General features: G+C 56.7%; 52 protein-coding genes and 1 tRNA gene. 18 read left to right on the top strand and 35 right to left on the bottom strand.

Annotated elements, in window-relative coordinates; genetic code table 11:
- Window positions 1-137 precede the first annotated feature (137 nt).
- Entirely contained in the window at window positions 138-1,667 is a 1,530-nt protein-coding gene (locus HNR55_RS14740; protein WP_253545905.1) for an efflux transporter outer membrane subunit, read from the bottom strand.
- 137 nt (window positions 1,668-1,804) lie between these two features.
- On the opposite strand from HNR55_RS14740, the gene HNR55_RS14735 reads away from it, so the two are divergent.
- Window positions 1,805-2,452, top strand: coding sequence for a TetR/AcrR family transcriptional regulator (locus HNR55_RS14735; protein ID WP_166116626.1), 648 nt, complete (start codon window positions 1,805-1,807; stop codon window positions 2,450-2,452).
- Window positions 2,453-2,520: 68 nt separating this feature from the next.
- On the opposite strand, the gene HNR55_RS14730 is transcribed toward HNR55_RS14735, so the two are convergent.
- The 6 genes from HNR55_RS14730 to HNR55_RS14705 all read right to left on the bottom strand — a co-directional run bounded on the left by HNR55_RS14730 (window position 2,521) and on the right by HNR55_RS14705 (window position 9,062).
- Window positions 2,521-3,447: an FAD-binding protein gene (locus HNR55_RS14730; RefSeq protein WP_166116623.1), complete on the bottom strand. Its 927-nt coding sequence runs from the start codon at window positions 3,445-3,447 to the stop codon at window positions 2,521-2,523.
- Window positions 3,448-3,449: 2 nt separating this feature from the next.
- Window positions 3,450-4,199: an electron transfer flavoprotein subunit beta/FixA family protein gene (locus HNR55_RS14725; RefSeq protein WP_166116621.1), complete on the bottom strand. Its 750-nt coding sequence runs from the start codon at window positions 4,197-4,199 to the stop codon at window positions 3,450-3,452.
- 63 nt (window positions 4,200-4,262) lie between these two features.
- Window positions 4,263-5,900 carry an electron transfer flavoprotein-ubiquinone oxidoreductase gene (locus HNR55_RS14720; protein WP_166116619.1) on the bottom strand — a complete coding sequence of 546 codons (1,638 nt, stop codon included), beginning with the start codon at window positions 5,898-5,900 and terminating at the stop codon, window positions 4,263-4,265.
- Between the two features lie 114 nt (window positions 5,901-6,014).
- Complete coding sequence (locus tag HNR55_RS14715; protein ID WP_166116617.1) at window positions 6,015-6,692, bottom strand: 2OG-Fe(II) oxygenase; 678 nt, start codon at window positions 6,690-6,692, stop codon at window positions 6,015-6,017.
- A gap of 159 nt (window positions 6,693-6,851) precedes the next feature.
- Window positions 6,852-8,243: an oxygen-independent coproporphyrinogen III oxidase gene (gene hemN, locus HNR55_RS14710; protein WP_166116615.1), complete on the bottom strand. Its 1,392-nt coding sequence runs from the start codon at window positions 8,241-8,243 to the stop codon at window positions 6,852-6,854.
- A gap of 9 nt (window positions 8,244-8,252) precedes the next feature.
- A complete protein-coding gene (locus tag HNR55_RS14705; protein ID WP_166116613.1) occupies window positions 8,253-9,062 on the bottom strand; it encodes an OmpW/AlkL family protein in 810 nt (269 codons plus the stop codon).
- Between the two features lie 302 nt (window positions 9,063-9,364).
- On the opposite strand from HNR55_RS14705, the gene HNR55_RS14700 reads away from it, so the two are divergent.
- Complete coding sequence (locus HNR55_RS14700) at window positions 9,365-10,147, top strand: Crp/Fnr family transcriptional regulator (RefSeq protein WP_242005628.1); 783 nt, start codon at window positions 9,365-9,367, stop codon at window positions 10,145-10,147.
- 92 nt (window positions 10,148-10,239) lie between these two features.
- On the opposite strand, the gene HNR55_RS14695 is transcribed toward HNR55_RS14700, so the two are convergent.
- Together HNR55_RS14695 and HNR55_RS14690 are read right to left on the bottom strand one after the other, a co-directional pair.
- Complete coding sequence (locus HNR55_RS14695; RefSeq protein ID WP_166116636.1) at window positions 10,240-11,814, bottom strand: Do family serine endopeptidase; 1,575 nt, start codon at window positions 11,812-11,814, stop codon at window positions 10,240-10,242.
- A 180-nt stretch (window positions 11,815-11,994) separates the two neighbouring features.
- The gene (locus HNR55_RS14690) at window positions 11,995-12,450 is read right to left on the bottom strand and encodes a nucleoside deaminase (protein WP_373318121.1); all 456 of its coding nucleotides are present in this window, start codon (window positions 12,448-12,450) and stop codon (window positions 11,995-11,997) included.
- A 524-nt stretch (window positions 12,451-12,974) separates the two neighbouring features.
- Between HNR55_RS14690 and HNR55_RS14685 the strand changes: the two genes are divergently transcribed.
- The 6 genes from HNR55_RS14685 to HNR55_RS14660 all read left to right on the top strand — a co-directional run bounded on the left by HNR55_RS14685 (window position 12,975) and on the right by HNR55_RS14660 (window position 16,678).
- Complete coding sequence (locus HNR55_RS14685) at window positions 12,975-13,706, top strand: gamma-glutamyl-gamma-aminobutyrate hydrolase family protein (RefSeq protein ID WP_166116611.1); 732 nt, start codon at window positions 12,975-12,977, stop codon at window positions 13,704-13,706.
- On the top strand, window positions 13,703-14,479 hold the full coding sequence (locus HNR55_RS14680) for a pseudouridine synthase (protein WP_184382757.1): 777 nt from the start codon (window positions 13,703-13,705) through the stop codon (window positions 14,477-14,479). Before HNR55_RS14685 ends, HNR55_RS14680 begins: the two co-directional genes overlap by 4 nt.
- Entirely contained in the window at window positions 14,479-15,066 is a 588-nt protein-coding gene (gene rsmD, locus HNR55_RS14675; protein ID WP_184382755.1) for a 16S rRNA (guanine(966)-N(2))-methyltransferase RsmD, read from the top strand. Before HNR55_RS14680 ends, rsmD begins: the two co-directional genes overlap by 1 nt.
- A 105-nt stretch (window positions 15,067-15,171) precedes the next feature.
- On the top strand, window positions 15,172-15,771 hold the full coding sequence (gene ssb, locus HNR55_RS14670; protein WP_166116608.1) for a single-stranded DNA-binding protein: 600 nt from the start codon (window positions 15,172-15,174) through the stop codon (window positions 15,769-15,771).
- Window positions 15,772-16,120: 349 nt separating this feature from the next.
- Entirely contained in the window at window positions 16,121-16,534 is a 414-nt protein-coding gene (dksA, locus tag HNR55_RS14665; protein WP_086647048.1) for an RNA polymerase-binding protein DksA, read from the top strand.
- A 69-nt stretch (window positions 16,535-16,603) separates the two neighbouring features.
- Window positions 16,604-16,678: transfer RNA gene (locus HNR55_RS14660), tRNA-Thr, on the top strand.
- 313 nt (window positions 16,679-16,991) lie between these two features.
- Here HNR55_RS14660 and tyrS read toward each other — a convergent pair.
- The 4 genes from tyrS to HNR55_RS14640 all read right to left on the bottom strand — a co-directional run bounded on the left by tyrS (window position 16,992) and on the right by HNR55_RS14640 (window position 22,783).
- Window positions 16,992-18,254, bottom strand: a complete 1,263-nt coding sequence (gene tyrS / locus HNR55_RS14655) for a tyrosine--tRNA ligase (RefSeq protein WP_166116606.1) — start codon at window positions 18,252-18,254, stop codon at window positions 16,992-16,994.
- A 118-nt stretch (window positions 18,255-18,372) separates the two neighbouring features.
- A complete protein-coding gene (gene tldD / locus HNR55_RS14650; RefSeq protein WP_166116604.1) occupies window positions 18,373-19,830 on the bottom strand; it encodes a metalloprotease TldD in 1,458 nt (485 codons plus the stop codon).
- Between the two features lie 97 nt (window positions 19,831-19,927).
- The gene (locus tag HNR55_RS14645) at window positions 19,928-20,623 is read right to left on the bottom strand and encodes a histidine phosphatase family protein (RefSeq protein ID WP_166116602.1); all 696 of its coding nucleotides are present in this window, start codon (window positions 20,621-20,623) and stop codon (window positions 19,928-19,930) included.
- A 15-nt stretch (window positions 20,624-20,638) separates the two neighbouring features.
- Window positions 20,639-22,783 carry a GMP reductase gene (locus HNR55_RS14640; protein WP_166116600.1) on the bottom strand — a complete coding sequence of 715 codons (2,145 nt, stop codon included), beginning with the start codon at window positions 22,781-22,783 and terminating at the stop codon, window positions 20,639-20,641.
- A 573-nt stretch (window positions 22,784-23,356) separates the two neighbouring features.
- On the opposite strand from HNR55_RS14640, the gene HNR55_RS14635 reads away from it, so the two are divergent.
- Complete coding sequence (locus HNR55_RS14635) at window positions 23,357-25,972, top strand: DNA translocase FtsK 4TM domain-containing protein (RefSeq protein ID WP_456304252.1); 2,616 nt, start codon at window positions 23,357-23,359, stop codon at window positions 25,970-25,972.
- Window positions 25,973-25,980: 8 nt separating this feature from the next.
- Entirely contained in the window at window positions 25,981-26,646 is a 666-nt protein-coding gene (locus HNR55_RS14630; protein WP_166116596.1) for an RluA family pseudouridine synthase, read from the top strand.
- 27 nt (window positions 26,647-26,673) lie between these two features.
- Here the strand turns inward: HNR55_RS14630 and HNR55_RS14625 are convergent, their stop codons facing one another.
- The 6 genes from HNR55_RS14625 to HNR55_RS14600 are packed head-to-tail and all read right to left on the bottom strand — an operon-like array spanning window position 26,674 to window position 32,374.
- Window positions 26,674-27,861 carry a glycosyltransferase family 4 protein gene (locus HNR55_RS14625; protein ID WP_242005626.1) on the bottom strand — a complete coding sequence of 396 codons (1,188 nt, stop codon included), beginning with the start codon at window positions 27,859-27,861 and terminating at the stop codon, window positions 26,674-26,676.
- 7 nt (window positions 27,862-27,868) lie between these two features.
- Window positions 27,869-28,528 carry a glutathione S-transferase gene (locus HNR55_RS14620; RefSeq protein ID WP_166116595.1) on the bottom strand — a complete coding sequence of 220 codons (660 nt, stop codon included), beginning with the start codon at window positions 28,526-28,528 and terminating at the stop codon, window positions 27,869-27,871.
- Window positions 28,529-28,549: 21 nt separating this feature from the next.
- Window positions 28,550-29,632, bottom strand: a complete 1,083-nt coding sequence (mnmA, locus tag HNR55_RS14615) for a tRNA 2-thiouridine(34) synthase MnmA (protein WP_166116593.1) — start codon at window positions 29,630-29,632, stop codon at window positions 28,550-28,552.
- 27 nt (window positions 29,633-29,659) lie between these two features.
- Window positions 29,660-29,974: a ferredoxin family 2Fe-2S iron-sulfur cluster binding protein gene (locus tag HNR55_RS14610; RefSeq protein WP_166116591.1), complete on the bottom strand. Its 315-nt coding sequence runs from the start codon at window positions 29,972-29,974 to the stop codon at window positions 29,660-29,662.
- 56 nt (window positions 29,975-30,030) lie between these two features.
- Entirely contained in the window at window positions 30,031-31,215 is a 1,185-nt protein-coding gene (locus HNR55_RS14605; protein ID WP_166116628.1) for a cysteine desulfurase family protein, read from the bottom strand.
- 10 nt (window positions 31,216-31,225) lie between these two features.
- Window positions 31,226-32,374, bottom strand: a complete 1,149-nt coding sequence (locus tag HNR55_RS14600; protein WP_166116589.1) for a cysteine desulfurase family protein — start codon at window positions 32,372-32,374, stop codon at window positions 31,226-31,228.
- 114 nt (window positions 32,375-32,488) lie between these two features.
- Between HNR55_RS14600 and HNR55_RS14595 the strand changes: the two genes are divergently transcribed.
- Together HNR55_RS14595 and HNR55_RS14590 are read left to right on the top strand one after the other, a co-directional pair.
- Complete coding sequence (locus HNR55_RS14595; RefSeq protein WP_166116587.1) at window positions 32,489-32,662, top strand: hypothetical protein; 174 nt, start codon at window positions 32,489-32,491, stop codon at window positions 32,660-32,662.
- Between the two features lie 190 nt (window positions 32,663-32,852).
- Window positions 32,853-33,518 carry an alpha/beta hydrolase gene (locus HNR55_RS14590; protein ID WP_166116585.1) on the top strand — a complete coding sequence of 222 codons (666 nt, stop codon included), beginning with the start codon at window positions 32,853-32,855 and terminating at the stop codon, window positions 33,516-33,518.
- 110 nt (window positions 33,519-33,628) lie between these two features.
- Here HNR55_RS14590 and HNR55_RS14585 read toward each other — a convergent pair whose 3' ends face one another.
- A complete protein-coding gene (locus HNR55_RS14585) occupies window positions 33,629-34,402 on the bottom strand; it encodes an RNA methyltransferase (RefSeq protein ID WP_166116583.1) in 774 nt (257 codons plus the stop codon).
- Window positions 34,399-35,775, bottom strand: a complete 1,377-nt coding sequence (gene cysS, locus HNR55_RS14580) for a cysteine--tRNA ligase (RefSeq protein ID WP_166116581.1) — start codon at window positions 35,773-35,775, stop codon at window positions 34,399-34,401. The genes HNR55_RS14585 and cysS overlap by 4 nt, the downstream gene beginning before the upstream one ends.
- A gap of 304 nt (window positions 35,776-36,079) precedes the next feature.
- On the opposite strand from cysS, the gene HNR55_RS14575 reads away from it, so the two are divergent.
- Together HNR55_RS14575 and HNR55_RS14570 are read left to right on the top strand one after the other, a co-directional pair.
- Entirely contained in the window at window positions 36,080-37,393 is a 1,314-nt protein-coding gene (locus tag HNR55_RS14575; protein ID WP_166116580.1) for a site-specific integrase, read from the top strand.
- A gap of 496 nt (window positions 37,394-37,889) precedes the next feature.
- The gene (locus tag HNR55_RS14570; RefSeq protein ID WP_166116578.1) at window positions 37,890-38,132 is read left to right on the top strand and encodes a hypothetical protein; all 243 of its coding nucleotides are present in this window, start codon (window positions 37,890-37,892) and stop codon (window positions 38,130-38,132) included.
- Window positions 38,133-38,157: 25 nt separating this feature from the next.
- Here HNR55_RS14570 and HNR55_RS14565 read toward each other — a convergent pair whose 3' ends face one another.
- From HNR55_RS14565 to HNR55_RS14520, 11 genes are all read right to left on the bottom strand, one after another.
- Window positions 38,158-39,393 carry a hypothetical protein gene (locus HNR55_RS14565; RefSeq protein ID WP_166116575.1) on the bottom strand — a complete coding sequence of 412 codons (1,236 nt, stop codon included), beginning with the start codon at window positions 39,391-39,393 and terminating at the stop codon, window positions 38,158-38,160.
- The gene (locus HNR55_RS14560) at window positions 39,393-40,202 is read right to left on the bottom strand and encodes a hypothetical protein (RefSeq protein ID WP_166116573.1); all 810 of its coding nucleotides are present in this window, start codon (window positions 40,200-40,202) and stop codon (window positions 39,393-39,395) included. The genes HNR55_RS14565 and HNR55_RS14560 overlap by 1 nt, the downstream gene beginning before the upstream one ends.
- 399 nt (window positions 40,203-40,601) lie before the next feature.
- Window positions 40,602-41,195, bottom strand: coding sequence for a GIY-YIG nuclease family protein (locus tag HNR55_RS14555; protein WP_166116571.1), 594 nt, complete (start codon window positions 41,193-41,195; stop codon window positions 40,602-40,604).
- A gap of 455 nt (window positions 41,196-41,650) precedes the next feature.
- Window positions 41,651-42,115, bottom strand: a complete 465-nt coding sequence (locus tag HNR55_RS14550) for a phage GP46 family protein (protein WP_184382753.1) — start codon at window positions 42,113-42,115, stop codon at window positions 41,651-41,653.
- Window positions 42,103-42,471, bottom strand: coding sequence for a hypothetical protein (locus HNR55_RS14545; protein WP_166116567.1), 369 nt, complete (start codon window positions 42,469-42,471; stop codon window positions 42,103-42,105). Before HNR55_RS14545 ends, HNR55_RS14550 begins: the two co-directional genes overlap by 13 nt.
- The gene (gene lysC, locus HNR55_RS14540; protein WP_166116565.1) at window positions 42,458-42,721 is read right to left on the bottom strand and encodes an Rz1-like lysis system protein LysC; all 264 of its coding nucleotides are present in this window, start codon (window positions 42,719-42,721) and stop codon (window positions 42,458-42,460) included. The genes HNR55_RS14545 and lysC overlap by 14 nt, the downstream gene beginning before the upstream one ends.
- 261 nt (window positions 42,722-42,982) lie before the next feature.
- Window positions 42,983-43,117 (bottom strand): hypothetical protein, encoded by a 135-nt coding sequence (locus HNR55_RS17085; protein ID WP_260400929.1) that lies wholly within the window; start codon window positions 43,115-43,117, stop codon window positions 42,983-42,985.
- A gap of 75 nt (window positions 43,118-43,192) precedes the next feature.
- On the bottom strand, window positions 43,193-43,648 hold the full coding sequence (locus HNR55_RS14535) for a hypothetical protein (RefSeq protein ID WP_166116562.1): 456 nt from the start codon (window positions 43,646-43,648) through the stop codon (window positions 43,193-43,195).
- The gene (locus HNR55_RS14530) at window positions 43,645-44,013 is read right to left on the bottom strand and encodes a hypothetical protein (protein ID WP_166116560.1); all 369 of its coding nucleotides are present in this window, start codon (window positions 44,011-44,013) and stop codon (window positions 43,645-43,647) included. The genes HNR55_RS14535 and HNR55_RS14530 overlap by 4 nt, the downstream gene beginning before the upstream one ends.
- Window positions 44,014-44,096: 83 nt before the next feature.
- Entirely contained in the window at window positions 44,097-44,393 is a 297-nt protein-coding gene (locus tag HNR55_RS14525) for a hypothetical protein (RefSeq protein ID WP_166116558.1), read from the bottom strand.
- A 180-nt stretch (window positions 44,394-44,573) separates the two neighbouring features.
- Complete coding sequence (locus HNR55_RS14520; RefSeq protein WP_166116556.1) at window positions 44,574-45,008, bottom strand: HNH endonuclease signature motif containing protein; 435 nt, start codon at window positions 45,006-45,008, stop codon at window positions 44,574-44,576.
- 151 nt (window positions 45,009-45,159) lie between these two features.
- Here HNR55_RS14520 and HNR55_RS14515 point away from each other — a divergent pair, with 151 nt between their 5' ends.
- The 4 genes from HNR55_RS14515 to HNR55_RS17320 are packed head-to-tail and all read left to right on the top strand — an operon-like array spanning window position 45,160 to window position 48,793.
- A complete protein-coding gene (locus HNR55_RS14515) occupies window positions 45,160-45,903 on the top strand; it encodes a DNA circularization N-terminal domain-containing protein (RefSeq protein ID WP_166116554.1) in 744 nt (247 codons plus the stop codon).
- A gap of 1 nt (window position 45,904) precedes the next feature.
- On the top strand, window positions 45,905-47,908 hold the full coding sequence (locus tag HNR55_RS14510) for a phage tail tip lysozyme (RefSeq protein ID WP_166116552.1): 2,004 nt from the start codon (window positions 45,905-45,907) through the stop codon (window positions 47,906-47,908).
- Complete coding sequence (locus HNR55_RS14505) at window positions 47,908-48,447, top strand: hypothetical protein (RefSeq protein ID WP_166116550.1); 540 nt, start codon at window positions 47,908-47,910, stop codon at window positions 48,445-48,447. Before HNR55_RS14510 ends, HNR55_RS14505 begins: the two co-directional genes overlap by 1 nt.
- A complete protein-coding gene (locus HNR55_RS17320) occupies window positions 48,440-48,793 on the top strand; it encodes an HNH endonuclease (RefSeq protein WP_166116548.1) in 354 nt (117 codons plus the stop codon). The genes HNR55_RS14505 and HNR55_RS17320 overlap by 8 nt, the downstream gene beginning before the upstream one ends.
- Here the strand turns inward: HNR55_RS17320 and HNR55_RS14495 are convergent.
- The 3 genes from HNR55_RS14495 to HNR55_RS14485 are packed head-to-tail and all read right to left on the bottom strand — an operon-like array spanning window position 48,780 to window position 50,524.
- On the bottom strand, window positions 48,780-49,196 hold the full coding sequence (locus HNR55_RS14495) for a hypothetical protein (protein WP_166116546.1): 417 nt from the start codon (window positions 49,194-49,196) through the stop codon (window positions 48,780-48,782). The genes HNR55_RS17320 and HNR55_RS14495 overlap by 14 nt on opposite strands.
- Before the next feature lie 56 nt (window positions 49,197-49,252).
- A complete protein-coding gene (locus HNR55_RS14490) occupies window positions 49,253-49,612 on the bottom strand; it encodes a hypothetical protein (protein ID WP_166116544.1) in 360 nt (119 codons plus the stop codon).
- Window positions 49,613-49,657: 45 nt separating this feature from the next.
- Window positions 49,658-50,524, bottom strand: coding sequence for a hypothetical protein (locus HNR55_RS14485; RefSeq protein ID WP_166116542.1), 867 nt, complete (start codon window positions 50,522-50,524; stop codon window positions 49,658-49,660).
- Window positions 50,525-50,903: the final 379 nt, after the last annotated feature.

Genomic DNA, 50,903 nt, shown 5'->3' with positions numbered 1-50,903 from the left:
AAAAAATGAAACAAAATCATAACCTAAACAAAAAACCCCAGAAAACCGCCATTCCCGAAAATTAACGTTCCTAACACAAAATAAAAACGGGCCTCTCGGCCCGTTGCTGGTTTGGAATATCCTGTACGCCCAAGCAGTTAGGCGTGTTTGGGACTGGAGACGGGGAAGGTGGTCTCCCATCCCCCGCCCAGCGCATTATACAGACGCACCAGATCATCTGCGATCGTCGCTGTGCTATCCGCCAGACTGGTCTGGGAAGAAAGCAGCCTGCGCTGCGCATCAAGCACCTGCAGGTAACTCTGCAACCCATGCTTATACTGGCTTTGCGCCAGTTCCATGGAACGCCTGTCTGCTGCCACCTGACTGCTCAGGCGCTGGTTCTTCTTCTGCTCGGCCTGATATGCGGTCAGTGCATTATCCACCTCGCTCCAGGCATTGAGCACCGTTTTGCGGTACCGCAGGGCTGCGGCCTTCTGCGACGCTTTTTTCATCTGCAACTGGCCGGTCAGGCGTCCGCCCTGAAAAATGGGGATCGTGATGGACGGCCCCACATTCCACATGCGTGAGCTCCACATCCCCATATCGCGGAACGAGAAGGACTGAAGCCCAAAGCCCGCATCAATGGTGACCTTGGGGTAAAAGTCCGCCATGGCCTGCCCCACTTCGGCCGTGGCCGCATGCAGTTCGGCCTCAGCCTCACGGATGTCGGGGCGACGGTGGGCCAGTTCGGATGGCAGGCCAATAGGCACGGCTGGCGGCACCAGCGGTATGCCCGCTGTTTGCACCAGTTCGGTGTTCAGCCCACCCGGAGGCATGCCCATAAGCAGATTGATGGCGTTGATCTGCATGGCAATGCGCTGCTCAAACTGCGGGATCAGGGCATTGGTATGCTGAAGCTCGGACTGGGCGCTATCCACATCCAGTTCGCTTACCAGACCGCTTTTGTAGCGCGACTGGCTCAGTTGCAGCAGTTTGGCTGCGGCATCGCGGTTGGCCGTGGTAATACGCAACTGCTCCTGCAGGCTGCGCAGTGTCATGTAATCCGATGCCAGCTCGGATTGACGGGCGATCAGAATCCCGCGGCGTTCTTCCATGGTGGCGTTGGTGTAGGACTTGGCAGCCTCGTACTGCCTGCGCACACGGCCCCACAGGTCCACTTCCCAACTGGCCTGCACACCATCCTGCCAGTTGTTCAGCAGCGGGATGGTGGCCTCGGAAGACTGGCTGGTCAGCATATCCCCCAACTGGGAACCTGCGGAATTTTCACCAATGCGTTCCACAATCCGCTGCAACTGCTTGCTACTGTGCTGCACGCGGCTGTACGAGCCAGAGGCTGCAAGGTCTGGGAAACGCTCTGCACCAGCCAGCAGTAACTGCCCACGGCTGACGGCAAGCTGTTCGGATGCCTGCAACACGTCCAGGTTCTGGGCGGCCAGACGCTGTTCAAGCGAGGTCAGTTCCGGGTCATGGAACACTGACCACCACTGCGCGTCCGGCTCCTGCTCCGTGGGCACACTCAGCGCGCTGCTCCGGTCCTGCGTTGCCGCTTTCTGCCATTGTGAGGGGGACCACGCCTGGGGCTTTTTATAGTCTGGCCCTACAGCACAACCTGCCAGAATAAAACCGGCTGCCAGTACGCCCGCCCGCCGTGCATTCCTTCTTGCCACCCGCTTACCCTCGTCGAAATTATGCGCCTGCTTTAATATGCGTTATAACCGCCACGCTGACCGACCAGTTCGGTCAGGGCATACCCTATCGTCTTTCCCTACCGCGTCAATCACAAGTCTCCAAAGCCCGAAGATCCATGGCCCTATCTCCTCCCTTCCCCGCGCCTTCCTGCTCCCCCTGCACGGGAGAGTCCGAGACCAAACGACAGCAGATTCTGACTGGAGCCAGTGCGGTTTTTGCCGAACATGGCTACGAGGGCGCAAGCATGTCCGCCATTGCGCGGCAGGCCGCTGTCTCCAAGGGAACGCTGTATAACTACTTTACCAACAAGGCCGACCTGTTTGCCGCCTTTGTGGAACAATGCTGCCGCGAAAAACTGCCCGTGGCTCTTGCCCCCGTGCAGGAGGATTCGCCCGCGCGGGAAATACTGACCGCCGTGGCCCGCGCCATGGTACGCCTGATTACCCTGCCCGACAGCCTGATGCTCTACCGGATTATTGTCTCCGAAGCGCCGCGCTTCCCCCAGCTTGGAGCCGTGTTCTGGGAAAATGGCCCCCGAGTCGCCATTGCCACACTGGCCAACTGGATACGCGAACAGGAAGCACTGGGCACCTTGCGGACAGAAGACCCTGTTTTTGCCGCCGAGCAGTTTTTTGCCCTGTGCCAGACACGCATCGCCCACCTGCGCCGTTTTAACCTGAACCCGGAAAACAGTACGGAGGATGAAGAAAAAGTGATTCATGCCGCAGTCAGGGTATTCATGGCGGCTTACGGCACGGAATAGCCCCATAAAAAAGCCCGTACGCCAGATGGGCATACGGGCCTTTCAAGCACGTAACTATGGGGAAGCGCTTATTTTTTAAGCTCTTCCACCAACTGCGGCACAACCTCGAACAGATCGCCCACAATGCCGTAATCCGCTACCTGAAAGATGGGAGCTTCGGGGTCTTTGTTCACGGCCACAATCACGCGGCTGTCCTTCATGCCTGCCAGATGCTGGATTGCGCCGGAAATACCAAACGCCATGTACAGTTCCGGCGCCACGATCTTGCCGGTCTGGCCGACCTGCAATTCGTTGGGCACAAAACCGGAATCGACTGCGGCGCGGGACGCACCAACCGCCGCACCCAGTACATCGGCCAGCGGGTCCAGCGCGTGGAACTTTTCCTCGCTCCCCATGCCACGACCGCCAGACACCACAACACGTGCCGATTCCAGATCGGGGCGGGCGGAGTCAGACAGCTGAACGGCCTCAAAGCGGGACACGTCAGGGCTATCCACCGCAGCCACGACCTCAACCTGGGCGCTGCCACCTTCGGCCGGGGCGGCATCAAACGATGCGCTGCGCACGGTCAGCACTTTTTTGGCATCAGAAGAACGCACGGTCGCCAGCGCGTTGCCAGCGTAAATCGGGCGTACAAAGGTCTGCGCGTCCACAATGCTCACCACATCGGGGATGGGCTGCACGTCCAGCAGGGCAGCAGCACGCGGCAGCACGTTCTTACCCGTAGCACCCGCAGCAGCCACGATATGGTCATAACTGCCAGCAAGGGAGACAAGCAGGGCTGCCAGAGGTTCGGCCAGCTCATGCGCATAGCGGGCATCTGCCGCATGCAGCACCTTGGACACGCCTGCAATCTGGCTTGCAGCCTGTGCCAGAGCGGCATCCCCGGCGACCAGCACATGCACATCACCCAGACGGGTTGCAGCGGTTACAGCAGAAAGGGCTGCCTTCCTGATCTGGCCGCCTTCATGATCCAGAAGAACAAGAGCGGTCATGTTCAGATCACCTTTGCTTCATTACGCAGTTTTTCCACCAGCTCTGTTGCGGAGCCAACCTTGATCCCCGCCTTGCGTTCTGCGGGTTCCGCAACGGAAACAACCGTCAGGCGCGGGGTCATGTCCACACCAAGGTCAGCGGCGGGAATGGTTTCCAGCGGCTTTTTCTTGGCTTTCATAATGTTGGGCAGGGAGGCGTAGCGCGGCTCGTTCAGGCGCAGGTCGGCCGTGATAATGGCTGGCAGGGCAAGGGAGACCTGCTCCGTTCCGCCATCAATTTCACGGCTGACATTCACGCGGCCATCAACCACATCAACCTTGCTGGCAAAGGTACCCTGACCCCAGCCCAGCAGACCGGCCAGCATCTGGCCCGTTGCGTTCATATCATCATCAATGGCCTGTTTGCCCAGCACAACCAGCGAGGGGCCTTCTTTTTCGACCAGTGTTTTGAGCACCTTGGCAACAGCCAGAGGTTCGGGGCTTTCATCGGTCAGCACCAGAATGGCCCGGTCAGCGCCCATGGCCATGGCGGTACGCAGGGTGTCCTGCGCCTGCTGCACACCAATGGACACAACCACGACTTCCGAAGCAGCGCCTTTTTCACGCAGGCGCACGGCTTCTTCCACCGCAATTTCGTCAAACGGATTCATGGACATCTTGACGCCAGCGGTTTCCACTCCGCTGCCATCCGCCTTGACGCGCGGTTTGATGTTGTAATCAACAACCCGCTTTACAGGTACGAGTATCTTCATGACTTCTTTCGCTTGCAGACGCAGGATGGTTCGGACGGTTCTTTATCGTACTTTGACCGAAATTCACATACCAGCCGGATAATTCGGCCCACCACCCCCTTCGGGCGTGGTCCAGTCTATATTCTGGGTGGGGTCCTTAATGTCACACGTTTTGCAATGTACGCAGTTCTGGGCATTGATTTGCAGATGTGGCGCTGTCTGCTCATCCGCCACTTCGTACACACCCGCCGGGCAATAACGCGCCTCTGGTGCGTGGAACACATCCCAGTTGACCGTTTTCCACAAGGACGGATTTTTAAGCCGCAGATGCACCGGCTGATCCTCCTCATGGTTGGTGGCGGACAGGAAGACGGAAGACAGACGATCAAACGTCAGCTTGCCATCAGGCTTGGGGTAAAACGGCTTTGCGCACAGATCAGCCGCACGCAGCGTTTCGTTATCCTGATGTTTGAAGTGGAGCGTCCATGGGGCGCGTCCACGCAGCACCATGGCATCCAGCCCCGCGTACACAGCACCACCCATGGCCCCAAAACGGGCAAAGGCGGGGCGAATGTTGCGTGCGGTGCGTAGTTCCTGCCACAGCCAGGACTGCCGGACCTTCTGCGTATAGGAGCCCGGTTCTGCGCGGTCGGTTTTCATGGCATCCACCACGGCTTCCGCCGCCAGCATGCCCGACTTCATGGATGTATGCGTGCCCTTGATTTTTGGCACATTCAAAAACCCTGCCGAATCCCCGATCAGCGCACCACCGGGGAAGGTCAGGCGCGGAATGGACTGCAAACCACCTTCGGACAGGGCACGCGCACCGTAGGAAATACGCCGCCCCCCTTCCAGATGCTGGCGGAAAGCCAGATGCAGCTTGACGCGCTGCATTTCCTCAAACGGGGAGAGCCATGTGTTGGCGTAGTCCAGCCCGATGACAAAGCCATAGGACACAAGGTTTTCGCCAAAATGGTACAGCCACGCGCCACCATACGTACCGTTATCCAGCGGCCAGCCAAAGCTGTGCTGCACCAGACCGGGGCGATGGTTTTCTGCCGGGATTTCCCACACTTCCTTAATACCAAGGCCGTAGGTCTGCGGGTCCGCATCCTTGCGCAGGTCGTAATGGGCCATGACCTGCTTGGTCAGGGAGCCACGGCAGCCTTCTGCAAACAGGGTGTAGCGCCCACGCAGTTCCATGCCGGGCTGGTAGTTGGGGCCGGGTTTGCCGTCACGCCCCACACCCATGTCCCCCGTGGCCACACCCACCACGCGGTTGCGTTCGATCAGCACTTCGGCCCCGGCAAAACCGGGGTAGATTTCCACCCCCAGTTCCTCGGCCTGCACGGCCAGCCAGCGGCAGACCTCGCCCAGACTGACAATGTAATTCCCGTGGTTGGCCATGTGCGGCATGACCTTGTCGAGCATGGGCACCCGAATACTGCCTGTTTCGGTCAGGTAGAACATATCTTCCGCCGTTACAGGCGTATCCAGCGGCGCACCGCGTTCGCGCCAGTCGGGCAGCAGTTCGGCCAGTGCGCGCGGCTCGATCACGGCGCCGGATACAATATGCGCCCCGATCTCGCTCCCTTTTTCAATCAGGCAGACACTGGTTTGCGGCGAAAGCTGGCGCAGACGAATGGCGGCAGCCAGTCCGGCGGGGCCACCGCCAACAATGACAACATCGAACTCCATCGACTCACGCACAGGTTCACTCATTCCCGTTTTATCCCCGTTGAAATTTCTGTAGCTTTCCTAAACCCGATTTGTCACAGAATTGCAAAAAACGGGCACCCCGGCCCGTTTTGCGCCTTTTCCGCCAAACAGGAAAGGTCAGGCCCGGACCATACGCGGTCCAAAGGCCAGTTCGTGCACGGCACGCCAGTTTTTATCGACAAAATTGACGATCAGGGTCCGCCGTGTCCCCCGGATCGGGCGCTGTACAAAGCCATGCCATGTCTTGTCTGAGGGGATGAACAACACCCCCGAATTGAACACGCCAGATGCACGGGCAACAGATTCGCCCTGAGGTGTCATCAGGTCCGTGCCCCATTGCTGCGCGTCCTCCCCCCTGGAAAGGGAGATTAGCAGGGTCAGCTTTTTGGCCCCGATGTCGGTATGGGGTTCGAGCCAGAATCCATCCGTATCCAGACACAGTTCCAGCCTGAGGGCCGCCTCATCCAGCGGGCTGCCACATATGGCTTCAAACGTCTGGCGCATGGGGTCACTATCCAGCAGCGTGGCCATGCGGTCCAGCCGGGCATCCCTTGCGCGCACGGCCGGGTCCACAAAAACGCGGAAGGCATTGCGCGTTTCCCGCCGCCCGCCAACATCCCCTGCAATGGCGCTCTCCCCCGGGTTCCAGTCCACAAGGGCGTCGCATGCAGGGGGTTCCAGAACGTTTTCAAGCATCCAGTGCGCGAACGGATATGTGGCCGCGGGTGTGTGGCGTAACCTGTCCGGCAGGGTAAAAGACCCGGTCTGGCCGGGCAAAGGAGCATCAGGACGCATGTTGTCCGATCCTTCCGATAAAACAGAAATATGCTGGAGAACCAGAGGTGCCGGGCTTTTTGCAGCATTGCCTCTGCGGTTCAGAAGCTGTTCCTCCATGCGCCAAAACAACCCGATGATCAAGTTGCATGGCAGAAATGCCAATCTGAACGGTCTGCTTTACAACGCACCGGAAAAACGGGGAGCAGGCGCTTTGCCTGTGGCTGTAGCGGCCAGTTCCTTCTGCCGCGTATCAAAAACAGCCGCGACATTGCGCAAAAAGGGACGCCCTTTTTCTGTCACCTCTATGCGGCTGTCAGAGCGGGTAATCAGCCCATCCCGCTCGAACAGGTGCAGGCTGGCCAGTTCCTCCACAAACCCGTCCATTCCCGGATTATCGGGAATGTGGTTTGAGCGCAGGTCCACCGCCAGATCGCACATAATACGCTCGATAATGGCTCCACGGCAGCGGTCCTCCGCTGTACAGACCACTCCACGCATGACCGGCAGTTCCGCCGAATCGGCCAGAGCGCGGGCATAGGGTGCAACAGCAGGAATATTCTGGGCAAACCCCTCAGGGGTCATGGAAATGGCAGAAGCCCCCATGCCCAGCAGCACCGGACAGGAATCCGTGGTGTAACCCTGAAAATTGCGGTGCAGGGTGCCAGCACTGGCGGCTTTGGCCAGAGCATCATCCGGCAGGGCATAATGGTCCAGCCCGATGGCCTGATACCCGGCCGCCTGCAACACCGCATCAATCTGCGCACGCTGGGCCAGCCGCTCCGAAGAGGACGGTAACGCGCTTTCAGGAATAAGCTTCTGGCGCTTCTGCTTCCACGGGATGTGGGCATAGCCAAACACGGCCAGCCGGTCGGGGCGGAGCAGGGTAATCTGGCGTGCCGTCTCACCCACACTCTCCACCGTCTGGTAGGGCAGCCCATAAATCAGGTCGATGTTAACGCCCGTAACACCTGCGGCACGCACCTGCTCGATACAGCTCTGGGTCTGCGCAAAGGACTGGTGACGACCGCAGGCTTCCTGCACCTTTTCGTCCAGATCCTGCACACCAAGACTGATGCGGTTGAACCCCAGATCACCCAGGAGTGCGGGATAGCCTGCGGGCACATGGCGCGGGTCCATTTCCATCGCCAGTTCGGCGTTATCGGAAAAACGGAAGAACATGCGCACGGCACGCATAAGCTGCCGGAGCGAGGCCGGTGGCAATGTGGTGGGCGTACCACCGCCAAACTGAAGATGATGCACAACGCGATGCTCACCCATAAGGGCTACAACCCGGCGCATTTCCTCGCGCAGCAGGTCGCCATAGGCCACGCGCCCGTCCTCATGCCGCATGACCGAGGTATTACACCCGCAGAACCGGCAGAGCTCATCACAGAATGGAACATGAAAATAAAGGGAAACAGGCAGGTCTGCTGGCAGCTTACGCAGCCAGCGTTCCACATCCTGAGCCCCGACCGCGTCCGAAAAACTCGCAGCGGTCGGGTAACTGGTGTAGCGCGGCAGATTCCCGCCGTAGCGGGAAATCAGGTCGGAGACAGGGTCCGCGCTCATCAGCCGAGATCAGAAGCGGTATGCAATACCGGCGGACACCACGGTGGGGTCCAGGGATTCGTGGGCCGTGATGCGGCTTGTCCCCAGAGCGCCACCTTTTTCCCAGGCATGCATACGGACGAACATCTGCTTGACGTCAGCATTGAAGAACCAGTTGCCAACCAGCTGATAATCGAAACCAACGTTAACAGACGGGCCACCGGTGAAACCGGAGTTCAGCTTCGTGCCCGGCAGAGCGCCGTTCATGTTGTGGAACCACATGGCGGTCGCACCAACGCCCACATAGGGGTTGAAACGCTTGTGAGGACGGAAATGCCAGGCAAACGTGACCGTCGGGGGCAGAACCCAGGCGGAACCAACATCAAGATGTTCGCCCGGTACGTTGGGGCCCATTGCGGACACTTCGTGACGGGTGCTGGTTGCGATCAGGTCAACCGACAGATTGTCGGTGATGAAGTATTCAACCGTCAGTTCCGGCATAGCCTGATTGGTGGTGGAAAGATGCGTGTTCTTCAGCGCAACGTGATCACCACCAGCGATCGGGCCGGAAGCCCACACTCTGGCATCACGATCCTGCGGCAGAACGCCAACGCCGGACAGGCGGATCATGATGTCCCCTTTGCCCAGACCGATTTTGGTGCTGGCGCAGGTTTCAAAGATACCGCAGTGGCCAGAAGGCTTCTGCGCATCCGGAATGCGGTTCATGACCGGAGCATTGACGTAAGCAGCATTGGGGGTTGCTGTCTGCGCCTGAGCGGCACCCGTCAGGGCGGCCACACCTGCCACTGTAGCTGTCAGAAAGGAACGGAACTTGACCATTGTGTTTTGTCTCTTCCACTGCACTGTAATTCTGTGCCGGAAAGACCACGCCCACGCCAATGCAACCTTGATTTAAATCAAGTCTGGCGCATACTGCTCAAAGATGAGTCAAAGCTGTGTCTTTTTAACCACAGACCCCGGTTTCGACTTTTTTGCAGTTCTGGCCTGCAATTAAAATAATCCCTTGGCATGATTGATTTATGTCAACAAACGTTACAATGCTGTTGGGCGACCTTTTACGGCCCTAACCGTTATTACAAACCGTAACCGTTTGATATTAAACGGTTTTCTGGATTTATCGCATGACATCTTCTCCCCAGACATCTGCCTTCGTACCCGCTGGCGGGGCAGTTCATGCCCCCAAAGCGGATATGGATGTCATGCGTTGCCTTGTGTGTGACATCCGGAACAAGAGTCTGTGCAACAGTATGGATGAGGAAGGACTTGCCGCACTGGCCCAATCTTCCCGCCAGTTATTACTGCCGCCAGGCATGACAATTGTTGAGGAGGGAGAGCCCGCACTGGCGTTTTTCAATGTCACACGCGGGACGGTCAAACTCTTCAAATCCCTCCCCGATGGACGCAGGCAGATTACGGGCTTTGCCGATGCAGGCCAGTTTCTGGGCCTGAGCACGGCGCAAACCTACTCCTTTGGGGCAGAAACGGTGGATAATGTGCGGCTGTGCCGCTTCCTGCGCCCCCAGCTTGAAACTTTGCTGAGCGATTACCCGACCTTTGAACGCCGCCTGTTGGCCGCAGTCACCGACAAGCTGGCCGAAGCACAGGAGCAGATGCTGCTTCTGGGCCGCAAAACCGCGCGCGAGAAGGTTGCCTCCTTCCTGCTCGACCGGATGAAAGCCTTCCACCAGACCGCAAACCGGCGGCAGGAGGTGGAAAACATGGCCTCTGTCCCCATGACGCGGGTGGATATTGCCGATTATCTGGGCCTGACCATTGAAACCGTAAGCCGGACCATTAGCGCCTTCCGCCGCAGCCTGCTGATTGCCAGCGCGGAAAACCACCGTATCCGCATTCTCTCGGTTGCGACTCTGCTCAACATCGCCTCCGGGCAGAAAACGGACTGAGCAGACGCCGACCTCTCAGGATGAGAGTATTAAAAAAAGGCCGACTCCACAGGAGTCGGCCTTTTTTGCTGATAACTCAGGACAGGTTTTCCTTAATTATCGTCATCATCTCCGCTACCGGCACCGTTATCCGCTGGCAGGCCTGCGGCACTTCCATCGGGCGAAATGGCAATGAACAGGGATTGCCCATCCCGCAGAATACGCAGCAACACCGGTTTTTTGGCCGCCATAGCCGCTTTGACCAGACTGACGGCCGCCTTGGGCATATCCACTTGCTGGCCACCAACAGACTGAATGACATCCCCCGGACGAATCCCGGCCTGATCCGCAGGAGAGCCAGCCTCCACATCGCTCACCACAACACCATGCGTATCCTGCGGCAGACCAAGCTGCTGGCGCGTATCGCGGTTGAGCGGGGCAAGAGCCACACCCAGATGCTGCCCGCCTGCGGTACTTGCTGTTTTACCCGCATCTCCCGTGGCGCTGGCGAGGTTGCCGATTTTGGTGGTGGCCGTCTGCGCCTTGCCCGCACGCACAAAGCCGATTGTTACCTGCGTACCCGGAGCCACCGCCGCCACACGCACGGCCAGATCATGCGGGGAGGCAATTTTCTGGCCATTAAAGTCGGTAATCACATCTTCGGCCTTGAGACCCGCTTTTTCGGCCGGGCTGTCCTGGCTGACACTGGCCACCAGCGCCCCTGCGGGCGGCGCACCCGCAGCAGCGGGAGCAGGCAGGTTAAGCGCGCTGGCCATAACGGGGGAAATAACCTGTGCGTTCACACCAAGGTAGCCACGCACCACATGGCCGGTCTTGCGCAACTGGTCCACAACGCTGCGCACCGTATCGGACGGAATGGCAAAGCCAATACCAATCGACCCACCGCCAGAGGGGGAGAGAATGGCGGTGTTGACCCCCACCACCTTGCCGTCCTGCGTAAAGAGCGGGCCACCGGAGTTGCCGCGGTTAATGGGGGCATCCACCTGAATGAAGTTGTCGTACGGACCTTCGTTGATGTCACGCCCACGGGCGGAGACAATACCTGCCGTAACCGTGCCACCCAGACCGTAGGGGTTGCCAACGGCAATCACCCATTCCCCCGGCTGCACGTCATCGGACTCGCCAAGTTCAATAAAGGGCAGCTTCTGTGTGGGCGTAACCTTGAGCAGCGCCAGATCGGTCTTGCCATCGCGGCCGACCACCTTGGCAGGCAGGGTTGTGCCGTCATCCAGTGTGACGGTGACCTTGGTCGCCCCTTTGACCACATGGTTGTTGGTCACCACATACCCATCGGCCGAGATGACAAAGCCCGACCCACGCGCCTCAATCAGCTGCTTGGAGGGCTGGGGCATCATCTGGAACGGAAAGGGGAACGGAAAAGGCCCACCGCCCATACCCATGCCACCGCCTTCACCTTCCACGGCGTCGGAGCGGATCATGGAGGTAATGGACACCACCGCCGGTTTGACCTGTTTGACCAGCTCCACAAAATCGGGAATCCGCTGGGCGGGGTTGCTGGGCTTGATCATGCTGGACGTATCCGCCCAGGACACACTGCCAGCCCACGGCCCGACGGCGGAAACCAGCATGCAGCCAGCCAGCAGAGCCTTGGTCCAGTTGCGGCGACCACCACGCGTGCAAACGTTTGTCACAGATTTTTCCGACATCACGATCTTGACTGTTCCTTGTTGTACCCAAGCAGGACTTGTTTCGGGTGACCACGGCCTGTTCTGGCGCCACCTGCGCCAGCACAGGCCGCCAAAACCTGCATCACCTTACGCCCTGAAAACTAACATGGTTTCCTTTTCGGAAAAAAAAAGCCTTCAGCCCACCTCGCGTGCAAGGTTTTATGCAGGTGGCAGAGACTCCTCGCCCCGCAGGATCCGGAAAAAGCTTTTCAGCAGTTCTCCAGCCTCGCGCTCGCGCACACCGCCTATAATTTCCGCACGGTGCAGGGCCTCGGCCCGGTAAGGCAGGCGGGGGCCGTGTTCCACCGCGCCACCCTTGGGGTCATACGCCCCGAAAACCAGCCGCCCTACCCGAAAATGCGCCATGGCCGCCGCACACATCGGGCACGGCTCCAAAGACACAACCAGAGTGCAGTCCGCCAGCCTGCGGCCCTGCCGCTGGTGCACGGCGGCACGCATGACCAGCATTTCCGCATGGGCAGAGGGGTCTTGCAGTTCTTCCACCCGGTTGCCAGCCTGCGCCAGCACCGTGCCTTGCGCATCCAGCAGCACGGCTCCCACTGGCACCTCCCCCCGCGTGGCGGCCATATGGGCCTGTTGCAAGGCCAGCTCCATGCCCGACTCCCTGCCGGAATGGAGGGGCGTATCATGCACCATTGCAGCGCCTTTCATGGCTGGGTATCCGCATGTCTGAACAGGTCGGGGGCTGCACCATCATATTCTTCTTGCAAACCTTACCATAATTTTGCCATCCTGCCTTAAAGTCGCCATTATCCCTGCACAGCGCACCAGACTCTGCGGAGGGCACGGATGATGATCTGACCGTCTCTCAACTCTTGGCTGGAAAGGTTGGAACCATGCATTCTCTGTCTTTCATTCTGGCCGCGGCCGCAATGGGGTTTGGTCTTGCTGTTGCAGACAGGCTCCCCGGCGAGTCCTCAACCCCTGCTACCAGGCCGGTTGTGAGTAGTCATATGATGCCCCACAGCATTCCGGTGTTTCTGACCCGCTAGAAGCGGCCCAAAAGCACCCGCCCGGTACGGGGCAGACGGGAAAAGATGCAAAATTTACGCACCTGTGGCACCTGACACGAAACAGTTCCAGTTTTCCAATGGCTTTTCGTGCAGGACCACAGGCTTATGGCAGCAGAGCGCCCCGTTATTGGCATTACCCTTGATCTGGAAGACGGCGGCGCGGAGCGTTACTCCCGCTTTGCATGGTGCGCCCTGCGCGAGAATTATCTGAGCGCCGTAGCCACCGCAGGCGGCTTGCCGGTAGCTCTGCCCCTGTTCCCGCAACTGGGGCTGGAATACGTAGCCAGGCTGGACGGGCTGCTCATAACCGGCGGCGCGTTTGATATTGATCCCCTGCTTTATGGTGCGTCCGAGCGCCACCCCAGCGTAACCCTGCGCCCGCGCCGCACACGGGCCGAAAGCGCCCTGCTGGCCGCCGCATTGCAACGCAACATACCCGTACTGGGCATATGCGGGGGCATGCAGTTAATTGCCGTAAACCTTGGCGCAACGCTGATCCAGCATCTGCCCGATACAAACCCCACGACCCTGCCGCATGAACAGCCCAACCCGCGGGATGAGGCAAGCCACGGCGTGGACATCCAGCCCGACACCCTTCTGGCCCGCATAACCGGCGGGGCCAGACGCATTGCCGTTAATTCCGCCCACCATCAGGCCGTTGGCACCCCCGGACGCGGGCGGGTGAATGCCATTGCCGAAGATGGCGTGATAGAAGGCATAGAAGACCCGGACCACCGTTTTTGCCTTGGGGTGCAATGGCACCCGGAATTTGGCATAGACCCGGCAGACAGAACACTTTTCAAGGCCTTCGTACAGGCCGCAGGAGAACAGGCGTGACACAGGAAGCGCGGGGAGAACGCATTGCAAAATGGCTGGCACGTTCAGGAGTAGCCAGCCGGCGCGATGCAGAGCGCATGATTGAGGAAGGGCGCGTGCGGCTGAACAGTCAGGCTGTTACGCATCCGGCAACCTTTGTCACCGATGGCGATATTGTTCTGGTGGACAACCAGCCGGTTGCAACCCCGGAACGCACAAGGCTGTGGCGCTACCACAAGCCCGACGGGCTGGTCACAACCCACAAGGACCCCGAAGGACGGTCAACCGTTTTTTCCTCCCTGCCCGAGGGCATGCCCCGTGTGATCAGCGTTGGACGGCTTGACCTGAACAGCGAAGGACTGTTGCTGCTGACCAATGATGGCGAACTGGCCCGCAGGCTGGAACTGCCCTCCAACGGCTGGCTGCGCCGCTACCGCGTGCGCGTGTTTGGTGTGGTGGACGAAGCGCGGCTGGCCTCCCTCGCCCATGGCAGCGTGTTCGAAGGCGTGCGTTACGGCCCCATTATTGCAGCCCTCGACTCGCGCAAGGGCGATAATGCGTGGCTCACTGTCTCGCTCAAGGAAGGCAAGAACCGCGAGATCCGCAAGGTCATGGCCGGGCTTAACCTGCATGTCAGCCGCCTGATCCGCACCAGCTACGGGCCGTTCCCCCTTGGTACGCTGCAAAAAGGCGAACTGGAGGAAATTCCGCCCCGCGTCCTGCGTGACCAGTTACCCAAAGCGCCAGAAAAAACCGCCCACCAGTCCGCCCCAGCCCGCCACAAGGCCCGCTGATGGTGCGCATTATTGCCGGGGCACGCAGAGGCCGGGTGCTGGCCGCCCCCTCTGGCGGCACCACACGCCCCACGGCGGATCGTGTGCGTCAGGCCCTGTTTGACGTGCTGGCCCATGCCCCGTGGGGCGGACCAGCCCTGCTGGAAGGTGCCCATGTGCTGGACGCCTTTGCAGGCACAGGCGCTCTCGGGCTGGAAGCTTTGTCCCGCGGGGGAGAAAGAGCCGTTTTTTTTGAAACCGACCGTCAGGCCCTCACCGCCCTGCGCGCCAACATCCATGCTTGTGGGTGGGAAGAACGCTGCACGGTGTACCCGCGCGATGTCACCGTTCCACCAGCCGCCCGCGCAACGCCTGCAACTCTGGTGTTCCTGGACCCGCCTTACCACAAGAACCTGCCCGGCACAGCTCTGGCCGCCCTGAAAGCCAGAGGCTGGATTGCCCCCAACGCCATAGCCGTGATTGAAACCGGGCGCGACGAACCCCTGCCCTTTACGGATGAGACCGAGGGCGCTCCCGCCTGCCCGCACGAACTGCTGGCGGAACGCCAGCACGGTGCCGCGCGCCTGTCCATCTGGCGGCTGGCGTAAAGTCGCAGTGGGACCACCCGCACAATAGGTAGACCATGCCCCCCGTGCTGCGCTACACAGACCGGAACAAAACGAACTCACAGGTTACAGAAGGCGAAGAGAACCATGGCTGGAAGCGTTAACAAGGTCATTCTGGTCGGCAATCTGGGCAAAGACCCGGAAGTCCGCTCCAGCCAGAGCGGGCAGAAAATCGTGTCCTTCTCCCTCGCCACCAGCGACACATGGAACGACCGCGCCTCGGGCGAAAAACGTGAGCGGACCGAATGGCACCGCGTTGTCATTTTTAATGACCGGCTGGCCGAGGTCGCCGAACGCTTCCTGCGCAAAGGCCGCAAGGTGTACCTTGAAGGCGCGTTGCAGACCCGCAAATGGACCGACCAGAGCGGGCAGGAACGCTACACGACCGAAGTGATTGTGGAGCGCTTCCGTGGCGAACTGGTGCTGCTGGACAGCCGCACTGGCGGCGAAGGCGAAGGTGGCGGCGGCTTTGGCGGGGGTGGCTTTGGCGGCAGCACTGGTGGCAGCAGCTACGGCGGCTACAACACCAGCGGTGGCCCGGACTACGGCAACGACAGGAACGGCGGTAACGGGGGTGCATCTTCCCGCCTGCCAGCCCCGCAGCGCGGTGGCGGCGGCGGTGGCGCTGCTTCTGGCGGCTGGGATGCCTCGGGCGGTGGTGATCTGGATGATGAGATCCCGTTCTAAGCACGCAACACACGCCATAGTGCCTGCAAGGGGTCGTGCTCACACGGCCCCTTTTTTATGCGTGGTGGTCAGGATTTCCCCCCATTGGACCACCTGTTGCGCAAAGCACAAACCCATGTGGCGGAGACAGCGCTTCACATATCAGATTTTATTGAAATTTTAATAATCGGATGTTTTCTGTTTATTACTTTTTCCAAATAACAGTTTTTCTTTTATCTTACTGACCGCCCTTCCTGCTTTTCTTCTGGCATCTGTGCATAAAATTCTTGGCGCACGGGCATGATGCCGCTATAAGCCGCGTCATTCTTTCAAGGCAGGTTTCCTGTCATTGCAAAGGCTGACGACTGACATGATTACTTTACCGCCAGATTATCGCCCGTCAGAAGAAGAAGAGTTCATGAATCCTCTTCAGACGGAATACTTCCGGCAGAAACTGCTCAAATGGCGCGCTGATCTTTTGAAAGAGGCGGGGGATACCCTGGCCAGTCTTTCCGAAGGTGGCATTCATGAGGCCGATATTACCGACCGCGCAAGCGTGGAAACGGACCGCGCCCTTGAACTGCGCACCCGTGACCGCGCCCGCAAGCTGATTGGCAAGATCAACCTTGCTCTCCAGCGGGTTGAAAACGGCAGCTATGGCTACTGTGAGGAAACCGGTGAGCCCATCGGCCTGAAGCGTCTGGAAGCCCGCCCGATCGCCACCCTGTCCATCGAGGCGCAGGAGCAGCACGAGCGTATGGAAAAAACGCATAGGGACGATTAATTTTCGTCTTTTTTTGTTCTCCCCACTCTTGCGGTGGTGCGCCCAAAAGGCTAGAACCCCGCAAGCAGTGCTGCTGTAGCTCAGTGGTAGAGCACTCCCTTGGTAAGGGAGAGGTCGACAGTTCAATCCTGTCCAGCAGCACCAGCAATTCCCCCAGCATAGAGCGTAGTTTTTACGCCGCTGTTTTTTCAGGCTCCCGAGCGTCCTGAAAAAAAGAATCCTGCCTTCAAGAGGTTCAGGCGCTGTCCCCGTGCAAAAAAGGCCCCGCATTGCAGCGGAGCCTTTTGCAAACACACCCGAGACAGGCAAAGCCTGAAGCCGGTCCGTCGGGGAGCCCTTCTTAAGGCTACCCCCACCGCCGGGTAAACGCGTTCTTCAAAAGGTTAAAGACCCCAACCCAGCCAGTGCGCATACAGGACGCCACTTAAACCGCCTGACCTGCCTGATGGCCTGATGTTCAGGCTCCAACCTTCACCAGCACATGATGTTTTTTGCCAGCGGAAAGCCTGATGGCGCCATCTACGCTATCGTGCTCCACAATCAGGCGATTTTCATCCGCTATCACGGCATTGTTGAGGCGCGCCCCACCACCCCGTACCAAACGCCGGGCCTCGCCATTGGTTTTGGCAAGCCCTGCCTCCACCAGCAGGCGGAAAACGGGAATCCCTGCGGCAAGGTCAGGCTGGGTCACTTCATGCACGGGCAGGTCGGCGGCGGTCAGCGTGCCTTCCTCAAAGGTCTGGCGGGCAGCTTCGGCTGCGGCCAGAGCGGCCTCGCGCCCGTGGCACAGGGCCGTGGCTTCGGTCGCCAGCACCTTTTTGGCTTCGTTAATCTGCGCGCCCGGCAGGCTCTCCAGCCGTGCGCATTCTTCAAGCGGCAGGTCCGTGAACAGACGCAGGAAGCGCCCGACATCAGCATCCTCGGTGTTGCGCCAGAACTGCCAGTAATCAAATACCGGCAGACGTTTTTCGGACAGCCACACGGCCCCACTGGCCGTTTTGCCCATTTTTGCGCCGGAGGAAGTGGTGAGCAGCGGAGTGGTCAGCCCCATGACGGATTTCTGATCCGTCCTGCGCACCAGTTCCACGCCAGAGATAATGTTGCCCCACTGGTCGGAGCCGCCAAGTTGCAGCACCAGCCCGTATTTGCGGCTGAGTTCGCGGAAGTCATAGGACTGGAGAATCGAGTAGTTAAACTCCAGAAAAGTCAGCCCCTGCTCCCGTTCCAGACGATTCTTGACAGAGTCGAAGGCCAGCATACGGTTAATGGAAAAATGCACCCCCACATCGCGCAGCAGGTCAATATAGGCCAGCCTGTCCAGCCAGTCGGCATTATTGACCAGCAGGGCATCCGCGGGGCCCGTGCCAAAGGTCAGGAACTGGCGCAGACACCCTTCTATTCCGGCAAGGTTGGTCTGGATGATGTCATCCGTCATCAGCCGCCGCGCCTCCTCCCTGAAGGAAGGATCACCAATACGGGCAGTGCCGCCGCCCACAAGGGCGATGGGGCGATGGCCATGCTTTTGCAGCAGGCGCAGCATCATAATCTGGATCAGCCCGCCCACATGCAGGCTGTCTGCCGTGGGGTCAAAGCCGATATAAGCCGAGATGGACTCCCGTTCCATAAGTGCGTCCAGTGCCTGCGCATCCGTGCACTGGAAAATGAAACCGCGTGCTGCGGCCTCGCGCATGAAAGAACTCCGAAATCCGCTCTCGACCATTTTCCTGTCCCTATCCTTCGGCCCGCATCAGGCAGGCAGAACCCAAGGCACACGCTCTAGCATGAGAGCGCGCGCAACAGGAACAGCCCACCGCAGGCCATAACCAACGGAGCAGCCCTTACGCCGTGCCGCCCACGGTCAGCCCGGTCATTTTAAGGGTGGGTTGCCCAACACCCACCGGCACGCCCTGCCCGGCCTTGCCGCAGGTGCCAATGCCGGGGTCCAGTTCCAGATTACCCCCGATCATGGAAACCTGGGTCATGGCCTCTGCCCCGCTGCCAATGAGCGTTGCACCCTTGACCGGAGCCGTAACGCGCCCGTTTTCGATCAGATACGCTTCGGAGGCAGCAAACACGAACTTGCCCGACGTAATATCCACCTGCCCGCCACCAAAATGCACGGCGTACAGCCCACGCTTGACCGAGCGGATCATCTCCTCCGTGGTCGCGTTGCCTTCGAGCATAATGGTGTTGGTCATGCGTGGCAGGGGCATATGCGCATAGGACTGGCGGCGGCCATTCCCCGTAGGGGCAACCCCCATGAGCCGTGCGTTCAGCCGGTCCTGCAAATAGCCTTTGAGAATACCATCCTCAATCAGCACCGTGCGGCCTGTAGGCGTGCCTTCATCATCTATGGTCAGGCTGCCACGGCGGTCTGGCATGGAGCCGTCATCTATGACCGTCACACCGGGGGAGGCCACGCGTGTGCCAATACGCCCGGCAAAAACAGATGTTCCCTTGCGGTTGAAGTCCCCCTCCAGCCCGTGACCTACGGCTTCGTGCAGCAGAATACCGGGCCAGCCAGCACCCAGCACCACTTCCATTTCCCCTGCCGGGGCGGCCTGTGCCTCCAGCGCCACCAGCGCCTGACGCAGGGCCTCGTCCACCGCACCCTGCCATGTTTCCTCATTCAGCAGGCGGTTAATCTCGTAACGCCCGCCAAGGCCGTGGCTCCCGCTCTCGCGCTTGCCATCATGCTCCACCACAACCGACACATTCAGCCGCACCAGTGGCCGCAGGTCGGCCACGCGCGCGCCATCGGCACGGATGATCTGCACGGCCTGCCACTCGCCCGAGAGCGAGGCCATAACCTGCACCACGCGCCGGTCCTTGCCCCGTGCGTAGGCATCAATACTGGAAAGCAGACCGGACCGGGCGGCAAAATCCGTATCTCCCAACGGGTTGGCATCCGTGTAGAGCCGCTGGTTGGTGGGGCGTGGTGGGGGGGCCATAACCCCCGAGCGGCCCGCGCGCACCACACCCACAGCACCGGCCGCACGCAACAGGGAGGAGCGGCTCATCTCATCCGAATGGGCAAAGCCTGTCTCTTCCCCCAGCACCGCGCGCAGGCCAAAGCCCGTGCTGGTGTTGAAGGAGGCGGAGCGGATAACCCCGTCATCCAGTGCTATGGATTCGCTCTCACGGTATTCAAGGAACAGTTCGCCATCGTCCATGCCGTCCAGCGCCGTGCGGGTCAGCTTTTCGGCATCATCCCGGCTAAGCTGGGCCTGCTCCTGAGCAAAAAACAACTGGTCTGTGGCGGCCAGCGCCCCGGCGTGTGAGGGAGAGAAAGACATGGACCAAAGCCCTCCGTCTGGGAAATATCCGTCTGGGAATAACGGCTGCCCGCACGGCCAGCCACCTGTTTGACCTGAATGCCAGAAACCGCGGTGTTCAGATACCCGGCAACTCGTTTACCGTAACCACCCGCCAGCCCGTATCCAGCCGCTCCAGAATGGTCAGGGAGAGGTTCTGGACCGAAAAATGCAACGCGGTTTCGGCATGTATGCGCAGCGCATGCGCCAGAGCCGCACGAATAACCCCACCATGGGCCACGGCCACAATGTTGCGCCCTGCATGTGTTCTGGCCAGCCGGTCCAGCAGGCGACCAACACGGCTGCATACCTCAATCACACTCTCCCCTTCCGGGGGGCAGTCACTGGCGGCAACAGGCCAGAAGGGGTGGGGGGGCAGAGTCAGGTGCGCAGGCAGGACGTGATATTCCAGCCCCTGCCATGTGCCCAGATTCTGCTCGATCAGGTCCGGCTCCACAGTGAGCGGGCGGGGGCCGTACCCGGCCTCCTCAATCGCCTGTGCGGTACGCCGTGTGCGAGAGAGCGGACTTATGAACCACTGAGCATCCTGCGGCAGACGCTGGGCCAGCGCGCGGTACATGGGCTTCTGGGCAATCAGGCTGTCGGGACAGAGCGGCACGTCCATGCTGCCATACATGCGCATACGGGCGTTTTCTTCCACCAGAGCATGGCGGATCAGCCAGAAGCGGGTAATACCGGTTGGAAGTTCAGGCCCATCCAGAAAATGGTCCTGAGAAGAGGATGAGGCTTTTTCGGCAATCATGTGTTCGCTCATGCCTCTGTTGTGGAATCAGCTTTGCCCGAGCGCAAGAGCAGAAATGCCCGGCCTGCCCAGAGCAGGGGCCTGCCCGGACATACACCCGCCACCGGGCAGGCTGGCACGGGCCGCATGCGGGTGACACGGTGGCTGTGCATGGGCAAGGTCCGCCCAGTAACGCAGGATCAGGCCCAGCTTGGCCAGCATCCACACTACGGGGTGGTCTGCCGTGGATGCCCCTTTTGCCACTGCGAGGGCAGCCGCATAGCCCCCTCCCGTGCCCGAAATATGCCGCGCAGAGGCCGAAACACGAAGCGCGCCCATACCTGCCTCAACACCCTGCGCCGAGGTCAGGGCAACCGGTTGCCCCACATGGCAGGGCAGGGCCGCAAGAGCACGTTCCTCCCCCCGCAGGTCCATGGGCAGGGAGGAGGTCAGATCAGCCAGCAGCCAGCCATGCACCAGTCTGGCCTGTGCAAAATCCAGCGCACAGCCGTCGTGCAGGACGGTAAAGGCAAAAATGCCCGGCTGGCTGTCCCACGCGTCTGCCTCCGGCTGGGTGGACAACGCCACCGAGGGCAGCAGGCGTACAAACGGGCAGGCACGCAGCGCGGCTGTGGCCCCCTGCATGAACTGCTGCAACCGCTCGGTCTTTTGCGCATCCGGCACGGCGGCAAATGCCTCCATTTCGGCCCGTGCTCCACTCCAGCGCACGAACAGGCCCGCGTTCAGGCCCGCAGGCAGGATGCGGCAGGCAGGCAGGTCCGGCCATTCAGCCCGCGAGGCATATGCCGCAAGGCCAGCAGGCAGGCAGGCTGTGCCGTGCAGGCGGGCCAGCCAGCTATCGGGCAGAAACAGCGCGCCACTAAACGGTGGCCCGGTAAAGAACTTGGACCCCGTAACCATAACCGCCCAGCCCCACGCCACGTACTGGCGCACAAGCTCTGGCCGCAGGCGGGCCTGACAGGCATCCACCAGCACATCCACCTGACCGGGGTATTGCGCACACAGGGCGCGCACCCTGCTGGCGGGCAACACAAGCTGCCCGGTTTTGGAAACATGCAGCATGTAAAGCAGCACACGCCGCCCCGCCCCAACCGCGCGGGCCACTTGCTGCTGGCAGGCGGCAAACAGGTCGTTATCGGGCACACGCTCCGCGTTGCTGCCACGCAGTTCCAAGGCAACATATTCCGCGTCCCGCATAAACCCGTCTATGGGCATGCCTTTCTGCACTGCCTGCCCCCGCGCGGTGCGATAGGCAAAATGGCGGCCACAGGTCGCCAGCGGCACGCCGCTCCCGGTTTCTTCCGCACCGGGCACGATGGTTGTCAGCGGTGTGTTCAGCAACTCCATGACTGCCGTGGCGGCCAGAGCGCAGTCGGTCCCCGATGGGGCGAGCACAACACGCCCAGCTCCATCCAGATGGTAAAACCCTGCCAGAAAAGTCTTGGTTTCCTCCACAACGGCCCCGGCCCCCTGCCCCTCCACCGCAAGGCGGATCAGCCGGATAGCCGCCTGATGCATGGCCCGCGCCGCGGGCAGTGTGGGGGTGGATGCGGTGGAGGAGGAAAAATCCAGCTCCCCGTACCGGGGGAGAGGCTGGCACCCATACCGGTTAAGGCCGGTTTGCGCGCCGGGGTCCAGCCGTTCGTCCCCTCCGCTTACAACCAGCCATTCCGCAGGTTGCAACACCGGCCATGCAGTACAGGCCCATGCCTGCAGGGCGGGCACATCCACCCCATGCGGGCGCAAGGTGGAAGCTACAAAAAAAGCCAGTTCCATAAGGCACCGGGCAAGCCGGGCGGTATCGGGCACTGTGGTTCCCGCCAGACCATGCCCCCATGCACACGGCATGGGCATGGACCCACCGGAGGGGCAGAATGGCCCCGTCTGCCAGGCACAGGCCGTAACCCTTGCCGCAGCCAGCAGCAGACGCGCCATGCGTTGCCCATCTGCCCCCTCCGCCATGCCTGCCCCCGCAGGCGGGCAACAGGCACGCACAAGGGCGGACAGTTCCAGCGCAAACCGGGCGTAAAACCATGCCTGAGCGGGCTCAAGCGGGTCGGCGGAACAGGCAATGCTCCCATCGGGCTGAACACGGACAGGCCATTCGGAACCGGGTTTTTGCAGAACAAAGCAGGGTGCCAGCATATGCCGCAGGAAAGGAGAGGACTGCATAGACTGCAAAACACTGGCCAAATTACTTGCATCCATTCACACGGCACACCCCGGTGCGGAAGATGACCAACAGCAGATACCCGCCATTGTATCGGGGCTGTGCCCGCGACAATCCCTTACCCGAACCACCGCAGTCCTGCCCCAGACTGCCTGACCCCATGCGGCATACACGCCACACAGGCAAACGCGCAAAGTCCCAGACTTGTCCGCACAATGCGCATATACTGGCCTAATATTGTTGATCCCCCTCCGCTGAACAAGCCGACACGCCCCTTACGCCCACGCCCGCCACGCCGGGGGGCCATGCTCCCGGCTCTGGACGCACCTCTTTGACATGGGTTCAACACCGCCCGGCTCTGGCCGCAATCTTGTGCAAAGGATGCGGTTCGCAATACGCGGCAGGACTGCTAAGAAGAAAGCAGTCACCCTTTACAACCACCCGCGCGCACGATTCCTGCCCATGGCAGGGAGCAGGCGCGGCCTCTGGAGTCAGGACCGGCACCCTTGGCGCGCATAAGCCCTTTAAATACCACCAGATCCCCCGCTCTCCACAAAAGTACCCTGCGCCTGCGCATGGAAGAAAGCGGCGGCGTTGCGCTCTGCATTCTGGCCTGTGCCCTGCTGGCCGCCCTGCTGACCTACAACCCGACCGACCCCTCCTTTAACACCGCCACCAACCAGCCCCCTACCAACCTGCTGGGCATGACTGGCGCATTTGTCGCCGATACGCTGTTGCAGGGAATCGGACTGGGGGCCACGGTGCCGGTGCTTATTCTGCTGGCATGGGGGTGGCGCTTCATGAGCCACCGCCTGCTCGGGCACGAAACATGGATGGTGTTTGGCATGCGGGTGGCAGCCATTTTATGCCTGCTCCCCGTAAGCGGGGCACTCCTTGCCGCCATTCCACTGCTGTTTACCGCCCTGCCCGGCGTGGAATGGCCTACACAGGCGGGTATTGGCGGGGGTGTTGGGCATTCCATAGCCCAGACCTCCATTGCCGCGGGCATGGCCGCCATAGGGCCTGCGGGAGGAATGGTTGTCTGGCTGCTGGGCGGACTGCTTGCGGGGCTTCTGCTTGCCCTTGGCACCGGCCTGCGGCGTCATGAATGGTATGCCATCTGGCGGGCATTTGCATTTGTCGTGTGCCTGCCGGGCAGACTGGGCAGGCGGTTCGTGCGCTACTATGCCAGCCACAAACCACACTCCGCCCCCCCGGCAGCCAGCGTACAGCCCGGTGCCTACACCGCACAGTCCGCCCAGCCTGCGGCGGACGCGTTTTATGGCAGCACCCTGCCCTCCGGCCCCCTGTTTGATGATGAGGAGGACGAGCACGACCTTGCCCCCTATACCGCTCATCAGCCCGCCACCCACCATGCCACAGGCACGGCACTGGTACTGCACGGTGCGCAGGAAAACAGCCAGCGCAGCATGCATACCCTGACACCCGCACCGCTGGATGCACCACCGGGCAGCCCTGCACGGGCAACGACCATAACCCCGCAGCCCGCCACAAAGGCCGACACAGCCTTTACCCTGCCCACCGCCACGACACAGCATCCCACGCCGGAAAAACCCGCCAAAAGCGGGTTGCTGGGCCGCCTGTTCTCCGGTGCCAGCCAGCCCGAGAGCACGCACGCCACCCCCGAACGCAGCACCCCCACCCGCAAGGGCGGATGGGAACTCCCCCCCATGAGCCTGCTGCGCGCGGCCCCCAGCAACGCCCATACCGGCCCCTCGCCCGAGCTGCTCAACGCCACCGCCCGTATGCTGGAGCAGGTTCTGGCCGATTATGGCGTGCAGGGCCGCATTGTGGGCATGAGTGCTGGCCCCGTGGTAACACTTTATGAGCTTGAACCCGCACCGGGTATCCGCTCGGCGCGCATTATCGGGCTGGCGGACGATGTGGCGCGCTCGCTATCCGTGCTGAGCGTACGCATTGCCACCGTGCCGGGCCGCAACGTGATGGGGATTGAAGTTCCCAACCAGACGCGTGAGACGGTTTACCTGTCCGAACTGCTCAACCAGCCCACATGGCGGGAAGATACCGGCCAGCTCCCTCTGGCACTGGGCAAGGATATTGCGGGCGAACCCATGTTCTCCGACCTTGCGCGCATGCCCCACCTGCTGGTGGCGGGCACCACCGGCTCGGGCAAATCGGTTGGCGTGAACGCCATGATCCTCTCCCTGCTCTACCGGCATTCGCCCGATGAATGCAGGTTGATCATGATTGACCCCAAGGTGCTCGAACTCTCCATTTACGATGGCATCCCCCACCTGCTCACCCCGGTTGTGACCGAGCCCCCCAAGGCGGTTAACGCGCTCAAATGGGTTGTGCGGGAAATGGACCGCCGCTACCGCACCATGGCCCACCTGCAGGTGCGCAACATTGCAGGCTACAACGCCCGTGCGGCGGAAGCCCGGGCAGACGGGGAGGTGGTGGTCCGCCGCGTACAGACCGGCTTTGACCCCGAAACCGGCAACCCGGTGTTTGAGGAACAGTCCGTCGCTCTGGACCCCATGCCCTATATTGTGGTCATTATTGACGAAATGGCCGACCTGATGATGACCGCAGGCAAGGAAATTGACGCCTGCGTGCAACGTCTGGCCCAGAAGGCGCGCGCGGCGGGGATTCATGTCATCATGGCAACGCAGCGCCCTTCGGTGGATGTGATTACCGGCACCATCAAGGCCAACTTCCCCACCCGTATTTCGTTTCAGGTGATCAGCAAGTTCGACAGCCGCACCATTCTGGGCGAGCAGGGGGCCGAGCAGCTTCTGGGGCAGGGGGACATGCTGTTCATGCAGGGTGGCGGGCGCATTACCCGCGTACACGGCCCGTTTGTGGCCGACAGCGAAGTGGAGCAGGTTGTCAACTTCCTCAAGGAACAGGGCGAGCCCATTTATGATGAGGACGTTCTGGCCGAACCCATGGAGGAAGGTTCCTCCTCCAGCGCTGGCAGCCGTGCCAGCGGGAACGAAAACGCCGAAGCCGACATGTACAGCGAGGCGGTAAGCATTGTCACACGTGAGGGCAAGGCATCCACCTCCTTCATCCAGCGCCACCTGTCCATTGGCTACAACCGCGCGGCCAAGCTGATTGAGCAGATGGAAAAGGAAGGAATTATCAGCCGGGCAGACAATGTCGGCCGCCGCAAGGTGCTGATCGGCTCCAACCGCGAAGAAGACTAAAACCCCGTATGCCTGCCCCCCTGCCCCCCCTGCTCTACCAGAGCAGCCATGTGGTTATTCTTGACAAGCCCGCGGGCCTGCCCGTGCACACCGGCCCCGGTGGGGGTGCCTGTGTGGAGGACTGGTTTCCCCAGCTTTCCCGCCGCAAGGATGGCCCGTGGCTTGCCCACCGGCTGGATGCGGATACATCGGGCTGCCTTGCCATAGCCCTGCGCAAACAGCCCCTACTGGCCATGCAGGAAGCCTTTGCAAACAAAACCGCACGCAAAACCTACTGGGCTGTGGTGGATGGTGGACCACAGGCACCCACCGGGCGGATTAACCTGCCACTGCTCAAAACCAGCACCAGAGCGGGCTGGTCCGTGCAGGTAGCGGACAAGGGGGCTCCTGCGGCCACCACATGGCGGGTTCTGGGCCGGGACGGGCAGACAAGCTGGCTGGAACTGGAGCTGGAAACAGGGCGCACCCATCAGGCCCGTGTCCATTGTGCCGCCATGGGCTGGCCCATTGTGGGGGACGCGCTTTACGGCAAGCCCCACGCGGCCGGGCTGCACCTGCTGGCCAGAAGCTTGTACCTGCCCATTGATAACGGTGTTACCGTAACCGCACCCCCACGCGCGGGCATGCGCCCCGCCCTGCACGCCTGCGGCTGGCGCGCAACCGAACAGGGCTGAAAAACCCACTCCACGGCACACCGCCCCTTAAAGCTGCCCGAGTGCTCCTGTATCGGGCCAGACCTGCGCAAGCCTTGCATGCAGGTTGTGGCGTCTGGTGCGGAGCACTGCACTATCAAACATCTGTGCCCGCACACGCCCGGCCTGCCCCATGCGGCTGCGCAGTTCGGTATCGGACATCAGGCGGTCAAGCGCTTCCACCACGGAGGGCAGGTCATCGGGGTTAGCGTAAAGTGCTGCCTGCCCGGCTACATCGGGCAGCCCCCCTTTGCGTGATGTCACCAACGCAGCCCCACAGCCCATGGCCTCCAGTGCGGCCATGCCAAAAGGTTCGGCCCACCGGCTGGGCACGGCCACAATGGCCGCGTGGCTCATGGCCTGCAAAACCTGCGCATGGGGCTGGTAGCCTAGCATCTGTACCCCTGCGGCCTGAGCCTGCGCCTGTATTCTGCTCAGAAATTCGGTTTGGGGGGACATACAGCCAAACCTGTCTGCCCCTATAATCTGCGCCCGCCATGTGGGGTAGCGGGGCAGCAGGGTGGCGCAGGCCTGCACAAAGGCATCCACCCCCTTGTCTGCCACAACGCGGCCAGCAAACAGCACAAGATTGTCCCTTACAGGGGCGGGGGCTGGCAATGCCGCAAGGTCCAGCCCATTGGGCAGCACGCTAACCTGCGCCTGCACGCCCTGCTCCAGAAAACGGTTCCGCAACCACTCGGACACCACAACAACAGCCACCCTGCGGGCCAGCAACATGCGCTTACGGGCCGTTTTGATCAGGCGCATACTGCGCGGGTCATTGTGCAGCACCAGCACCAGCGGCAGGTAGGGAAAGCGCTGGCTTATGGCCCACGCCAGATCCGGGCGGTTATGCACCTCCACCAGATCGGGGCGCAGCCTGCGGACCAGCCGCACCACGCCCGCCCGGTAACGCCCCGCATGGCTGAACGGGAACAGAACCGGCGGCACAGGCGCAAAAGGCACATCATCATACGGGCTGGTTGCCGGGGAGCTGCCCGCCACCACTTCGCCCGCCCCGGCCATGCGGTGCACCAGCAGAGCTATGGCCCCGGCCTCATCAGGGGCAAAACTTTCACGCGGGGGCAGAACAGTCAGCACCCGCAAGGGGGGAGTGAACGCTGCGGGGGAACCGCCCACTCCGTTGCCCTGCTGCGGGTTGCGCACGCTCATGCCTGCTGCCCTGCTGCCCGCCATGGTGTGTTCAGGCGAGGGTTTCGTACATATCCAGTTGCCATTCCACCGGCTCACGCGCAGCAGCAGCGTACCATTCCACCATCAGCGGGTGGTAGCGCACGGCCTGCATGTAAGCCTGCGCCGTGCTGGAAAGCCCCGGTACGTCGTAGGACAGAAAACGGCAGACAACAGGGGCAAACATGGCATCCGCATTCCCCATGCCCGACCCGCACAGGAACGGCCCGCCCCGGCCGGCCCCTTCGGTCCAGATGGCGTTAATGCGCGCTATATCCTTGTGCACATCTTCGGCCAGAGGCGCGGCCAGCGGGTGATTACGGCCCAGATTCATGGGCAGGGCAGAGCGCACGGCCCTGAAGCCGGAGTGCATTTCCGCCGCCACCGAGCGCGCCCATGCCCGCGCGGCCCGGTCCTCCGGCCATAAAAAGGCGTGGTGCTCGGCACAGTATTCAGCGATGGAGAGCGAGTCCCACACCACGGCCCCCCTGTGTTCCAGATACGGTACGCACCCGTTGGGCGAGAGGGTTTTAAGGGCTGCGGTCTGCCCTGCACCGGCCAGCGGCACAACCTCCACCCCCACATCCAGCCCGGCCAGACGCACACACAGCCAGCCGCGCAGGGACCATGACGAATAACGCTGCGTACCAATAACCAGACGACCTTCCGCCATGTGCGTGTTCTCCTGTTCTGTTCAAGCCGTAGCCTGCTGGTCCGTCCGGCGGATAAACCCGCCGCCCAGAATACGACTCCCCTGATAAAACACACAGGCCTGACCGGGGGCGGGCATGGCGGGTTCGTCCAGCAGCACGGTTGCGCCATCGTGGGTTGGGACCACACGGGCCGTGCGCGGCTCTTCACGCGCGCGCATCTGCACCTTGCAGACAAGGCCTTCGGCCGGAGGGTCCAGCAGCCAGTTGACATCCCGCACGGACAGGGAACTGACAAACGCATGCGCACGCGGGCCAATAATAACACGCTTGCGGCCCGGCTCCACGCCCACCACCATCTGGCGCTCACCGTGCAGGCGGGCAGCATTCCCCAGCCGTTTGCTCTGGCCCACGGTAAAGCGCATCACGCCCTCATGCGCGCCCACAACATGGCCGGACTGGTCCACAATCTCGCCCGGCCCGGCCATTTCGGGGTGCATGCGCTCCACCAGATCCACGTAGGAACCATCGCTGACAAAGCACAGGTCCTGGCTGTCTGGCTTGCCTGCCACAACCAGCCCGTACCGCTCGGCCTCGCGCCGTACGGCGGCCTTGTCTGGCATGTCACCCAGAGGGAAGCGCAAAAAATCAAGCTGGTCGCGGGTGGTGGCAAACAGGAACCAGCTCTGGTCACGCGTCTCATCCACCGGGCGGTGCAGTTCCGCACCCTGCGGGCCTTCCACACGGCGAACGTAATGGCCGGTGGCCATGGCATCGGCCCCGATTTCCTTCGCCAGTCCCAGCAGGTCGGTAAACTTGACGCCCTGATTGCACGCAACACAGGGGACCGGGGTTTCCCCCGCCGCATAGGCATCGGCAAAGCGTTCGATCACGCTATCCTGAAACCGGCGTTCCGCATCAATCACATAATGCGGGAATCCCAGACGGTCGGCCACGGCGCGGGCGTCGCGGATGTCCTGCCCCGCACAGCACGCGCCCTTTTTGGCCGCCCCTCTGGAATCGTAGAGCTGAAGGGTCGCGCCCACAACCTCGTGCCCTTCTTCCAAAAGGCGGGCAGCCACCACGGAACTATCCACCCCTCCGGACATGGCAACAAGAATACGCATGGGCGGGCTTTCCTTCCCTTTTTGCTCTCAGGCCTTGCCGGGCAGGCGCACGACCAGACCATCAAGGGCTTCGGTCATGACAATCTGGCAGCCAAGGCGCGAGGTTTTTTCCAGCCCGAACGCAAGGTCGAGCATGTCTTCTTCATCATCGGTCGGGGCTTCCAGCCGGTCCGCCCATGCGGGGTCCACCACAACGTGGCAGGTCGCGCAGGCCAGAGACCCCTCGCACGCACCCTCAAGGTCCACATCATGCTTATGGGCAATTTCCAGCACGGACAGGCCAACCGGGGCATCGACCGTGCGTTCTGTTCCGTCCTGCTCAACAAACGTCATCTGGGGCATTGGTTTTCATCCTGCCAAAAAATATCATGGCGGCGGCGGCCTGTATGATCCGGGCCTTAGGCTGCGGGCATGGGCCGTCGGGGTGTGGCCCGCACCTGCAGGGCAGCCTGTGCCAGACTGTCCGCCGCGCGTTCTGCTTCGGCGGTGGAGGTAAAACGTCCGGGGGACAGACGCAAGCTTCTTCCTGCTTCATCAAAGCTCAGCCCTATGGCCTCCAGCACGTAGGAGGGGGCCAGTTCGGCCGAAGAGCAGGCCGAACCAAGGGAAACCTCAAGCCCGGGCATGACCGCCAGAACCTCCGCCGCACGCAGGTCAGGCGGCAGGCGCAGGCTGAAAATACCCGGCAGGCGCACAGCCTCCTGCGCATTGACCACACATCCGGGCAACTGCGGACCCAGACGGGCCAGAAACACCGCCTGCACTTTGGCCAGATGTGCACCATCACGCGCCATATCCGTGCTGGCAATCTGGCAGGCTTCCCCAAATCCTGCCAGCAAAAAGCCCGGCAGGGTGCCAGAACGCAGCCCCCGCTCCTGCCCACCGCCAGAGAACAGGGGGGTCAGGCGCACACGCGGACGGCGACGTACAAACAGGGCTCCCGCCCCCTTTGGCCCATACAGCTTGTGGCTGGAAATGGAGGCCAGAGCCACGGGCAGGGCATGCAGGTCCAGCGCAATTTTACCCGCCGCCTGCGCCAGATCGGTATGCAGCAGCGCCCCCGCCTGCACGACCAGCGCACCCAGTGTGGCAAGGTCCTGCAGAACCCCGGTTTCGTTATTAGCCGCGGCAATGGACACAACAGCCGTGGGGGCCTCTGCCAAAGCGCGGGCCAGCACCTCCGGCTCCACCTGCCCAAGGGGGTTAACCGGCAGAACAACCGGCTCAAACCCTTCATACGCCAGATCCGCCACACTTTGCAGCACGCATTTATGCTCGGTCGCGGCAGTTATAATTCGGCGGCGCGGGCTGCCCTGTGCCGCCAGATGCCGTGCCGCTCCCTTGATGGCAAGGTTATTGGACTCGGTCGCCCCCGAGGTAAAAACAATCTCACGCGCCTCTACCCCCAACAGGGTGGCAACCTGCGCGCGGGCATGTTCCACCATATGGGCCGCCCGGATGCCGCTGGCATGGGTGGTACTATGCGGGTTGCCGTTTTCCTCCGCCAGAGCGCGCAGCAGAACCGCCTGCACGCGCGGGTCGCATGGCGTGGTTGCCGCGTGGTCAAAATACAATGCCGCCATACCCGGCCCCCTATTGCGCCAGAGCCAGACCAGCCCCGGCCGCCATGCGTGCGTAACTTTGCACAAACCGCTCCACATCCGCCTCCCGCACGTTCCATGGCAGGGACACGCGTATGGCCTGCCCCGCCTGTTCCCCCAGCCCCATGGCCTCCAGCACATGGGAGAACGCCACCTTGCCCGACGAACAGGCCGAACCTGCGGAAACACAAAGCCCGTCCAGGTCCAGCCGCATCAGCTGCCCCTGCGCGCGCCGACCGGGGAGCACAAGGGATGCCGTATTGCCCAGCCGTGGAGCCCCTGCGCCACACACCAAGGCTCCTGTGGCCTGTGCAGCCTGCTCCAGCCGGTTACGCAGGGGGGCCAGATCGCGCGGGTTGTCCAGAGCATCACACAACGCTGCGGCAAGCCCGGCTATGGCGGGCAGGGGCTGGGTGCCCCCCCTGCGCCCCTGCTCCTGCCCGCCGCCTTCAAACACCGGGGCCAGCGGCCTTGGGGCAGGCCCGCGCAACAGCAGGGCACCAGCCCCTTTTGGCCCACCCATTTTGTGACCGGAGCAGGCCAGACTATCCGCCCCCAGTTCTTCCACATTCACAGCCATGCGGCCTGCGGCCTGCACGGCATCCACATGCAGATGTGCACCATACTGGCGGCACAGGCGGGCCACCTCGGCCATGGGGTGGAGCACGCCTGTTTCATTATTAGCCAGCATGAGGCAGACAAAGGCGGGAGCGCCCGGCGCACTCAGGGCTGCCTCCAGCAGGTCCAGACGAACCTGCCCGTGGCTGTCCACCTCCAGCCATGCCCTGTCCGCCCCATCGGGCACACCCTTGCGCACGGCATCATGCTCGGTGCGACCAACCAGAAAACGCCGCCCCTGCCCAAGCCCGTGCATGGCCAGCACGTTGGCCTCCGTGCCGCCAGAGGTAAACACGCAGTTGAGCGGAGCCACACCAAGCCGGTGCGCTACCGTGTTGCGCGCCTCCTCCAGCACGGCGCGTGCGCGCCGCCCCGCATGGTGCACGGAAGAAGGATTCCCCGTAAGGTCCGCAGCCTCCAGCATGGCCGCGCGCGCCTGAGGCCGCAGGGGCTCGGTCGCGTTGGCATCCAGATAGACGGGTTGGGAAAAATCCTTTGCCCTATCGTCTGTTTTGTCATTCATGCTTTTTTTCCACCCGTAACCATACCAGAACTGCGCTTTTTGCAGGCCGTGCAGTACGGCCATTGTCACGATTTATGTGGAAATTCTGGCCCCCAAGCCGCTATAGAGTGCCGTATGGTCAGCACCACAGGGCACAATGGAGACGGCAGGCTGGAAACGGGTTTTCCCGCATGCGCAGCATTCACGGACAACAGCCCGTATGATTATGCCTGCGTTTTGCGCAAGGTCAACGCCGGAGTGTGCCGCACACCCTTTTCTGGTCGTGGGACGGGCACCATGTGTCTGTAATGCGCTCCTTTTTCCGTTTTCCCCCAGAAACGGAAAAAGGAGACAGGCTGACTGAGAATTAAAGCTTGCGGGCCTCTGGTTTGCCCGCATGTTCCGACCCGGAACGTGGCATCGTTCCCTGCCGGGGCAATTTATCAAACCCGGAAGCGTCATGCCCGTGGACGCCCTTCCCAGATCAAGCGGAACCTACATGCCTGAGGTTATGTTTGCCGGCCCGGATGGACGTCTTGAAGGACGTTATCACCACTCAAACGAGCCCAACGCCCCGCTTGCCCTCGTGCTGCACCCCCACCCGCTGCACGGCGGCACCATGAACAACCGGATTACATACGCCCTGTACCGCACGTTCGAGAACATGGGCTTTTCCGTCATGCGCTACAATTCCCGTGGGGTTGGCCGCTCGCAGGGGCGGTTTGACGGGGGCATTGGCGAAATTTCCGATGCCGCAGCAGCCCTTGACTGGATGCAGATGATCAACCCCAACGCCAGCGGTCTGTGGATTGCCGGGTATTCGTTCGGGGCGTTCGTGGGCATGCAGCTGCTGATGCGCCGTCCGGAAATTACCGGCTGGATCAGCATTGCGCCGCCTGCGGCCCATTATGACTTCGGCTTTCTGGCCCCCTGCCCGTGCGGCGGGCTAATGATTGCCGGTGGCAAGGATGACATGGCCCCCGAGCCCGCCATCCACAAACTGGTGGATAAGCTGAACACCCAGAAAGGTGTTGCAGTGGACTACCGTGTGTACCCCGAAGCGGATCATATCTTTGCCAAACAGGCAGACAAGATTACCGCTGCGGTGGAAGACCACGTAACCCGCGCCATGAGACAGCAGCACATGGCGCTGGCCGCAGACTAACTCCTGCGCGGTATCCGGTGTGGGCTGTAGCAGCAGGCCACACCCGTTAACCCCAGTCCGCCGCATAATCTGCTGCGGGTTGGGGCCAGACCGCCTCCCTTGCGGGGTGGTCAGTCCTCCATCCGGCGGGGGTGTGCCAGTTCGCGCACAACACCATGCAGGGTGCGTAGTTCCTGCTCTGTAACTTCCCCACGCGTAAAAAAGTGACGCAGGTTGCGGACCATGCCGGGGCGTTTTTGCGCGTTCCGCAAAAAGCCGCATCCATCCAGTTCGCGCACAAGGTGGCCCATAAAGTTCTCAAGCTCACCTTTGGTGGCTACGTGCGTCTCGTTGGTCATGAGCGTGCGGGGGGGTGTTGCGTCTGCCGCCATCCACCATTCATACGCCATGATCATGACCGCCTGCGCCAGATTGAGCGACATGAAGGTCGGGTTAAGCGGGTAGCGGATCAGCGCGTCCGCGCGTGCCATATCCTCGTTATCCAGCCCGGCGCGTTCGGGGCCGAACATCAGCCCGACCCTGAGCCCGCGCTGGGTTGCCGCACGCAGTTCCGCCGCACCGCCACGCGCGGTCATGACCGTTTTTACAATATGGCGCGGCCGTGGGCAGGTGGCGTACACATGGTGCAGGTCGGCTATGGCGTCATCCACACTGTCATGCACTGTGGCGGCTTCCAGAATCCTGTCTGCACCCGAGGCCGTGCGCCATGCCCGGTCCTGTGGCCAGCCATCACGCGGGCTGACAAGCCTGAGGTGAAACAGCCCGCCATTGGCCATGGCGCGGGCCGTGGTGCCAATGTTCTCGGCCATTTGCGGCCTGACCAGAATAACAACAGGTGTGTTGCCCAAAGGCTCCAGAGGTGCCCCGCCGTCCCGCCCGGTCATGCGCGCCTCCAGTTCGTGCCGTCTTTTGTATCTTCGAGCACAATACCCTGTGCCTGCAACTGGTCGCGCAGGGCATCGGCCCTTGTAAAATCCCGCGCTTTTTTGGCGGCCAGCCGCTCCGTTATCAGGTTTTCAATCGCGGCATCTTCCTCGGCGGAAGACTCTCCGCGGAACCACTGCGCCGGGTCCCCCTGCAACAGACCCATTAACGCCCCACCGGCTTTGAGCGCGCCTGCGGCCTCGCGGTCCCCGCCCATGGCCTGATTAGCCAGCACATGCAGTTCGGCAATGGCCCTGGGGGTATTCAGGTCTTCCGCCAATGCGGCCAGTACGGTTTGCGGCACAGGGGTTGCGGGCACATCCGGCACGCTGGAGAGGGCACGGTAGAACCGGTCCAGCGTCTTGCGGGCCTCATTCAGCCCGGCCTGCGTGTAATTCAGGGTGGAGCGGTAATGCGTGCCCAGCAGCAGCAGGCGCAATGCCTCCGCCGGAGCCTGCGCCAGCACATCGCGGATGGTCAGGAAATTGCCCAGTGACTTGGACATTTTCTCACCGTCCACCAGAAGCATGGCGTTATGCACCCAGTAATTGGCAAACTGGCTATGCGGGAAGCAGCACAGGCTTTGCGCGCGTTCGTTCTCATGATGCGGGAAAAGCAGGTCCGACCCACCACCATGAATATCAAAACTATCGCCCAGATAACGGTGCGACATGGCCGAGCATTCAATATGCCACCCCGGACGCCCCCTGCCCCACGGGCTATCCCACCCCGGCTGGTCTGCATCTGATGGTTTCCACAGCACAAAGTCACCCGGTGCTTTTTTGTAGGGTGCCACTTCCACACGTGCACCCGCTTCCAGCTCATCCGGGTTACGGCCGGAAAGTGCGCCGTAGGAAGGGAACGACCCGACCGAAAACAGCACATGCCCCTGTGCCGCGTATGCGTGCCCGTTTTCAATCAGCCGGGCGATCATGGCCTGCATCTCGCCAATATTATGGGTCGCGCGGGGTTCTATGTCGGGGGGCAGCACGCCAAGGGATGCCAGATCCTGATGAAACTCCGCCGTGGTACGCTGGGTAAGCGCGCCAATATCTTCCCCATTGGCGCGGGCGCGGGCGGTAATCTTGTCATCCACATCGGTAATATTGCGCACGAATGTAACACGGGGGTAGAGCGTGCGCAGCAGCCTGACCAGCACATCCGCCGTAAGCATGGCGCGCAGGTTGCCAATATGGGCCAGATCATACACCGTGGGGCCACAGTAATAGACCTTGATATGCGCGGGATCGAGCGGCTGGAACGGCACGGTCGCGCGGCGCTGGCTATCGTGCAGAAACAGGGCGGGAGCGGGGCTTGGGGAAACGTGCGGCATGTCCGCCTAGATGCGCCACCCACGAAAACGATGCAATATGTGTATGGGCCAAAAAAACCGCGATTATTCCAAAAAACAGGACTTGACGCTCTTACCCTTTTATCGCTTATAGTCCGGCCTTAGCGCAGACTATGCGCTTGTGCCCTTATAGCTCAGTGGTAGAGCAACCGCCTTGTAACTTATACAATTACGGTGCCACTTTGGATATAAGTCATTGTTATTGCTGAAAATTATTAGACGTTGCCCTCCCCGGAACACAGCATTACGCTAATACAAAGCTAATACAGCACGGGGTAGCAACAGCATGGCGGTGTATTACGATAGCGTAACGCCTTATCGCCTCTTCAAAAGAGGCACAACTTATTGGGTAAGGTTCTCAATAAGGGGCCAGGGCCAGATCATCAAATCGCTAGGCACGAGAGATGAGCGAGAAGCCGCAAAACTAGCCTTCGAATTCTACGCGCAAGCTGTCCACAATGATAAACTTGGTATCAAGGCAAAGCCTAAGTCCTTCAATGAATGCTTGGATTCATACCTTCGCTATCAACGCAAGCAGATGGAAAACGGCATAATATCCGAGAAGAAGTTTAAGAACCTCTACGGCATCACGAACCGATATATTCGTGAGTTTTTTGAGAAAGAAAGCGTCACACATATAACAAGTACCAAAGTCGATAGATATTGGGACTGGCGCAATGTCTATTGGACTGAGGGGCCGGGTCGAGACATTCAGACGATCCCTTATGTTCGTGATGGTAAAACGATAACAAGACCCGTCAGTCAAAGGTCACGTAAACCGCCGAGTGGATCAACTAAGGCTGATGAAGCCATGGCCTTACGTTCCTTCTTCACATGGCTTCGTCGTGAAGGCTTTATAAGCGAGGTCATTGAGGTTAACTCTCAACCCATTAAGCCCAATCCCAGACCGAGTTTTACATGGGAGGAATATGGAAGGCTTAATATCGTAGCGACTCGAAGAGCATTAGGCGACGAGTTCTTACACCCACGCGTCAGAAGAGATCGACTAAGACTACGTGCCTATGTGGAGTTAATGGCTTTCACAGGCATGAGACCACCAGAAGCAGCAAACCTTCTGTGGAAAGACATTCTTCATTTTAAACCCAATATCGACAGTAGCAGTGACGATGCCCGTTTGGCTTGCGGGAAACGGATTCGCTTACAAGTCCACGGCAAGGACAAAAACAGAACCATCGTACCGATGCCAGAGGTCTATTGGTCAATCCAACACTTATGGGATTTGTGCAGAGAAGAGCTTGGCAGAAACCCCTTACCTACCGAGTCGCCATTCATAAACAGCAGAGGGAATGTTCAAAGATCATTCCGAAATGGACTCGATGCCTTATTGGAAGAGGCAGGTCTTTTATATGACTACACAGGGGCAAAGCGTTCCGCTTATTCTCTACGGCACTTCTTCGCCACACAGATGATTATAGCCAAGGTACCATTTTACGCTTTGGCTCATAATATGGGCACGAGCCCCAAAATGCTCCAAGAATTTTACGTGGATGCCACGTCAGAACAACTCGCAGAACAGCTACAACCTGAATGGAAGATGTACGCTTCCGAACTGGCAGTTAGAATTAGTAATGATGATTGAGTGTGTAGCCCGGCCATAAAGGCCGGGGTCACATGGTGCTGGTTGTGGGACTCGAACTCACGACCTACCGCTTACCTTCCCACTTCGACTTTCGCCGCCGGGCAACGTGGGTTGCCCGTTCGTGGTCTGGACTATACCTTCACCATAAGCCGAAGCCGTTAGGTGCGAACCGTCTAGTCTCTACACGTTCCTAGTTTCCTAGGCTTCGCTCGGTATTAGCATGGGATTACTCCCTAAGCCTTCACCGAATTTGGCTCGTTCTACTCCAAGGGTTTCCCCTTAGGCACTCGTAATTCAAGGCGGTTGCTCTACCAACTGAGCTAAACCAGCATTGCCTGCGCTCTTACCCAAGCAGCAAAGGGCTGTCAACACCCAATAATATCAGTAATGCCCTATAAGCCCCGCTCGTAAGGGCTAAGGTGTTTTTGCTCCAATGTAGCGTGCAAAGGCTCAGAAGCTCTGTAGAGGACTCTAAGGGTATTTGCGGAGTTTCGAGATGGACCCGGTTATTAAATTGATAGTCCAGGCAAGAGTTATGTTTTTATTTGATGAGCCGGAAATAGGTAAGTTAGTGACGCAGTTGAAACCTAGAGAGGTCGATGATGATATTTGTGTAGAAACAGATGGCAAAAGCCTTTTTTACAACCGTGAGAACATCAAACAAGCTACACGAGACGAGTTAATGGATCGAATGAGAGTGTTGGCTCCATTCGTTGAGGTTGAGCCACATGAGAAATAAAAAAGGGGGCCAAAGCCCCCTTTGATCATATGATGATCGCTGCCAGATTATGAAAATTACTAGCAAGTTTGTGCGAACTGCCAGAAGACACCACATCGAATATGACATCATAGATGTCAGAAAATAGTGCTGGCAAAGTCCTATCCTTACGAGGAATCTTGAGTTGATCACCCGCATTGGCCATTGCGGTCACAAGACTCCAAACATTGTGGTTTTGGAAAAGGAGATTATTTTTCAAACCACCCAACTCCATTCGCCTACCCGCAGAAGCCCCTCTCAGGTCATATGCGAGAGCATCCCACGTCATAAAGGGTAATACCGGCCCTTTGATCCCCGTATAGTCTTGGTTTCCCAAGGCCCATAAGCCATGCGGAATTTCATGTAGAGAAAATCCGTAAGTGTCAGGCCGCCAATCGTCAATTTGATAATACTGGCGGCTCAACGAGACCGAGTTAAACGGATACGCACTATCAAAGGAAACCTGAATTTCCTCCGAGTTTAACAATTGGCGCAACCCGTCTCTTATGGCCGTTAAAGCCACGTAGGCTTTCAAACTGCCTAGGCCAAGGAAATGAAACCACGTATCTTTCCGAATGAGGCCATCCCTCCTCATGTCAAATAGCCGACTGACTACTGTTGACATGTCTTTTCGGGACTTACCAGCAAAGGACCACCCCTCAAAGTTGAACCCTTTCACCCTGTCATACCAAACCTGACTTTCGTAAAGGTTCCTCCCCTGAATGATGTTTAGCCAACGGATATTCTGACCTAGCCCGAGGCTGCCATTCCACTCACTATAGAGTGTAAGCAGGTTTACCGTTTCATCTAGGCAATCATGGAACGTCCTGTAGTGAGGATTTTTTCCTGCCTCAATGGTGCCCAATGGAACATCAAGCGTCAGCGCAACATCAGCGTGCTTGACCTGATACTCCCACATTTTGCGGGCGAATTCCTGATCGGCTTTGATCGTGCTGTTGATTACCGAGTATCCCCCGCTATCAACAATATGAACCTGATCAGGTCTTCTTGTGTGGGTGATATCCACCCCCTTTACGTCACGATAAACGTGAGCGGAGGTAAGAAAGACATCAAGATTAAAGACCTTTCCCGCTTGGAGAAAGTTAAGGTCTTTAACTTGAATGCCCGTATCACCAAAACTCCTAAATCTGTGTTGGTTTTTACAGACATTGGAGCTGAAAATGGGCTGAACAGCCGGGGCGAATATCGCCCCCGCCGTCTGACGCTGAGAAAGAGGCGCCATTAGTTCAGACCTGCCAGAACGCTGTTCAACTGATCCATCAGCTTCCCCTCAAAGGTCGCTGCTTTCACAATCTTACCCGCCCCAGCGTTGGGGTCGAACACAACACGGCAAACACCGTTTTTGGTAACGAGAATTACCTCATTATCCTCACCCATCAGGTCAGTGTTTGGCAGAGCCACTTCCCGCCCTATCAAGGCAGCATTCGCCGTTAGGTCTTTCAACCCTGCGCTCAACTTGACAACATTAGTATCACTCACAGACGTTTGTGAGTGATTGTCGAGCTTCTTGTGGAAGAACGCGTAGGTTTTTTCGCGGATTATCTCCGCGAGCTTCGATTCATTCCCGAATGTCAGCAGACTACGGTCTTCACTGGCTTTCCATACCGCATAGGCATCGTCCACCAGTTGAGTGATTGCGGGCGGGTTGTTCTTGTTAAAGTCCGCCACTCCCTTGCCTAAGCAAGCTCTTGCGAAAAGCGAGAAATCTCCGTGTTTGACACCAAGGTTTCCGCTCGGATAACCACTCTCTTTGCGGCTTTCCTCGATCACGTTTTTCACGAGATCGAGATTGTTTTCACAGGCGTATTCATACGCAATCACGATACCAGCTACCAACTGGCGTTTGATCCCGCGAAGCTCTGTCGCTGCCCGTATATACTGTGTGTTGGCCAGTTCTTTAATGGCCGTAACGCTAAGGGCAAACGATTGTTGAAAATCGAAGAGCGTATCTTCGACTTCATTATTGCTGGAAATTTCCAGCAAACGATCTTGATTTGAGGACACGGAAGTTGAATTTGCCTTGTCAGACATTGGAATTTTCCAAATATCAACGGCATGAAATTACACCGAGGCAAGACGTGGTCACGTCTTGGATGCGTGATCAGGAAACGAACCTGAAACCCTTGCGAGTAGCCATTTCCACGCAAAAGAGCTTTCGCTCTGCCTTCCGTATCCTATTGTCAAAGACCACCTGAGCGAGGGGCTTGCCCTCGTCTCTGTCCCTGTATATAAACAAAATAAGGCTATTTGTGAATGCATTAAATTATTACAAATTATCCATAATCGCCCTCTCACGGTTGACCCCTGTGATTAGAAGTGCAAGCCAAAACTACGAATCGTAATTGCCTAGGTATTGGAATCCAATGCCAGCAATGATGTATCGGTAATGCCTCACCAACGGTCAGTGTAACAAAAGATCAAAGTGTAATTTTATGATGCCCAAGAGTCTTCTTTAATTTTCCTAAGATAGAAAACATCATCCCCAAAATAAAATGTTAAATCGTCACCTTTGATTGTTACCCCAATATCATGGGGTAATTCGATTGTTTTCTTATGCCAGCGGCCATTCACTATCAGTGCAATTTCCTCGGGGTTACTATCACGCAGCATTTCACGGAATTTGCGTGTTGATGTGCCTTGTCTATTGGGTCGGTTGTATTCCTTGAACCAGCGCACTTTATCGCCAGAAAGAGTTCCGCTTAACTGAGCGTATTCAACGCCATTCGTATCAATGCGAATGTGAATTTTGTTGCCAGTTCGTGTTGCTGTAACTGACCGAATATATGGGTCAGCAGTCCAGCCCATATAATTGGGAACATTACCATAAGTGCCGCTTTTGAAGAGGCGCTTTGCCTCGACCAAGGATAATGGCTCTTCTAGCGTTTGGTATTCAAAGTTTTCAATACCGTATTTCCTAATATCCGTTCCAAGCTCATCATGTATTTTGGCTCTATCCATTAATTCCTTGGAATCAAATCCAAAAAATAATGAGCCATCTATTAAATTTGTTATCACGTAAGCCATCGAAATATCTCCTAATATTCAATATTTTACACTCACTATGCTTCAACTGTCTGTAAAAAATCGTAATTTTTCACACTTCACACCCGTTGTTTCCCTGACGTGTGGAATGTTAGTCAAAAATTCAGCCCAAGACCTGATTGAAGTGTAAAAAAATATTATTTTTGTGGGTTTCAAAATAAACTCTGTTTATATAATTTGCTTTTATTAAAACTGATTTCGAATAATCCAAAAATAATAATTGTTAAATATTCAGCTTTTTTTACACTTGTGATTGTCTATATGGTCGAAGTGTAAAAAAAATGAGAGTTTGGGAAATATGAATCTTTGTTTCGTTTGTATGTTTTAATTTATGGGAAGTGAAAAAAATTAATATAAAAATAGAAAAGTTTAAATAATCTAATTTTTTTACACTTTTTTATCGCGCAGCTCATTGTTTATATGAAATATAAAGGCTCTTATAAGCTCTGATCCCATACATAAGAGAACTGCTCAGTTAGGCCATTGGACTTCGTGACAGTGATGTCCGCGCCAATGTTTCTCTTCGTGGTATCCGTGAAATAGGCACTTGCAGATACCGACTGAGCGATACCATCATCGACAAGCCATTGTAGGGCTTCTTCGCAATAGGCTTTTGTTCTGATAAGGTATTCTGAGGGATCGCTGACCGAGAGCAGTTCAAGTTGCCAGATACGAGAACCGATTGGTTGCTCTCTATAGGCATCAGCCCACCAGCCCCTCTGGTCAATGCTCAGTGTCCAGTCTGAGTCAGCTACTCGATCAGTCATCAGGGATATCATGCAGGCAGTTGAGAGGTCGTAACCTGTCTGGACATCAACAGTGATGTTCGTTCCCAAGAGGCTTTCAAGGTCGATATCAGCCCTCTGCTGTTGATTGTCGTAGGTCATTCTTATATCGGCCATCTAACACCTCTTCGATTTTCACATGGCGATTTATGCTTGATGACCAGCATGAAGAGATCATCACCAGTTAAAATATGCTCTTCATAGGCGGCTTTCAGGTCTGCCAGCTTCTCTTCAATAACCTCATTTTTCAAAGTGGCTTTGCTGCTATGTACCCTCATCTCATCAACTAAATCGTTGTGCTTTTCAGCAAGGTATCGCCACGGATCACTGACGATATTCAGGGATGTCTCGGAGTGACATGCTTCATAGTGGTCACGGAGAATGTCATTGTTCAGGCTATTGGCGTGATGCTCGTTATCGAGTTGCTCTAATACGAGCTTACCTATCTCTGTTGCGAGGTCATTTCTTTCCATTTGTTGGTTCCTCAATGTTTTTAATGGCTTTTAGCTTGTCCCGGCAGTCATCACCGGCATTACTTAAATCGAGAATGTAATAGGCCAGGTCTTTATCCGTGGGATCATCTGGTACTTGTGGAGCTGCCTGACAGAGAAGCATGTTTGAGGGAATTGTCAGTGGGGCTTGCTGTGGAATTGTGGTCGCGCAACCCGTTAAGAACATTCCTAATGGCAGGACTAGAAGCGCATGAATTTGTTTCTTTTGCATTGGCGATACTCTTGATGATCATGATGGTTTTGGCTTGACGTGATTGCTCCTGCTTCAAGAGTGCTGTTTGTTGCTCTTGATATTTCGCGTAATCAGACTTCATCCGTGTGATAGTCTGTTGGGATTGGGCCAGTTGGGTTTCTTTTAGTCTGCTATCAAGCTGGTAGTGTCGGCCCCATAAAAAGAGGCCGACAATCACACCAATGACAACAACCCATTTTCCAAACTTTTCCAGTATGGGTAATAGGATTGCTGCCATTGTTAAGCGCCAGTTGTTACATCGCTGATAACTGTTTCAGCCGTTGCTTTAATTTTCTTGCGATAAAAAATAACAGCTACGATTGCAGCAATGTTCAGGACTTCGGTAATTCCAAAAGTCGTAAGAATTGTGAGCATGATAACCTCCAGATGTTGTTATCATGTATTTATTTGCTCACAAGAAACCCCAGAGTATGAGTCTGGGGTTTTTATTTAATCGAGTAGATACACAACTTCGTAGATATTAACTTTCCCATTTACAACGGTATCACTTACGGCACCACAAACGAATGTTTTTTCATCCTTTTTGTAACATTGACCAAGAGCTTTTTTGTATTCCAACTTATTGCCAATCCACACACCATCAATATCAAAGTGGTCATTTTTGAATGTCATATGGAATGTGATTGCTACATTTTTTTCATCACCAAATGCCATTGTTGAAACCATCTTGTCATTGGTCAGCAATACAGACGTATCACATTCAATGGGGTGATTATTTTTATCGGAATGATCCCAGTCATTAAGCGAAATGCTGAGAGAGGATTTAACATCTGCCAATCCGATATGGCTTGCGGGGAGACAATGACCTTTATGATTACTCATTGTCTCCGCGTAGGCTGTAATGGGCATGATCGCCACAAGAGCAGCTAGAGCTATTTTTATCATTGCCCGCTCACCATCACATCAAAAGTCCCATGCCCATCTAAGGTGCCCTTGCAACCAATGAAAGAGTTATAGGGATCATATGAGCAGCGGAGATTACTCGCCGGAGCATTAGTTCCCATACCGGGTATCTGGCTGTCACGAACGCCTCCGTAAAAAGCTGATCTCCCGGCCATATGAACGACAAACGTATGATCACCTGATGAGAAATTCCAGTCCAAAATACCCGGCGTTAAAGGGCTTTCCCATATGTTGCCGCGTGTCATTTTGAAATGATAAGTGTGATGGTCAAAGATCACAGTCGAAGTCTGTGCATGAACTGATATGGGTAAAATTAGGCCAACTGCGGCCAGCATATTCTTAAACATTTTAACTCCTGAAATAAACATACTGGCTTTTTAGTGTCGTTTTCTAATCGCGTCATGAAAAATATAGTCTTAATAATTATTTGTTAATATATTGTGAGAAATTCCATCAAAATATCAACACTATTATCTTCTTCATACCTTTCTTTTATGTCGCAGAGTGTGTCGTATCTCTTCAAAGATTGCTCAACCTCAATCTTATCTTCTGCTGTCATAACTCCCATATCCTCAATAAGCTCATTATGCTCTTCGATAACTGCGTCTATCTTCTCACAGAGCAATTCGTATGGCGTCTTCAGTTCTTCGGTTGTCTTTAGGCAGAACTCCGTGAAGTCCTTTGCTGTGTTTTCGAGTAGTTGTGTTCCTTCTTTGAGCTTATCCATTTCCTTGCTCCTGATCTTGTGGTTCTGGGAACAATGAGGACATCAATGCCTTCATATATTCATCGCTAGGTATGTTTCCGTTATCAATGCTCGACAAAACGGACTTCAAATTTATGATGTTTATCAATGTGTTTTTTGTTAAACGGCCTTGAAAATACAGACCCAATATATCTGAGTTATTCATGGAATTAACCCTTTAATTTGTTTTACCGTATTGCGACTGATATTATATTTTCGTCCTATGGCGTTGAAATCGTCAGTGTCGTTTATGATTGCGGTCTTATCACTGGGTGAGAGCGGAGCCTTGGGTCTGGCTTTTCTGTCTGCTGCATTATCTTTTTGTGTGCCCACTCTCAAATGGCGTGGCTCAACACACGAACGTCTGTCACACGCATGAAGCACCAGCATATCTTTTGGTATAGGGCCATGATGGATTTCGTATGACGCACGATGTGCCAGTTTCTGAGTTGAATTGTCACGAACCCAGCCATATCCGACATCAGAATATCCACCGAGATAATCCAAGCAGTGATGCCCATTGATAATGGGTGTGTTGGTATTAATTTCTGTTTTAGCCTTCAATGAATCTTTGGCTGTTATTTTTTTCTTTGGCATTTTAATTCTCCTTTGAAATGCGGAAAGCAATACAACGCTTTCTTCATTTCTATTTATGCGGGAGACGCCAAAACACCGTTCTTAGCTCTGAAATTGTTATTTTCATCTCAATAAATATTCGACGATCGTATATTTTATTGAGGTATTACTTATGACAGTCAGTCCAGTGGGTAGTTTTCGTGGAGTGCCATTTTATATTCGGGATTTTTCAGATAGCGGCATGAACCGATCTATCATCGTGCATGAGTTTCCCAATCAGACAAACCCGTACCTAGAAGACCTTGGGGCCAATACACTTAGGTTTCGCTTCTCTGCTTTTATAAGCAATGACTCAAACCTCTATATGAGCCGAGACCTTCTTGAAGCGGCTCTACGTGTCAAAGGCATTGGGGAATTACTTCATCCAAGTCGCGGTATGTATCGAGCGGCGTGTATTTTTTCTGAATTTTCTGAGAAGATGAATGAGAAGGGCATCATACAAGTTGAAATGGAATTTGTCGCCGCGACTGTATTGCCGCAAGTTCCCATAACGCCCCTTGGCCTACTTGATACCGCTGGTGATCTGCTCAGTGAGGCAATGGGCGGTCTTGATGACCTTGATTTTGGTCTCGGTGATACCGCGAACAGTCTCTTGAATGGGGCTGTTGGTATGGCGACCACTGCGGTTACGACGACCGCAATATCCGGTATCGACTCAGTGATGAGCCATTCAACGCTTGGTCGATATGCTCAGAACCCATTTTCCACGACCAGTACCGTTACAAGCAAGGTCACAGGTTCCACTGACGCGCAGAAATTCAGCAGTGCTCAGTCCCTTACGATCACAACAACCAATACCGCAAAGCAGAGTTTAAGCACGTCACTCGCTGCCGCGAATGCTGAGTTAGGAGCATAACATGGCAGCAAATGGGACATTTACGACCAGAGTGGAGTTGGTTGATGCCGCCACAGCAAAGCTCAAAACACTCAATAAGGAGTTCAGGGCCGCACAAGCACCCATGCGGGCGTATCAGAAGGAACTAGCCCAATACAATAAGCTGTCTGGCTATGACGCATCGATGAAAGCCCGCAAGAAGCACCTAGACGATATGAAGAAGGGCTTCACATCGCTCAAGGGTCATATCAGTCAGGTCACTTCACCGCTTATGGGTATGACCAAGGCGCTCGCTGGTGTCATTGGTGTGGGTTCGGTGATGGGTGTTGTTAAGCTCACACAGAACTTTGCAAATTGGGGTCAGGAAATACGCAATGCGTCTGCGCTCTTGGGTGTCGCAGGTGACAAGATTGTCCAGTTAAACCAGATGTCCAAGCTCACAGGCTTGGATCAGATTGGCGGTCTCAAGAATTACCAAGATACACAAGCACAAGCTGGTTCGGGCATGAACGCACAAGCGCAGTTCGCGGACAATATGTTGGGCATTAATCCCAATATGAAATTCGAAGATGCCCAAGTCAAAGCCATTGCTCGTGTTCAGCAACTCCTTAAAAACGGCACCGTAAATCAAGCTGGTGGTCGTAACCTCTTGAGTGCCGCTGGCCTTGATCCTGCGCTTATGGATCAGGATTTAGCCCGCTTCAAACGTCTGCAAAAGGCTTCGCAGGACAATGCCCGCGATATGGCTCCGTTCGTCAAGCAAGCTGAAGACCTATCCGATAAGTTCAAGATGGCAGGTGGTCGAGCAGGTGTGCTGACTACCAAGTTGGAAGCTGCTCTCGCACCCGCAGTCAATTCCCTTTTGGACTCATTCATCAACTGGTCAAATGACGGTAAGAACGTCGATAGCATTATGGCCGACATCAAAGGTGTCGCAGATGATGTCGCCCAAGCAATCAAGAACATCGACTGGAAAGCGGTTAGCGATGGCGTAAGGTCGTTCTTTGGCGAGGCCAAGAAGCTCTACAATCTTCTAGGTGGTGCCACGGGCCTCGTAGGTATCTTTCTCGCAATCAAGGCTATTAGCTTCACGTCATGGGCGGTTGGTGTGGTCGCAGATATTGCGATGATCACCAAGGCGTTTACGGGCATGAGAACAGCGGTTGTCGCTGCTCAAGCTGCCAAGCTCGGTGGGGCGGCAATCGGTGGTGGAGCTGTCGCGCCTGTTCTCGCTTTAGGTGCTGCTGCGGGTGTGGCTGGGTATGCGGGCTATAGTCTCTACAAGGAACTCAAATACGATGGCTCTGACGCTGGTATCGTGGCTAATCGACAAAAGCAGATGTCTATGGATCGTAGGTATCATTCCTCGGGTAGATACTCCCCCCTAGAGCAGCAACAGCGCAAAATGGAAATGATGGACTTTCTGGTCAAACAGAGAGGTCTCAAGCCAGAGCAGGCCGCCACGATTGTTGGTAATGTCCAACAGGAATCAGGCTTCAATGAGAAGGCCATCGGTGACAACGGCCATGCTGTTGGTATCTTGCAAGAGCAGCGACCGCGCGAAAAAGCCATACAGAAGCAGTTCGGCAAGCGTCTTGACCAAATGTCATGGCAGGAACAGCTAGACGCGAACCTATGGGAAATGAAAACCAGCGAGAAGAAGGCCGGTGGCGAGTTCTACGGGGCTTCAACACTAGAAGATGCCAATAAGGGCTTTCTCGATGGCGAACGTCCCAAGGAATACCTTGATAACGGGGTCAGGGGCAGGGAGTACGCCACTCGCCTCAACAACGCACGGTCCACTCTCTCACAATACCAGCAATACAGTGGCGGCACACCTAAGGGTCAGGCCCAGCAAACTACAGCAAATGCCAATGTCTCGGGTGACATGACGATTAACCTCAATGTCAATCATGAGGGCAAAGTTACCAGTGCGACAATGGGCTCTCACACATTGCCGGTAAATCCGAAAATTGGAGACGTTAAAACAAGGACAACATCACAGCCACGTATCGGAGGCCGATAATGCAAAGCATCATTGATATTATGGACAACATCACAGACTTATACCCAGACCCGGTTCAACGTCTGTCAGTTTTTATCGGCATGATGGAAAAAGTTGGGTATGATCCAACGAGTAGAACATTAGTACCGACAATGAATGAGACCACGGCGACAAGCCTAAGGATCGTGATCCTCAGTTATATAGGCGCAGCGGTCAGTCAGATTGAGTTTGATTCCTCGTCACAAGCCGAGAATATACTCACGTCATTGAAGCCACTCTTTGAGGCTCAAATGGGTGATAGCAATTTGGACTCTCAGGCATTTAATCGCTTAAAGCGCCTCTATACCAAGACTATCGCGGATATCAGCACTCGCGGGTCAGTGTTACCACAGGTTGTGGAGTTTTATGTCGATCCCACGGACAAGATACCCTTACCTGTGCTGGCGCAGTATATCTATCAAGATGGGTCGATGGCCGATGACATATTGCTACGCAATAATAGCAAGATCATTCACCCCCTGTTCGTCAACACGACACTTGAGGTGATTAACAATGGCTGAGAAAATCAGGTGTTCATCGACACAGAGGAACTATCATTACAACCGCACTCATAGGAACATGCGAACAGAAAAGTATGATAGTACATGGCGTGAGTTTTCAGAGAATTATCGGAAGAGAAACCCGTTCTGCGTGATGTGTTGGGATGAGGGAAATTACAACTCCCTGCACATTCATGTCGATCATATCGTGCCATTGGATAAGGCGCCTGATCGTAAATATGACCTTGAGAATGTCCGTAGCTTGTGTCGAAGTCATCATGGCTTGGTAACACGCAACTACCTGAATACCGGGGTCAATGAGTTACCCGTGACCCCGGCAAAGACAGACGGGCCTATTGAGCTGTAGTCTTACCAGCACGGCGAGCTTTAACAGCCGCGTGAAGACGGTTAATTTCCTTATCAAGCTCGCCTTTGATGGCTGCTTCTTTGACCTGTCCCAAGAAAGCAATCAAGCCGGGAATACCGCCCGTGACTTTGATGCTCTTACCTTTTTTGCCGGGAATTTCGATTTTCATGCCTGCGAAGCGAAGGTCACCAATGAAGTTCTCATTGTCGGTGCTTGAAAACCACAAACGAACTTCACGTGTCTTTTTGCCAGTCGTGACGGAATGTTTTTTCCCCTCAGCAGAGCTTTCATAGCTCTTAATCTGCTGATCAACATTGGTAATGAACTTGTCTCTCGGAGACGCCCCTTTGGGCTTTTCTTTTTCATCAACAAATTCAACACCGGATAAGAAAGAGAATGACATTATGACCTCATCTCAAGGGAATGATAAACACATATCCGGGTCTATTACCAAATGCCTTAAATGGCAATGATATTGAGGTGACTGGCTATAATGGCTCGGAATTTAGCTTCACATCTTTCCAATGCGATATCGAAGAGAGGCCGGGGTTTCACCTGATGTCCATGACGGACTGATCCCGCGAACAATGCTGTCGCGTATCTGGCATCTGCTCTTGCTACCAAGGATAACACGGAGCCTTTTTGCCTGACTGACCATTTCAGATGACTGGCAAGATAACCAGTTTCGGTATGAGGCAATCCATCCCCATACTGGTTAAGCAGTAGACGGGCCTCTCTTACGAAGACCCGACCACACTCTTTAAATGCCAGTTTTAATGCGTCTTGGTCTAATGCCAAGGTAGGTACGATGATATCCATGTTGCACTCCAAAACAATATTTATGAGTGGAGCACATGATATTATTCATGATGTTTTATATGTTTGTGGCCCTGTAGCCCCACCATGAACGTCATATGATTCAACCCAAATACGTTTTCCAGTATTCTTATATGTCCGCCAATGGCCTGATCTACTATGCGGCCTCATTGTCCACCCTCCACTACCTACTGTTGGCCTGCTAGACAGAATAGTAACAGTTGAAGGGCTTGGTGTTATTATTATGGGTGCTTTAATTGGCGATCTTCTGGAAGATGGCTTCCTATTATGCTTTTTGGCGAGAGCACCGGGAGGCACCGAACTGGATACCATTCTCGTTTTAGCATTATATAACCAAAGCAAATAATAAACTTGAAACAATCCACGATCTGCTGTTGATGAATTGAGAAATTCACCAAGTGTCATGTCAATGAAGGGGGCGCACAATGGAACAAACCCAACCTTTAAACTATCAGGTACGTTTTCTTCAACTATTATAGGAGAATAGCCATGCAAATACCAAGACCATCCATCTTCTTTAAATGTGCCTTGGAATATTAAAACTTTTATGGTTTTATGATCATCAATATCTGATGCTTGAAAACAAAGTGATACAAGATAATGCATAGAGCCATTTGGGTATTTAAATCTCGAAACAATAAAGAGCTTGTCGTATGGTAAGTTGTAATTGGTCAGTGACTCACTGCTTACGAGTGTGAAAAAATCATTGCATGAATGAGCCTCTTCTATGTCATAAATATGATAATCCCATGATATTTTATGTGTTAAATAGTTTCCGTGCCCTTCTGGGACATCCCAATATGTATCAATTTGATTTTTATTTTTTTTGCAATAGTCTTTCAGAGCCAACACAATATCCGACGCATTATCTGAAAGAGCAACGGTAGTGGTCATAATATCACCTATTTATTTTTATCCCCCCTGATTTATCATAAGCCCTGATATACTACCAGACACTCATGACTGTCATTATTCACGTCAAAAGGTACGTTACGAAAAGTCCCATACAAGTGTTCCCTTATAGAGACTTTTCGTAACACACCTTCTGAGCAGCAGACCAACTACAGGCGAGCGCAGTGAGCAAACTGGAACCCCGCCCTCACAGACGCACAAGCACCCAACACAACAGAGAACACCTAGACCCGTATGAGCAGGAGCCTACGGGCTTATTGAGCGGTAATCAGACTCAGCTTGACCTCCATGAAGCGATTACCCTGACCCACAGGCAGAAATGAAATGACACGGAAGGTCTCTTGGACAGTTGAGCGGTCAG

It is taken from the genome of Acetobacter lovaniensis (assembly GCF_014207635.1).
GTDB classification, from domain to species: Bacteria; Pseudomonadota; Alphaproteobacteria; order Acetobacterales; family Acetobacteraceae; genus Acetobacter; species Acetobacter lovaniensis.
The sequence above is the reverse complement of the archived record's forward strand: the minus strand, read 5'-3'. Positions and strand labels throughout refer to the sequence as shown.

What these genes read in the sequence shown, in the direction of transcription:
- HNR55_RS14735 (WP_166116626.1), top strand. Translation starts at nt 1,805, where the DNA reads ATGGCCCTATCTCCTCCCTTCCCCGCGCCTTCCTGCTCCCCCTGCACG.
- HNR55_RS14730 (WP_166116623.1), bottom strand. Translation starts at nt 3,447, where the DNA reads ATGACCGCTCTTGTTCTTCTGGATCATGAAGGCGGCCAGATCAGGAAG.
- HNR55_RS14725 (WP_166116621.1), bottom strand. Translation starts at nt 4,199, where the DNA reads ATGAAGATACTCGTACCTGTAAAGCGGGTTGTTGATTACAACATCAAA.
- HNR55_RS14720 (WP_166116619.1), bottom strand. Translation starts at nt 5,900, where the DNA reads ATGAGTGAACCTGTGCGTGAGTCGATGGAGTTCGATGTTGTCATTGTT.
- HNR55_RS14715 (WP_166116617.1), bottom strand. Translation starts at nt 6,692, where the DNA reads ATGCGTCCTGATGCTCCTTTGCCCGGCCAGACCGGGTCTTTTACCCTG.
- hemN (WP_166116615.1), bottom strand. Translation starts at nt 8,243, where the DNA reads ATGAGCGCGGACCCTGTCTCCGACCTGATTTCCCGCTACGGCGGGAAT.
- HNR55_RS14705 (WP_166116613.1), bottom strand. Translation starts at nt 9,062, where the DNA reads ATGGTCAAGTTCCGTTCCTTTCTGACAGCTACAGTGGCAGGTGTGGCC.
- HNR55_RS14700 (WP_242005628.1), top strand. Translation starts at nt 9,365, where the DNA reads ATGACATCTTCTCCCCAGACATCTGCCTTCGTACCCGCTGGCGGGGCA.
- HNR55_RS14695 (WP_166116636.1), bottom strand. Translation starts at nt 11,814, where the DNA reads ATGTCGGAAAAATCTGTGACAAACGTTTGCACGCGTGGTGGTCGCCGC.
- HNR55_RS14690 (WP_373318121.1), bottom strand. Translation starts at nt 12,450, where the DNA reads ATGGAGCTGGCCTTGCAACAGGCCCATATGGCCGCCACGCGGGGGGAG.
- HNR55_RS14685 (WP_166116611.1), top strand. Translation starts at nt 12,975, where the DNA reads ATGGCAGCAGAGCGCCCCGTTATTGGCATTACCCTTGATCTGGAAGAC.
- rsmD (WP_184382755.1), top strand. Translation starts at nt 14,479, where the DNA reads ATGGTGCGCATTATTGCCGGGGCACGCAGAGGCCGGGTGCTGGCCGCC.
- ssb (WP_166116608.1), top strand. Translation starts at nt 15,172, where the DNA reads ATGGCTGGAAGCGTTAACAAGGTCATTCTGGTCGGCAATCTGGGCAAA.
- dksA (WP_086647048.1), top strand. Translation starts at nt 16,121, where the DNA reads ATGATTACTTTACCGCCAGATTATCGCCCGTCAGAAGAAGAAGAGTTC.
- tyrS (WP_166116606.1), bottom strand. Translation starts at nt 18,254, where the DNA reads ATGGTCGAGAGCGGATTTCGGAGTTCTTTCATGCGCGAGGCCGCAGCA.
- tldD (WP_166116604.1), bottom strand. Translation starts at nt 19,830, where the DNA reads ATGTCTTTCTCTCCCTCACACGCCGGGGCGCTGGCCGCCACAGACCAG.
- HNR55_RS14645 (WP_166116602.1), bottom strand. Translation starts at nt 20,623, where the DNA reads ATGAGCGAACACATGATTGCCGAAAAAGCCTCATCCTCTTCTCAGGAC.
- HNR55_RS14640 (WP_166116600.1), bottom strand. Translation starts at nt 22,783, where the DNA reads ATGCAGTCCTCTCCTTTCCTGCGGCATATGCTGGCACCCTGCTTTGTT.
- HNR55_RS14635 (WP_456304252.1), top strand. Translation starts at nt 23,357, where the DNA reads ATGGAAGAAAGCGGCGGCGTTGCGCTCTGCATTCTGGCCTGTGCCCTG.
- HNR55_RS14630 (WP_166116596.1), top strand. Translation starts at nt 25,981, where the DNA reads ATGCCTGCCCCCCTGCCCCCCCTGCTCTACCAGAGCAGCCATGTGGTT.
- HNR55_RS14625 (WP_242005626.1), bottom strand. Translation starts at nt 27,861, where the DNA reads ATGGCGGGCAGCAGGGCAGCAGGCATGAGCGTGCGCAACCCGCAGCAG.
- HNR55_RS14620 (WP_166116595.1), bottom strand. Translation starts at nt 28,528, where the DNA reads ATGGCGGAAGGTCGTCTGGTTATTGGTACGCAGCGTTATTCGTCATGG.
- mnmA (WP_166116593.1), bottom strand. Translation starts at nt 29,632, where the DNA reads ATGCGTATTCTTGTTGCCATGTCCGGAGGGGTGGATAGTTCCGTGGTG.
- HNR55_RS14610 (WP_166116591.1), bottom strand. Translation starts at nt 29,974, where the DNA reads ATGCCCCAGATGACGTTTGTTGAGCAGGACGGAACAGAACGCACGGTC.
- HNR55_RS14605 (WP_166116628.1), bottom strand. Translation starts at nt 31,215, where the DNA reads ATGGCGGCATTGTATTTTGACCACGCGGCAACCACGCCATGCGACCCG.
- HNR55_RS14600 (WP_166116589.1), bottom strand. Translation starts at nt 32,374, where the DNA reads ATGAATGACAAAACAGACGATAGGGCAAAGGATTTTTCCCAACCCGTC.
- HNR55_RS14595 (WP_166116587.1), top strand. Translation starts at nt 32,489, where the DNA reads ATGGTCAGCACCACAGGGCACAATGGAGACGGCAGGCTGGAAACGGGT.
- HNR55_RS14590 (WP_166116585.1), top strand. Translation starts at nt 32,853, where the DNA reads ATGCCTGAGGTTATGTTTGCCGGCCCGGATGGACGTCTTGAAGGACGT.
- HNR55_RS14585 (WP_166116583.1), bottom strand. Translation starts at nt 34,402, where the DNA reads ATGACCGGGCGGGACGGCGGGGCACCTCTGGAGCCTTTGGGCAACACA.
- cysS (WP_166116581.1), bottom strand. Translation starts at nt 35,775, where the DNA reads ATGCCGCACGTTTCCCCAAGCCCCGCTCCCGCCCTGTTTCTGCACGAT.
- HNR55_RS14575 (WP_166116580.1), top strand. Translation starts at nt 36,080, where the DNA reads ATGGCGGTGTATTACGATAGCGTAACGCCTTATCGCCTCTTCAAAAGA.
- HNR55_RS14570 (WP_166116578.1), top strand. Translation starts at nt 37,890, where the DNA reads ATGGACCCGGTTATTAAATTGATAGTCCAGGCAAGAGTTATGTTTTTA.
- HNR55_RS14565 (WP_166116575.1), bottom strand. Translation starts at nt 39,393, where the DNA reads ATGGCGCCTCTTTCTCAGCGTCAGACGGCGGGGGCGATATTCGCCCCG.
- HNR55_RS14560 (WP_166116573.1), bottom strand. Translation starts at nt 40,202, where the DNA reads ATGTCTGACAAGGCAAATTCAACTTCCGTGTCCTCAAATCAAGATCGT.
- HNR55_RS14555 (WP_166116571.1), bottom strand. Translation starts at nt 41,195, where the DNA reads ATGGCTTACGTGATAACAAATTTAATAGATGGCTCATTATTTTTTGGA.
- HNR55_RS14550 (WP_184382753.1), bottom strand. Translation starts at nt 42,115, where the DNA reads ATGGCCGATATAAGAATGACCTACGACAATCAACAGCAGAGGGCTGAT.
- HNR55_RS14545 (WP_166116567.1), bottom strand. Translation starts at nt 42,471, where the DNA reads ATGGAAAGAAATGACCTCGCAACAGAGATAGGTAAGCTCGTATTAGAG.
- lysC (WP_166116565.1), bottom strand. Translation starts at nt 42,721, where the DNA reads ATGCAAAAGAAACAAATTCATGCGCTTCTAGTCCTGCCATTAGGAATG.
- HNR55_RS17085 (WP_260400929.1), bottom strand. Translation starts at nt 43,117, where the DNA reads ATGCTCACAATTCTTACGACTTTTGGAATTACCGAAGTCCTGAACATT.
- HNR55_RS14535 (WP_166116562.1), bottom strand. Translation starts at nt 43,648, where the DNA reads ATGATAAAAATAGCTCTAGCTGCTCTTGTGGCGATCATGCCCATTACA.
- HNR55_RS14530 (WP_166116560.1), bottom strand. Translation starts at nt 44,013, where the DNA reads ATGTTTAAGAATATGCTGGCCGCAGTTGGCCTAATTTTACCCATATCA.
- HNR55_RS14525 (WP_166116558.1), bottom strand. Translation starts at nt 44,393, where the DNA reads ATGGATAAGCTCAAAGAAGGAACACAACTACTCGAAAACACAGCAAAG.
- HNR55_RS14520 (WP_166116556.1), bottom strand. Translation starts at nt 45,008, where the DNA reads ATGCCAAAGAAAAAAATAACAGCCAAAGATTCATTGAAGGCTAAAACA.
- HNR55_RS14515 (WP_166116554.1), top strand. Translation starts at nt 45,160, where the DNA reads ATGACAGTCAGTCCAGTGGGTAGTTTTCGTGGAGTGCCATTTTATATT.
- HNR55_RS14510 (WP_166116552.1), top strand. Translation starts at nt 45,905, where the DNA reads ATGGCAGCAAATGGGACATTTACGACCAGAGTGGAGTTGGTTGATGCC.
- HNR55_RS14505 (WP_166116550.1), top strand. Translation starts at nt 47,908, where the DNA reads ATGCAAAGCATCATTGATATTATGGACAACATCACAGACTTATACCCA.
- HNR55_RS17320 (WP_166116548.1), top strand. Translation starts at nt 48,440, where the DNA reads ATGGCTGAGAAAATCAGGTGTTCATCGACACAGAGGAACTATCATTAC.
- HNR55_RS14495 (WP_166116546.1), bottom strand. Translation starts at nt 49,196, where the DNA reads ATGTCATTCTCTTTCTTATCCGGTGTTGAATTTGTTGATGAAAAAGAA.
- HNR55_RS14490 (WP_166116544.1), bottom strand. Translation starts at nt 49,612, where the DNA reads ATGGATATCATCGTACCTACCTTGGCATTAGACCAAGACGCATTAAAA.
- HNR55_RS14485 (WP_166116542.1), bottom strand. Translation starts at nt 50,524, where the DNA reads ATGACCACTACCGTTGCTCTTTCAGATAATGCGTCGGATATTGTGTTG.